At 63.2% G+C, this 55,345-nt stretch carries 54 protein-coding genes, 1 tRNA gene and 1 riboswitch (1 of these 56 cut by a window edge); of the genes, 34 read left to right on the plus strand and 21 right to left on the minus strand.

Annotated features, from left to right (window positions below; all coding sequences use genetic code 11):
- Positions 1-268: hypothetical protein (locus NMG46_RS13160; protein ID WP_254818085.1), on the plus strand; the 268-nt coding region annotated here is incomplete at its 5' end.
- A 247-nt stretch (positions 269-515) separates the two neighbouring features.
- On the opposite strand, the gene cobT is transcribed toward NMG46_RS13160, so the two are convergent.
- Genes cobT through cbiE form a run of 7 tightly spaced genes read right to left on the minus strand, consistent with a single transcriptional unit; the run spans position 516 to position 6,801 of the window.
- Positions 516-1,526: a nicotinate-nucleotide--dimethylbenzimidazole phosphoribosyltransferase gene (cobT, locus tag NMG46_RS13165; RefSeq protein ID WP_254818086.1), complete on the minus strand. Its 1,011-nt coding sequence runs from the start codon at positions 1,524-1,526 to the stop codon at positions 516-518.
- A 24-nt stretch (positions 1,527-1,550) separates the two neighbouring features.
- Entirely contained in the window at positions 1,551-2,312 is a 762-nt protein-coding gene (gene cobS / locus NMG46_RS13170; RefSeq protein WP_254818087.1) for an adenosylcobinamide-GDP ribazoletransferase, read from the minus strand.
- Positions 2,309-3,622, minus strand: a complete 1,314-nt coding sequence (locus tag NMG46_RS13175) for a cobyrinate a,c-diamide synthase (RefSeq protein ID WP_254818088.1) — start codon at positions 3,620-3,622, stop codon at positions 2,309-2,311. Before NMG46_RS13175 ends, cobS begins: the two co-directional genes overlap by 4 nt.
- On the minus strand, positions 3,619-4,425 hold the full coding sequence (cobA, locus tag NMG46_RS13180; RefSeq protein WP_254818089.1) for a uroporphyrinogen-III C-methyltransferase: 807 nt from the start codon (positions 4,423-4,425) through the stop codon (positions 3,619-3,621). The genes NMG46_RS13175 and cobA overlap by 4 nt, the downstream gene beginning before the upstream one ends.
- Positions 4,422-5,186, minus strand: coding sequence for a precorrin-4 C(11)-methyltransferase (gene cobM / locus NMG46_RS13185; protein WP_254818090.1), 765 nt, complete (start codon positions 5,184-5,186; stop codon positions 4,422-4,424). The genes cobA and cobM overlap by 4 nt, the downstream gene beginning before the upstream one ends.
- Positions 5,183-5,563, minus strand: coding sequence for a cobalamin biosynthesis protein (locus NMG46_RS13190; RefSeq protein ID WP_254818091.1), 381 nt, complete (start codon positions 5,561-5,563; stop codon positions 5,183-5,185). The genes cobM and NMG46_RS13190 overlap by 4 nt, the downstream gene beginning before the upstream one ends.
- The gene (gene cbiE, locus NMG46_RS13195) at positions 5,560-6,801 is read right to left on the minus strand and encodes a precorrin-6y C5,15-methyltransferase (decarboxylating) subunit CbiE (RefSeq protein ID WP_254818092.1); all 1,242 of its coding nucleotides are present in this window, start codon (positions 6,799-6,801) and stop codon (positions 5,560-5,562) included. The genes NMG46_RS13190 and cbiE overlap by 4 nt, the downstream gene beginning before the upstream one ends.
- A gap of 1 nt (position 6,802) precedes the next feature.
- Between cbiE and NMG46_RS13200 the strand changes: the two genes are divergently transcribed.
- Positions 6,803-7,585, plus strand: a complete 783-nt coding sequence (locus NMG46_RS13200; protein WP_254818385.1) for a cobalt-precorrin-6A reductase — start codon at positions 6,803-6,805, stop codon at positions 7,583-7,585.
- Here the strand turns inward: NMG46_RS13200 and NMG46_RS13205 are convergent.
- From NMG46_RS13205 to NMG46_RS13240, 8 genes are all read right to left on the minus strand, one after another.
- Positions 7,549-8,313 carry a precorrin-3B C(17)-methyltransferase gene (locus NMG46_RS13205; protein ID WP_254818093.1) on the minus strand — a complete coding sequence of 255 codons (765 nt, stop codon included), beginning with the start codon at positions 8,311-8,313 and terminating at the stop codon, positions 7,549-7,551. The genes NMG46_RS13200 and NMG46_RS13205 overlap by 37 nt on opposite strands.
- Positions 8,310-9,068: a precorrin-2 C(20)-methyltransferase gene (locus NMG46_RS13210; protein WP_254818094.1), complete on the minus strand. Its 759-nt coding sequence runs from the start codon at positions 9,066-9,068 to the stop codon at positions 8,310-8,312. Before NMG46_RS13210 ends, NMG46_RS13205 begins: the two co-directional genes overlap by 4 nt.
- Positions 9,065-9,697 carry a precorrin-8X methylmutase gene (locus NMG46_RS13215; protein ID WP_254818095.1) on the minus strand — a complete coding sequence of 211 codons (633 nt, stop codon included), beginning with the start codon at positions 9,695-9,697 and terminating at the stop codon, positions 9,065-9,067. The genes NMG46_RS13210 and NMG46_RS13215 overlap by 4 nt, the downstream gene beginning before the upstream one ends.
- Before the next feature lie 2 nt (positions 9,698-9,699).
- A complete protein-coding gene (gene cobG / locus NMG46_RS13220; protein ID WP_254818096.1) occupies positions 9,700-11,190 on the minus strand; it encodes a precorrin-3B synthase in 1,491 nt (496 codons plus the stop codon).
- Positions 11,187-14,843 (minus strand): cobaltochelatase subunit CobN, encoded by a 3,657-nt coding sequence (locus tag NMG46_RS13225; protein ID WP_254818097.1) that lies wholly within the window; start codon positions 14,841-14,843, stop codon positions 11,187-11,189. The genes cobG and NMG46_RS13225 overlap by 4 nt, the downstream gene beginning before the upstream one ends.
- Positions 14,844-14,861: 18 nt before the next feature.
- Positions 14,862-15,902 (minus strand): cobalamin biosynthesis protein CobW, encoded by a 1,041-nt coding sequence (gene cobW / locus NMG46_RS13230; RefSeq protein ID WP_254818098.1) that lies wholly within the window; start codon positions 15,900-15,902, stop codon positions 14,862-14,864.
- A complete protein-coding gene (locus NMG46_RS13235) occupies positions 15,899-16,333 on the minus strand; it encodes a DUF1636 family protein (RefSeq protein ID WP_254818099.1) in 435 nt (144 codons plus the stop codon). The genes cobW and NMG46_RS13235 overlap by 4 nt, the downstream gene beginning before the upstream one ends.
- Before the next feature lie 37 nt (positions 16,334-16,370).
- Positions 16,371-16,575: riboswitch (cobalamin riboswitch) on the minus strand.
- Between the two features lie 29 nt (positions 16,576-16,604).
- A complete protein-coding gene (locus NMG46_RS13240) occupies positions 16,605-17,804 on the minus strand; it encodes a winged helix-turn-helix domain-containing protein (RefSeq protein ID WP_254818100.1) in 1,200 nt (399 codons plus the stop codon).
- On the opposite strand from NMG46_RS13240, the gene NMG46_RS13245 reads away from it, so the two are divergent.
- From NMG46_RS13245 to NMG46_RS13360, 24 genes are all read left to right on the plus strand, one after another.
- Positions 17,779-17,994, plus strand: a complete 216-nt coding sequence (locus tag NMG46_RS13245) for a hypothetical protein (protein WP_254818399.1) — start codon at positions 17,779-17,781, stop codon at positions 17,992-17,994. The two genes, NMG46_RS13240 and NMG46_RS13245, sit on opposite strands and share 26 nt — an antisense overlap.
- Before the next feature lie 147 nt (positions 17,995-18,141).
- Positions 18,142-18,507 (plus strand): NADH-quinone oxidoreductase subunit A, encoded by a 366-nt coding sequence (locus tag NMG46_RS13250; RefSeq protein ID WP_023720750.1) that lies wholly within the window; start codon positions 18,142-18,144, stop codon positions 18,505-18,507.
- The gene (locus tag NMG46_RS13255) at positions 18,498-19,079 is read left to right on the plus strand and encodes an NADH-quinone oxidoreductase subunit B family protein (protein WP_023720749.1); all 582 of its coding nucleotides are present in this window, start codon (positions 18,498-18,500) and stop codon (positions 19,077-19,079) included. Before NMG46_RS13250 ends, NMG46_RS13255 begins: the two co-directional genes overlap by 10 nt.
- Positions 19,080-19,085: 6 nt before the next feature.
- Entirely contained in the window at positions 19,086-19,625 is a 540-nt protein-coding gene (locus NMG46_RS13260) for a hypothetical protein (RefSeq protein WP_254818101.1), read from the plus strand.
- Positions 19,622-20,224 carry an NADH-quinone oxidoreductase subunit C gene (locus NMG46_RS13265; protein ID WP_254818102.1) on the plus strand — a complete coding sequence of 201 codons (603 nt, stop codon included), beginning with the start codon at positions 19,622-19,624 and terminating at the stop codon, positions 20,222-20,224. The genes NMG46_RS13260 and NMG46_RS13265 overlap by 4 nt, the downstream gene beginning before the upstream one ends.
- Positions 20,225-21,415, plus strand: a complete 1,191-nt coding sequence (locus NMG46_RS13270) for an NADH-quinone oxidoreductase subunit D (RefSeq protein WP_254818103.1) — start codon at positions 20,225-20,227, stop codon at positions 21,413-21,415. It begins immediately after the preceding gene.
- Positions 21,416-22,477, plus strand: a complete 1,062-nt coding sequence (gene nuoE, locus NMG46_RS13275) for an NADH-quinone oxidoreductase subunit NuoE (protein WP_254818104.1) — start codon at positions 21,416-21,418, stop codon at positions 22,475-22,477.
- Between the two features lie 11 nt (positions 22,478-22,488).
- A complete protein-coding gene (gene nuoF, locus NMG46_RS13280) occupies positions 22,489-23,793 on the plus strand; it encodes an NADH-quinone oxidoreductase subunit NuoF (RefSeq protein WP_254818105.1) in 1,305 nt (434 codons plus the stop codon).
- A gap of 79 nt (positions 23,794-23,872) precedes the next feature.
- Positions 23,873-24,568: an NADH-ubiquinone dehydrogenase gene (locus NMG46_RS13285; protein ID WP_254818106.1), complete on the plus strand. Its 696-nt coding sequence runs from the start codon at positions 23,873-23,875 to the stop codon at positions 24,566-24,568.
- A 74-nt stretch (positions 24,569-24,642) separates the two neighbouring features.
- Positions 24,643-26,724 (plus strand): NADH-quinone oxidoreductase subunit NuoG, encoded by a 2,082-nt coding sequence (nuoG, locus tag NMG46_RS13290; protein WP_254818107.1) that lies wholly within the window; start codon positions 24,643-24,645, stop codon positions 26,722-26,724.
- A gap of 2 nt (positions 26,725-26,726) precedes the next feature.
- Positions 26,727-27,770, plus strand: a complete 1,044-nt coding sequence (nuoH, locus tag NMG46_RS13295) for an NADH-quinone oxidoreductase subunit NuoH (protein WP_254818108.1) — start codon at positions 26,727-26,729, stop codon at positions 27,768-27,770.
- On the plus strand, positions 27,770-28,261 hold the full coding sequence (gene nuoI / locus NMG46_RS13300; protein WP_254818109.1) for an NADH-quinone oxidoreductase subunit NuoI: 492 nt from the start codon (positions 27,770-27,772) through the stop codon (positions 28,259-28,261). The genes nuoH and nuoI overlap by 1 nt, the downstream gene beginning before the upstream one ends.
- A 230-nt stretch (positions 28,262-28,491) precedes the next feature.
- Positions 28,492-29,112 carry an NADH-quinone oxidoreductase subunit J gene (locus NMG46_RS13305; protein ID WP_254818110.1) on the plus strand — a complete coding sequence of 207 codons (621 nt, stop codon included), beginning with the start codon at positions 28,492-28,494 and terminating at the stop codon, positions 29,110-29,112.
- 1 nt (position 29,113) lies between these two features.
- Positions 29,114-29,422: an NADH-quinone oxidoreductase subunit NuoK gene (gene nuoK, locus NMG46_RS13310; protein ID WP_023676620.1), complete on the plus strand. Its 309-nt coding sequence runs from the start codon at positions 29,114-29,116 to the stop codon at positions 29,420-29,422.
- A gap of 10 nt (positions 29,423-29,432) precedes the next feature.
- On the plus strand, positions 29,433-31,406 hold the full coding sequence (nuoL, locus tag NMG46_RS13315) for an NADH-quinone oxidoreductase subunit L (RefSeq protein ID WP_254818111.1): 1,974 nt from the start codon (positions 29,433-29,435) through the stop codon (positions 31,404-31,406).
- Positions 31,406-32,911 (plus strand): NADH-quinone oxidoreductase subunit M, encoded by a 1,506-nt coding sequence (locus NMG46_RS13320; protein ID WP_254818112.1) that lies wholly within the window; start codon positions 31,406-31,408, stop codon positions 32,909-32,911. The genes nuoL and NMG46_RS13320 overlap by 1 nt, the downstream gene beginning before the upstream one ends.
- Positions 32,912-32,928: 17 nt before the next feature.
- Positions 32,929-34,365 (plus strand): NADH-quinone oxidoreductase subunit NuoN, encoded by a 1,437-nt coding sequence (gene nuoN, locus NMG46_RS13325; protein ID WP_254818113.1) that lies wholly within the window; start codon positions 32,929-32,931, stop codon positions 34,363-34,365.
- Positions 34,366-34,369: 4 nt separating this feature from the next.
- On the plus strand, positions 34,370-35,191 hold the full coding sequence (locus NMG46_RS13330; RefSeq protein WP_254818114.1) for a biotin--[acetyl-CoA-carboxylase] ligase: 822 nt from the start codon (positions 34,370-34,372) through the stop codon (positions 35,189-35,191).
- Positions 35,192-35,325: 134 nt separating this feature from the next.
- Entirely contained in the window at positions 35,326-36,996 is a 1,671-nt protein-coding gene (locus tag NMG46_RS13335) for a ribonuclease J (RefSeq protein ID WP_254818115.1), read from the plus strand.
- Positions 36,997-37,136: 140 nt separating this feature from the next.
- On the plus strand, positions 37,137-37,541 hold the full coding sequence (mce, locus tag NMG46_RS13340; RefSeq protein ID WP_254818116.1) for a methylmalonyl-CoA epimerase: 405 nt from the start codon (positions 37,137-37,139) through the stop codon (positions 37,539-37,541).
- Positions 37,538-37,822: a DUF1467 family protein gene (locus NMG46_RS13345; RefSeq protein ID WP_254818117.1), complete on the plus strand. Its 285-nt coding sequence runs from the start codon at positions 37,538-37,540 to the stop codon at positions 37,820-37,822. Before mce ends, NMG46_RS13345 begins: the two co-directional genes overlap by 4 nt.
- 560 nt (positions 37,823-38,382) lie before the next feature.
- On the plus strand, positions 38,383-39,711 hold the full coding sequence (proS, locus tag NMG46_RS13350; protein WP_254818118.1) for a proline--tRNA ligase: 1,329 nt from the start codon (positions 38,383-38,385) through the stop codon (positions 39,709-39,711).
- A complete protein-coding gene (locus NMG46_RS13355) occupies positions 39,708-40,994 on the plus strand; it encodes a lipoprotein-releasing ABC transporter permease subunit (protein WP_254818119.1) in 1,287 nt (428 codons plus the stop codon). Before proS ends, NMG46_RS13355 begins: the two co-directional genes overlap by 4 nt.
- Positions 40,991-41,674 carry an ABC transporter ATP-binding protein gene (locus NMG46_RS13360; RefSeq protein ID WP_254818120.1) on the plus strand — a complete coding sequence of 228 codons (684 nt, stop codon included), beginning with the start codon at positions 40,991-40,993 and terminating at the stop codon, positions 41,672-41,674. The genes NMG46_RS13355 and NMG46_RS13360 overlap by 4 nt, the downstream gene beginning before the upstream one ends.
- 386 nt (positions 41,675-42,060) lie before the next feature.
- On the opposite strand, the gene lipB is transcribed toward NMG46_RS13360, so the two are convergent.
- On the minus strand, positions 42,061-42,804 hold the full coding sequence (lipB, locus tag NMG46_RS13365; RefSeq protein WP_254818121.1) for a lipoyl(octanoyl) transferase LipB: 744 nt from the start codon (positions 42,802-42,804) through the stop codon (positions 42,061-42,063).
- Between the two features lie 175 nt (positions 42,805-42,979).
- Here lipB and NMG46_RS13370 point away from each other — a divergent pair.
- Both NMG46_RS13370 and NMG46_RS13375 read left to right on the plus strand, forming a co-directional pair.
- Positions 42,980-43,064: transfer RNA gene (locus tag NMG46_RS13370), tRNA-Leu, on the plus strand.
- A 141-nt stretch (positions 43,065-43,205) separates the two neighbouring features.
- A complete protein-coding gene (locus tag NMG46_RS13375) occupies positions 43,206-44,423 on the plus strand; it encodes a DUF6538 domain-containing protein (protein ID WP_368389297.1) in 1,218 nt (405 codons plus the stop codon).
- On the opposite strand, the gene NMG46_RS13380 is transcribed toward NMG46_RS13375, so the two are convergent.
- A complete protein-coding gene (locus NMG46_RS13380; protein WP_254818123.1) occupies positions 44,386-46,125 on the minus strand; it encodes an antitoxin Xre/MbcA/ParS toxin-binding domain-containing protein in 1,740 nt (579 codons plus the stop codon). The two genes, NMG46_RS13375 and NMG46_RS13380, sit on opposite strands and share 38 nt — an antisense overlap.
- Before the next feature lie 204 nt (positions 46,126-46,329).
- Entirely contained in the window at positions 46,330-47,112 is a 783-nt protein-coding gene (locus tag NMG46_RS13385; protein WP_254818124.1) for a hypothetical protein, read from the minus strand.
- A 510-nt stretch (positions 47,113-47,622) separates the two neighbouring features.
- On the opposite strand from NMG46_RS13385, the gene NMG46_RS13390 reads away from it, so the two are divergent.
- Positions 47,623-48,690, plus strand: a complete 1,068-nt coding sequence (locus NMG46_RS13390; protein WP_254818125.1) for a cyclic nucleotide-gated potassium channel — start codon at positions 47,623-47,625, stop codon at positions 48,688-48,690.
- Between the two features lie 242 nt (positions 48,691-48,932).
- On the opposite strand, the gene NMG46_RS13395 is transcribed toward NMG46_RS13390, so the two are convergent.
- Complete coding sequence (locus NMG46_RS13395; protein WP_254818386.1) at positions 48,933-49,844, minus strand: phosphatase PAP2 family protein; 912 nt, start codon at positions 49,842-49,844, stop codon at positions 48,933-48,935.
- 341 nt (positions 49,845-50,185) lie between these two features.
- On the opposite strand from NMG46_RS13395, the gene NMG46_RS13400 reads away from it, so the two are divergent.
- The 4 genes from NMG46_RS13400 (at position 50,186) to NMG46_RS13415 (ending at position 53,251) form a co-directional block, all read left to right on the plus strand.
- Entirely contained in the window at positions 50,186-50,497 is a 312-nt protein-coding gene (locus NMG46_RS13400; protein WP_254818126.1) for a helix-turn-helix transcriptional regulator, read from the plus strand.
- On the plus strand, positions 50,494-50,976 hold the full coding sequence (locus NMG46_RS13405) for an SRPBCC family protein (RefSeq protein WP_254818127.1): 483 nt from the start codon (positions 50,494-50,496) through the stop codon (positions 50,974-50,976). Before NMG46_RS13400 ends, NMG46_RS13405 begins: the two co-directional genes overlap by 4 nt.
- Positions 50,977-51,305: 329 nt before the next feature.
- Positions 51,306-52,724, plus strand: a complete 1,419-nt coding sequence (gene mgtE / locus NMG46_RS13410) for a magnesium transporter (protein WP_254818128.1) — start codon at positions 51,306-51,308, stop codon at positions 52,722-52,724.
- Between the two features lie 140 nt (positions 52,725-52,864).
- The gene (locus NMG46_RS13415; RefSeq protein ID WP_254818129.1) at positions 52,865-53,251 is read left to right on the plus strand and encodes a MerR family DNA-binding transcriptional regulator; all 387 of its coding nucleotides are present in this window, start codon (positions 52,865-52,867) and stop codon (positions 53,249-53,251) included.
- 19 nt (positions 53,252-53,270) lie between these two features.
- Here the strand turns inward: NMG46_RS13415 and NMG46_RS13420 are convergent, their stop codons facing one another.
- Both NMG46_RS13420 and NMG46_RS13425 read right to left on the minus strand, forming a co-directional pair.
- Positions 53,271-53,777, minus strand: a complete 507-nt coding sequence (locus NMG46_RS13420) for an isoprenylcysteine carboxylmethyltransferase family protein (protein WP_254818130.1) — start codon at positions 53,775-53,777, stop codon at positions 53,271-53,273.
- A 16-nt stretch (positions 53,778-53,793) separates the two neighbouring features.
- Positions 53,794-54,792, minus strand: coding sequence for a heparan-alpha-glucosaminide N-acetyltransferase (locus NMG46_RS13425; RefSeq protein WP_254818131.1), 999 nt, complete (start codon positions 54,790-54,792; stop codon positions 53,794-53,796).
- Positions 54,793-55,038: 246 nt separating this feature from the next.
- Between NMG46_RS13425 and NMG46_RS13430 the strand changes: the two genes are divergently transcribed.
- On the plus strand, positions 55,039-55,345 hold the 5' portion of the coding sequence (locus tag NMG46_RS13430) for an MFS transporter (protein ID WP_254818132.1). 893 nt of this gene lie beyond the right edge of the window; 307 of the gene's 1,200 nt are visible here — the first part of the coding sequence; its start codon is at positions 55,039-55,041; the stop codon falls past the right edge of the window.

Below are 55,345 nucleotides of genomic sequence, written 5' to 3' on the forward strand. Positions count from 1 at the left end.
TCGCGAAGATCATCCGAAAGCGGTCGCGTCATCCGATACTGGCCTCCACTCCAGCCAGCATCTTGAATCACAGAACCGACTGATCGGGAATCCCCTTCGATTCCGTCAAATCAGGAACCGCTCTAGCTCGCAGCGCTCGCAGCCGACTGGATCAAACGCTGCGATTGCCGCGCCCGAAAACGCGGCTCAGAAACTTGCCGAACCGAAAAGCGATGCCATTGTCAGCACTCTGACGTCTGTCAGCATCAACATCGGCTTTTCCCCCTGAAAAGTCGCTGATAAGCACCAGAAGAAGATCAAGAAAAGGACGAGAATCGCGGTGTCGATCGGACCGTAGCTGGAATATCTGCCGCGCGAAATCAGCGCACCGCTACCGACAATGAGAAACGCAGCAGAGTAGGCGGGGTGAAACTTTTTCATCCCACCAGATTATCTGAGAATCATCGCGAACGGAAGCTGCTGCCTTAGTGGATCGAGTTCATACTTAGTGGATCGAGTTCATAGGCCGTATCCGATTACTTCTCCGAAACACCAGCCTCCGCAAAACTTGCCATCCTGGCATGGCATTCGAGTGCCGAGCGGACGACGTTGACGGCGAGGCAGGCGCCGGAGCCTTCGCCGAGCCGCATGCCGAGGTCGAGCAAGGGCGGCAGGCCGAGCGCCTCCAACAGGCGACGGTGGCCGGATTCGGCCGAGACATGGGCTGCCAGCGTGTGGGCGAGGCCAGCAGGGTGCAGCGCTGCCAAAGGTGCCGCTGCGGCGGTGCAGACGAAGCCGTCGAGCAATACCGGCACGCCGAGATGACGCGCAGCCAGCGTTGCGCCCAAGATCGCCGCAAGCTCGCGGCCGCCGAGGGCCGCCGCTACCTTCAGCGGATCGGCCAGCGCCGGGGCGTGGCGCTTCAGGCCGGCCTCGATGGCGACGATCTTGCGCACGAGGCCGGCATCGTCGACGCCGGTGCCGCGCCCAGTCCATCGTTCGGCGCCGCCGCCGAACAGCGCGGTTGAGATGGCCGCCGCCGGCGTGGTGTTGCCGATGCCCATTTCGCCGAAGCAGACGAGGTCGAGGTCCTTGCTGACCGCGTCGTAGCCGGCCGAGACAGCGGCGAGGAAGGCCTCGTCGTCCATCGCCGGCTCTTGCGTGATATCGCCGGTCGGATGATCCAGATCAAGCGGGATGACGTCTAGCTCCGCGCCGGCGATGCGGGCAAGCTGGTTGATGGCGGCGCCGCCGCCGGCGAAATTCGCCACCATCTGCACGGTGACCTCCGACGGGAAGGCCGACACGCCTTGCGCGGTGACGCCGTGATTGCCGGCGAAGACGAAGACCTTGACACGGTCGAGCTTTGGCATGTCGCGGCCCTGCCAGCGCGCCAGCCAGGCGACTATTGTCTCCAGCCGGCCAAGGCTGCCTTGGGGCTTGGTCAGCGTGTCCTGGCGGCGGGCGACGGCATTGGCCGCGGCGTCGCTGCCAATGGGCAGGCCGAGGCAGGCGGCGCGCAGTTCATCGAGCGATTTGAAAGGCATGGGGGCAAAATCTCCGAAACAGAGTCAGGAAAGGGAAATGGAAGCGACGAGCAGGATTGCGATCTCGCCCAGCTGCTGAAGGGCGCCGACGGTGTCGCCGGTCTGGCCGCCGATCTGGTTGAGGCAAAGCGCGCGGAAGGCGGCGAATGACAGACCGAGCAGGATGATCGCGAAAACGGCAGCGCCGAACCCAAGCGTCAGCAGTGCGACCGCACCGAGTACGGCACCGATGCCAGCTGTTTTAGCCGAGACGGTCCCCGCTTCGGCCGAAAGGCCGTCGCTGCGGGCCGGCTGCAGCAGGTGCATGAAGGCGCCGAGCAGGCCGCGCGAGGCGGCATGCGCGGCAATGAGGGCCCAGAAGACATGAGCCGGGCCGGCGAGTTCTGAGAGCGCGCTCCAGCGGATCAACAGCGAGATGCCGAGCGCGCAGGCGCCGTAGGCACCGATGCGGCTGTCACGCATGATCTCCAGTTTCCTGTCGCGGGTCTTGCCGCCGCCAAAACCATCAGCAACATCCGACAGCGCGTCCTCATGCAGGCAGCCGGTGACAAGCAAGATCGCGGCAAGGGCGAACGCTGCAGCAGGACCTCCGGCTAGGCCCAGCGTCGTGCCGACGGCGCAGGCCAGCGCACCGGCCATAGCGACGGCGAGACCGGCGACCGGTGCAGCCCAGATCGCAGCGGCAAGGCTTCGGCCACGGAAGTCGGCTCGCGGCAGCGGCAGCCGGGTAAAGAAGACGAGGCAAAGCGCGATATCATCGAGAATTTGCTGTTGCGAGGCCTTCATCCGGCCCTCGCAATGGCATGGAAGAACGTGCCGCTGACATTGCCGCGCCGGTAGCCGGAGGCGCCGAGCGGGTTGCCTTGCCCGTCGGCGAGATCGGCCAGCGGCCCGTCATTGCCGGTCGCAACCATCTGCGCGTAGTGGAACTCATGGCCGCGGATCAGCGTGCCTTGGCTGCCGAGCGGACAGCCGGACCGCAGCCGCGCCTCGCGGTAGCCGAGATTCATCTTGCGCTTGGCGAAGCTGGTCGAATGGCCGAGCAGGCCAAGCATCCGATGCGTCTCGCCCGATGCGTCCTCGAGCGCTTCGCCCAGCACCATGAAGCCGCCGCACTCGCCATGCACCGGCCGCGTGGCGGCGAACCTCGCCATGCCCGCCCTGAAATTCGCAGCGGCGGCGAGGCGGCCGGCGTGGAGCTCGGGATAGCCGCCGGGCAGCCAGCAGACATCGCAATTGTCGCCGGGCGCTTCATCGGCGAGCGGCGAGAATGGGACGATCTCGGCGCCGGCCTTGCGCCAATGCGCGGCAACGTGCGGATAGAGGAAGGTAAAGGCGGCGTCCTCGGCGAGTGCAATGCGCTGGCCGGGGGGCGGCAGCGCGTCGCCGAAATTGCCAGGCGCGGGCGTGAATGGCGCCGCCAGAGCCATGATGGCGTCGAGGTCGAGCGAGCGCTCGACCATATCGGCCAGCCGGTCGAGATGCGCCATCAGATTCTCATATTCGCCGGCCTGGACGAGGCCGAGATGGCGCTCGGGCAGGTTGAGCGAGGGATCGCGCAGGATAGCGCCGACCACAGGCAAGCCGAGCGCTTCGATGGCATCGCCGCACAGTCGGCGGTGGCGTTCACTGCCCAATCGGTTGAGCACGGCACCGGCCATGCGCACATCCGGGTCATAAGTAGTAAAGCCCTTGGCAACGGCCGCCGCCGTGGTCGACTGGCCGGAAACGTCGAGCACCAGCAGCACCGGCAAGCCATAAAGTCGGGCAAGGTCGACGGCCGAGCCGGTGCGGCCCGGAGCAGCCGGAATCCCGTCGAACAGGCCCATGGCGCTTTCGAGGAAGATAAGATCGGCATCTTCGGTCGCTTCGCCGGCCAGTGCGTTAAGGAGGGCGGGCGGCATTGCCCAGCTGTCGAGGTTGATGCCGGATAAGCCTGTGGCGGCGGTGTGGAAGCCGGGGTCGATATAGTCCGGGCCGGACTTGGCGCCGCGCACCTTCAGGCCGCGCCGGGCGAGCGCGCGCAGAATGCCGATGGTGACGCTGGTCTTGCCCGAGCCCGAGCGCGGCGCGCCGATGATGATGGCGCGGGTCATGGCTCGCCCGCCAGTGCCGCACGCATAGCGACAATACCCCCGACGACGATCAGCGCCGGCGAGGTCAGACCGGCGGCCGCTGCCTCTTCCGCAATGGTGGCGAGCGTGGCGACGACGATCCGTTCCTGCGGTGTCGTCGCAGCGACAATCACCGCGGCGGGCGTCGAAGGCGCCAGCCCGCCCTCGAGCAGCGAGGCGGCGATCAGCGGCAGATTGGCCATGCCCATATAGATGACCACCGGCTGGCCGGTACGGGCGATGGCCGCCCAGTCGAGATCGTCATCGGTGCCGGCGGCGTGACCGGTCGCCAGGATCAGCGCCTTGTTGATGCCGCGCATGGTGCCGGGAATGCCGGTGGCGGCCAGCGCGCTGAGGCCGGACGTCAGGCCAGGCAGGATGCGGAACGGGATGGTTTTCCCGGCCAGCGCCAGCGCCTCTTCGCCGCCACGCCCGAAAATATAGGGGTCGCCCCCCTTCAGCCTGACGACGCGCCGGCCCGCGCGCGCCAGCCGAACCAGCAGAGCGGTAATGTCGTCCTGCTTCATCGATGGCTTGCCACCGCGCTTGCCGGCATAGAACAGTTCCGCGCCCTCGGCGACGGCGACTACCGCGGGCGAGACCAGCGCGTCATAAACCAGCGCATCGCACTGTCCGAGGGCGGCCAGCACTTCCAGCGTCAGGCAGCCGGGATCGCCAGGGCCGGCACCGGCCAACCAGACATGACCGGGCTCCAGCTGGCGCGGCTTGAAGTTCAGCCGGGTGAGCGCCTGCCCGACCGTAGTGTTTCTATTGCTGCCGCTCACAATCCGTCCCGTCCGCGAAAGCGCCGCTGGTAGTGCGCGTCATACAGTGAACTTTCGCCAAAGCCTTCCGCCGCCAGCGAGCGGCCGACGAAGATGATTGCCGTGCGCTCCATCGGATCGGCGGCCAATTGCGCCTCGATGGTGGCCAGCGTGGCGGTCAGCACGCGCTCGTCCGGCCAGGAGGCACGGAAGACGACCGCGACCGGGCAGTCGGCGCCGTAATGCGGCGTCAGCTCGGCGACGACGCGGTCGATGGCGTGGATGGCAAGGTGGATGGCCAGCGTGGCGCCGGTGCGGCCGAAGCCGGCCAGCGTTTCGCCGGGCGGCATTTTCGAGGCGCGGCCGGAGATGCGGGTCAGCACCAGGCTTTGCGCGACTTCTGGAATGGTCAGCTCGCGGCGCAGCGCTGCCGCCGCAGCGGCGAAGGACGGCACGCCCGGCGTCAGCGTATAAGGGATACCATGCTTCTCCAGCCGGCGGATCTGCTCGGCAACTGCGCTCCAGACCGACAAATCACCGGAATGCAGGCGGGCGACATCATGGCCGGCCGCGTGGGCGGCCACATATTCGGCCTCGATCTCGTCGAGTGACATCGGCGCGGTGTCGATCAACCTCGTTCCGGGCGCGCAGTGCTGCAACAGCTCCGGCGCCACGATCGATCCGGCATAGAGGCAGACGGGACAACTGCCGAGCAGGCGGCTGCCGCGCAAGGTGATGAGATCGGCAGCACCCGGGCCGGCACCGATGAAGTGAACGGTCATGCCGCATCTCCGCTGATGGCGATGGCGCAGGTGACAGCACCGAGCACCGTGCGCGGTCCGAGCAGCTTTGCGCCTTTGCCGGCGGCGGCAAGCGCCGAGGCTTCGGAAACAGACGGCGTGCCGGCATGCTCCTGTGATAGGTCGGAGTGGCTGGTCGTAGATGCAGCTTTGAGTTCGTCCTGCTCGACAACGATCACCGGGAGGCGGAGTTCACGTCCGGCGGCGAAGATTGCCGCTTCATCCTGCTTGAGAGACGCGGTCGCGAGGGCTGAAAGCGCGGGCAGGGCAAGCCCGTGCGCCTCCAGCGCGGTTTCTACCGCAGCAAGCACGTCGCGTGCGCTGACACCTTTGCGGCTGCCGATGCCCGCGACCATCATGGCTTGGCCCAACTCCATTGCGTGACCGGCATAGCCGGCCGCCAGGCCTGCATCGAACCAACCGGCGAAGCACGGGATATAGCGATCCGGGTAAGCTCGCCTCCGAGCGCAGCGTGACGGGAAAGCAGCAGTACCTCCATCTCCAGGGTCACTGCGTTGGCGACTAGGCGGCCGCCGGCAGGTAAGGCATCGATGGCTGTTTCCAGCACGCCGGCATCGCTGCCGCCGCCGCCGATGAAGATCGCTGCCGGCGTTTCCAGCCCGGCAAGAGCTTGCGGTGCCGAACCTTCAACGACGGCGAGACCGGGAACGCCGCAGGCCGCGGCGTTGCGTCGGATGCGGGCGGCGCGGGCCGGATCGGCCTCAACGGCGATGGCACGCATGGAAGGATGGGCCAGCATCCATTCGATGCTGATGGAGCCCGATCCGGCGCCGATGTCCCACAGCAGTTCGCCGCGCCTTGGCGCGAGAGCGGACAGGGTGACGGCGCGCACTTCGCGCTTGGTGATCTGGCCGTCATGCTCGAACAAACGATCGGCAAGTCCCGCTGTCAGCGGCAGGATGGGTGCTTGCGGAGTCGATTCAACTTCGATCGCGAGCACGTTGAGCGGATTGATCTTTGCGAGGTCGAAGGTGCCGGCGCTCGCCGAGCGCAGCCTTTCCTTCGGCCCGCCCAGTGCCTCCAACACCGTCAGCCGCGACGCGCCGAAGCCGAGCTCGGTCAGGAGACGGGCAATCGCTTCCGGTGCATCGCCGTCCGAAGTCAGCGCGAGAATGCGGGTGCAAGGATGCAGCAACGGCCGGATCAGGTCGAGCGAGCGGCCATGCAGCGAGACGGTCTCGGCGTCCTGCAGCGCCCAGCCCAGGCGTGAGGCGGCCAGCGAGAAACCCGAGGGCGCGGGGATCACCCGCATATCCTCTGCCGCGACCTTGCGGGCGAGGGTGACGCCGACACCGTGGTAGAAGGGATCGCCGGAGGCCAGCACGCAGACGCGTCTGCCGGAGAGCGCCAGCACGTCGCGCATCTCGGCATCGAAAGGCGTCGGCCAGGCGCGCGCTTCACCTTTGACCAGTGATGCGACAAGGGCCAGGTGGCGCTTGCCGCCGAAGACGAACTCGGCCTCAGCGATCAACCGCTTGGCCTCGTCGCCGAGACCCGCTACACCGTCCTCGCCGATGCCGACGATCGTGAGCCACTTTGAGGTGAGCTTGGCGCCGCGCGGAGCTTCAGCAGGCATGATGACCCACCGCATTCTGATCCTCGGCGGAACCACCGAAGCACGGCAACTGGCCGGCAAGCTTGCCGCGCGCGCGGATATTTCGGTGATGCTGTCGCTGGCCGGTCGCACCGAAAACCCGGCCGCGCAGGGGGTGCCGGTGCGGGTCGGCGGCTTCGGCGGTGCCGGCGGGCTGGCGGCGTATCTCCGCCAGAACAAGATCGACCTGCTGATTGACGCCACGCATCCCTATGCGGCGCAAATCTCCGCCAATGCGGCGGACGCTGCGCATGAGGCTGGCGTGCCGATCATGGCGTTCAGGCGCCCAGGCTGGCAGAGGGTCGAAGGCGATCGCTGGATACTGGTCGACACCGTTGCCGGTGCGGTCAAGGCGCTGGGATCGGTGCCGCGCCGTGTGTTCCTGGCGCTCGGGCGGCAGGAGGTCGCTGCCTTCGAGGCAGCTCCCCGGCATCATTATCTCATTCGCAGTGTCGACCCGGTCGAGCCCAGGCTCGCTGTGCCCGACGCGGCCTATCTCTTGGCGCGCGGGCCGTTTCATGAGGTCGATGAGCGCGCGCTGCTCGAAAGCCGTGGCATCGAAGTCGTTGTTTCCAAAAACAGCGGCGGCGAGGCGACCTACGGCAAGATCGCCGCGGCGCGGGCGCTCGGTGTCGAGGTGGTCATGATCCGCAGGCCGGCGTTGCCGGACGTTACGTCGGCGGGAACCATCGAATCGCTTGCCGCTATGGTCGATCATTTTCTGGTCGGTCATGTTCTTGGGCCCGCTGCCGAACGCGGTGTGTAGACCAGCGCGGCCTTGTCACGCCGCTTGATGATCCTGGTTTCCGGCGAGCCGATGATGATGCAAGTCGCCATGTCAGCCTTCGCGGCATCGGCGTCGGCCAGCAGAAAAACCTCGATGCGCTCGTCGGGGCGGCCGGCGGCACGGCCGAAGATCACCGGCGTGGTGCCGGGCAGGATCGCCGTCAGGCACTCGAAGGCGCGGCCAAGCTGCCAGGGGCGTGCCTTGCTGATCGGATTGTAGAGCGCGATCACGAAGCCGGCGCCCGCCGCGGCAAGCAGGCGCAGCTCGATCAAATCCCACGGCTTCAGATTGTCGGACAACGAGATGGCGCAGAAATCATGGCCGAGCGGCGCGCCGATGCGGGCGGCGACAGCGAGCATGGCGGTGATGCCGGGCACGATAGCGATGTCGACCGTGCGCCATTCGGGTGGGCCCGCCTCGATCGCCTCGCAGACGGCCGCCGCCATGGCGAAGACGCCGGGATCGCCGCCCGACACGACGGCGACATCGTGGCCTTCCGCAGCCTTCAGCAGCGCGTCCCTGGCGCGTGCGAGTTCCTCGCGATTATCGGAAGCGACGCGGGTCTGGTCGGGACGCAGATCGAGCCGGTCGAGATAAGGCTTGTAACCATAGAAGAATTTTGCCTCGGCAACGGCGCGGCTTGCCTCCGGCGTCACCTGGTCGGCGTTGCCGGGCCCGAGGCCGATGACGGTGAGGCGGCCGCTCATGCTTCGGCTCTCAATGCGCTAGGCCGGCCCGACCAGCCGGCCACCAGCACGATGGCGAAATAGGGCGCCTGGTCGTCCTTTTTGTCGGCCAGCCGCATCGAGACGCCGCCCGGCATGGTGCCGCGCTCGACATAGATGGCCCGCGCCAGCTTGTCGGTTGCCTCCAGCGCGCGCCTGATCTTGGGCAGGTTGCGGCCGACCTTCATGATCACCGCGGCGTCGGTGTCGGCGAGGCGACGCGTCAGCTCGAATTCGCTCATCGTGCCCGGCAGCACCGTCAGCACGTCGTCGCCCTGGACGATCGGCAGGCCGGTCGCCGACCAGCAGCCGGACATGGCCGTGACGCCCGGGATGACTTCGGTCGGAAAACGGTGCGCCAGCCGGACATGAAGATGCATGTAGGAGCCGTAGAAAAGCGGATCGCCTTCCGAAAGAACCGCGACCATCCTGCCGGCGCTTAGGTGCGCGGCGACCTTTTCGGCCGATTGCTCATAGAAATCGGTGATCTGCGAGCGGTAGTCGCTGTGATCCTTGTCGATCTCGGTCGTCACCGGATAGAGCAGCGGCAGTTCAATCAAATCGGGGCGAAAATGCGCGCCGACGATGGCCCGGGCGTTGCTGTTGTTGCCGCGCTTGGCGAAATGCGCGACGACTTCAGCCTCGGCCAACACGCGCACTGCCTTCAGCGTCAAGAGTTCCGGGTCGCCGGGTCCGGTGCCGACGCCGACAAGCCTGCCTTTTGCAATCGCATTCATAGGCCCGGCCTCGCCAATGCATTGAGGGCGGCGGCGGTCATGGCGCTGCCGCCCAGCCGGCCGCGCACGACGGCGTAAGGCACGCCATAGGAATTTTCGGCCAGCGCATCCTTCGATTCGGCGGCACCGACAAACCCGACTGGCATGCCGATAATCGCCGCCGGCTTCGGCGCGCCGTCGCGCAGCTTTTCCAGCAGATAAAACAGGGCGGTCGGCGCATTGCCGATGGCGACGACCGAACCGGCCATGCGCTCGCCCCACAGGTCGATCGCCGCGGCCGAGCGGGTGTTGCCGATCTTTTTCGCGATGTCGGCGGTCCGCGGATCGCGCAGCGTGCAGATTACCTCGTTGCCGGCAGGCAGCCGGGCGCGCGTGACGCCGTGCGAGACCATCTGCGCGTCGCAGAAGATTGGCGCGCCGGCGTCCAATGCTGTGCGCGCGGCGGCGACGAAATCGGTCGAGAAAACGAAGTGCCGCGCGGCCTCGACCTGGCCGCATGCATGGATCATGCGGATAGCGACGTCGGTCTCGGCTTCGGAAAAGCGCGACAGGTCGGCCTCGGCGCGGATGATGGCGAAGGAGCGCTCATAGATCGCCGTGCCATCATGGATGTAGTCGTAGGCGGTCATGTTCATTCCTGTCGGTAAGCTTTGACGACGCCCGCCGTGCCGAGCCTCGCCAGGCAGGCGGCAGCGGTTTCGCCGGGATGTCGTGCGCTGCGGATCGCCGCTGCAACGCGGCCGATGCCGTGCGCGGCGTCGTAGCCCGGCCTGTATCCGGCGGGCATTGCCTTTGCCGTCCCGTCCACGACAAGTCCGGCTCCGTTTTCGCCACCGACCAGGGTCAGCGCCGCCGGACCGGGATGGGCGCAGCCCTTGGCGCAGCCGGAGATGTGCAGCGTCAGCGAGGAATCGAGGATGTCGCGGTTTTCTGTAGCGATGATCTCGGCGATGTCGCGGGTGGAGATGCGGCCGGAGGCACAGGCGGGTGCGCCGGGGCAGGCGGCGATTTTCGTGCGCGGATCGGCTGCGTCGGTGACAAAGCCGAGGGTGGCGGCTGACTGCTGAAGCGAGTGGTAGGCGGTTGGCCAAAGGCCGATGAAAAGCAGCGCGCGGCTTGGAGCGAGGCGGATTTCGGTGACGCCCAGGGCGATGGCTTCTTGCGTGAGGCCGATGAGTTTTTGCGCGGGCATGCTGCCGAAGGGCAGGCCGATGCCGAGGGCACGGCCGTTGCTCAGGTTGAAGATACCAATGGGCGGGCGAAAGCGCTCGACGGCGCGCCCCTCTGTCCTGCCGGACATCTCCCTCTCTAGGGGGGAGATTGCGCCTTGGTCTCCGCCTTCCCTAATCGCCGAAGTCGCGCCAAATACCAAGGCAGCAGAAGGACGGCCGTCGGCGGAGCTGCCGATCTCCCCCCTAGAGAGGGAGATGTCCGGCAGGACAGAGGGGGGCGCGAAGGAATGCCAGCTTGCGAGAGATCTGCGCTGCCGTTCCGTCAAATCCCTTGCGTGAGCGTCGCGGCCTTTTTCGGCGACCATCCTTAGAATCGCGACGGCGATATCACGGGCTGCTTCCTCCTCGGCCATGGCGAGAGGCTTGGCATTCTGCCCGTCGCCAGCAACGGCTATCAGCCAGCGGACGCCCGCGTCGGTTCTGATCGCAGCCAGTTGTATGTCGGCCGTCACCGCATCCATCGTCAGTTGCCCGCCGCCGTCGATGACGACTGAAACCTTCGGACCGAGCCTTGTCGTCAGACCAGCCGCTTCAATCGCCACCCGAATCCGCTCCGCCATCGGGCGCGGGTCGGCTATCTCCTCCGGGTCGAGCCCGGCCAGCGGGCCGGTCTCGACCGGCACGCCGGTGCGCACCGCGATGCCGAGCGCATCGACCTCCATCGCCAGCAGCCGCGCGCTTGCCGGCGTCAGGCCGCGTATCTGCAGACCGCCGCGGGCGGTCACTTCCATGATGCCGTTGCCATGGCGCAAGGCGGATTCGCAGAGTCCGATCAACGACTTCGGCAACAGTCCTCCAGCGACCGGATTGAGCCGCACCAGCAGCCCGTCGCCGGTTTGCATCGGCGCGGACAAGGCAGGGCAGGCGCCACGGCGCGAGAAAGCGTTCATGCCGCCACTCCCAGAGCTTGCGCTTTGGCAATCAGTGCGGCGAGATCGTCATCGATCGAGTTGCGCAGCGGATGCCAGAGCCCGCGCCGCCGTGCCGACAGCAAACGCTCGGCAATCACCTTCGCCGCCGCCGGGTTCTCGCGCAGGATGAAGGCGCGCACCACGGGGTCGCCGAGATAGGCGTCGTGCACGGCCTCGATCAGCGTGCCTGATATGGCATGGGTAGTCTCCGCAAAGCCGACCAGCCGGTCGACCGTCTCGGCGAATTCCGAGGCGCCGCGCGGCCCGTGCCGCATCTGGCCGGCGATGAAGCGCGGGTTCACCGCGCGGGCGCGAACTACCCGGGATACGGCCTCACCAACCGAGCGCGGCTTGGGCTTTTGCGGGTCCGTGGTGTCGAGCACGATCACGTCGGCGTTCTTGCCGAGCGCGGCAAGCGCTGCCGAAAAGCCGCCGATAAAGGCGACGTCGGCCGAGCCTTCGAGGATGTCGCGGCCGGGGTCGTCGCCGGTATGAACCAGAAGGTCGGCCTCAGCGATGCGACCCTCAAAAGCGCCGGGCGCCGAAATGCCTTCGCCCTCGGCGCCGCCATAGGCATGCGAAGTGGCGTCGAGATAGGCGCGGCCGATCTCTTCGCGCGCCGACCAGTCGCCGCTCGACAACAAGTCCTCGACGCCGGCGCCGTAAGTGCCCGGCGAGGTGCCGAAAATGCGCGGGCTGATCTTTCCATCCGCGCGGGTGCTGGCCGCCAGCGGGTTTTCCGAATCGTCCTCGTCGCGGGCGGCGACGGCGTTGGCGGCGGCATCGATCAGCGCGATCTGGGTCGGGAACATGTCGCGGAACAGGCCCGATATGCGCCAGGTGACATCGACGCGCGGGCGGCCGAGCGTTGCCGGCGGCAGCACCTCGATGCCGGTGATGCGGCCGGTGGCTGAATCCCATTGCGGCCGGCAGCCCATCAGCGCCAGGCCTTGCGCGATCTCCTCGCCGCCGGTGCGCAGCGAGGCCGACCCCCAGAGGTCGATGACCAGCGAGCGCGGCCAGTCGCCATGCGATTGCATGTAGTTGCGCAAGACCTCGTCGGCGGCCGCCCTGCCGAGATCGAACGATGTCGGCGTCGGCATGGTGCGTGGGTCGGCGGTGAACAAATTGCGGCCGGTCGGCAGCACATCGCGCCGGCCACGCGCCGGTGCACCGGCCGGACCGGCAGCGACATGGCGGCCGTCGAGCGCGGCAAGCAGTGCGGTTTTTTCAGCTGCCGCACTTTGCCGCCGTAGCGGATCAGCCTCGCCCTCAGGCGAGCGGCCATAAATATGCAGGCCATCCTTGATGGCGAAATCCTTGAGATCGCAGAGCCAGGCGTCGATGCGGCGCAAAGCCTCGTCGGCTGCGTCGGTCCTGGCGACACCAGCCTCTGAGGCGAGGCCGGTCTTTTCCGCCGTTTCGACTATCAGCTTCGCCAGGCGGTCGCGGCGGCGGCGGTCGAGCCCGTCGGCCTGGGCATATTCGTCGACCAGTCGTTCGAGCCTGTGCTGGTTTTCGTCCAGCCCGGCGCCGGTCAGCGGCGGCGGCAGATGGCCAAGCGTGACGGCGGCAACGCGCCGCTTGGCCTGCGCTGCCTCGCCGGGGTTGGAGACGATGAACGGATAAATGACGGGCAGGGCGCCGGTGACGATTTCGGGAAAGCAGTTTTCGCTGAGCGCAACGGTCTTGCCGGGCAGCCATTCCAGCGTGCCGTGGGCGCCGACATGGACAATTGCATGGATGCCGAGCGACTGGCGCAGCCAGAGGCCAAAGGCGACCAGCGCATGGCGCGGCGGCAATGTCGGGTCGTGATAGTCGGCGCGGCGGTCGACCGAGCGCCCGCGATCGGGGGCGAGCGCCACGGTGATGTTGCCGAACGTGGCCGTGCGGAAGCGGAATTTGGCGACAGCAGGCGCTTGAACACCCCCCTCTGTCCTGCCGGACATCTCCCCCGCAAGGGAGGAGATTGCTCCGTGACTTCTGCTTTCGCCAACTACCGACCGTATTAAGGTAGAACCGTCGGCGAAACGGCCAATCTCCCCACTTGAGGGGGAGATGTCCGGTAGGACAGAGGGGGGCGCCTCGCGCGAACCTGTCTCATCTTCCGCCTTACCCCATGCCGCCTCCACGGCAGCGAGTGCCGCAGTCGGTAACTCTGCAGAAAGAGCGAGATAATCGTCCAGTCTCAGCCCACCATTGCCCCGTTCCAGCAAATCCAACAACTCCCTTGGCGTTTGCGGAATCCTTTCAACGGCGTAGCCCTGTTCGCTCAGGTCGTGCAGCATTGCCAGCACGCTGGACGGCACGTCGAGGCCGACGGCGTAGCCGGTGCGACCGGGGGCGCTCGGATAGTCGGGGATCAGGATGGCGAGCTTGCGTTCCGCGCGCGGCGTCCGCCGCAGGCGCACGAATGCCTCGATACGGTTCGCCACTTGCGCGACGCGGTCGGGCTCTGGCCGGTTGGCGAAGGCGCGGAAGGCCAATGCGGGATCGGTTTCGCTTTCGCCCTTGAAGGAAATGGCGCCGGCCAGGATGCGGCCGTCGAGCTCGGGCAGGACGACATGCATGGCAAGGTCGGCGGGCGCCAGGCCGCGCTGATTGGTTTGCCAGATGTCGCGGCGGGTGGTTGCGACGATGACCTGGAACACCGGCACGCCGGCGCGGTCGAACAGGGTTTCAACGCCCGGCTCGGCCCCGGAGGCGAAAGCTGTGGCGGTGATGATGGCGGCAGGCTTCAGCGTTGCAAGCGCGGTTTCAACAAAGGCGAGTGAGGCCGGGTCCTTGAGGCTGGAGACGAAGATAGGCACGGGAGCCATGCCGCGCGCGCTCAGCGCTTCGAAAAGCGCGTCGATGGGCGCGACGTCGGCGGCGAGCAGCATCGAGCGGTAGAAGAGGATCGGCACGACTTCTCCCTCCCCCTCGAGGGGAGGGTGGCCCGAAGGGCCGGGTGGGGTCGTTGCGGCAGTGCTCGACATTTTTTTCTGTCGGCGCGCTTCAAAGTGTTGGCGCGCTTCGGAGAGGACCCCACCGCCGGCCTTCGGCCGGACCCTCCCCTCGAGGGGGAGGGGGACGACCCCCAGCCCCGGCTCGTAAAATCCCGCCTTTGGCACGCTAACAGGTTCGGCTATCGCCGCACCCGATCCAGCGAGACTTGCCAGCCTCTGCACCAGCGCCGTCATATTTGCCGGCCCGCCCTCGCGGAAATAGCCCAGCAGGGCGTCCAACTCCTCGCGCGGCAGCGTCGAGCCTTCGATCAGTCGCAAATCCTCGTCGTGGCTCTCGCCCGGTAGGAGCGCCAGCTTGATACCGCGATTTCGCGCGATAACGGCGAGCTGGTCGCAGCCATAGCGCCACCACTCGTAGCCGCCGAGAATGCGGACCAGAATGACCTTGGCATGGCGGGCGACGCTCTCGGTCCAGAGGTCGACGGACATCGGATGGCGCAGGTCGCGCAAGGCGGCGAGCCGCATCGAGGGCAGGCGGTCCGCATCCGCCTTCCACGCCGCCGCCAGCCCGGCCAGGTCGCTGTCGGTGAAGGACAGGGCCACGACATCCGCAGGCGTTTGCCTGAGATCGACAGGCTCGGCGAGATCGTCGAGCGAGGCGGATGTGGTGGTGAGGATGTGCATCGCGGCTCGTACCTGGGGTCAGCCGGCGAGGATACGCTCTATCGCCGGGCGGTTCAGCCCTTTCAGACCGATGACGACGAGGCGCGAGCGGCGGTCGTCGTCAGCCGTCCAGGTGCGGTCGTAATAATGGTTGACGCGCGGACCGACAGCCTGCAGCAGGAGCCGCATCGGCTTGCCGCCAACCTCGACGAAGCCCTTGACGCGCAACACGTTTTCTTCCTCCGCCGCCGTGGCGACGCGTTGTGCGAGCTCGTCCGGGTTGGACACGGACGCGATGTCGATGACGAACGAGTCAAAATCGTCATGTTCGTGGTCGAGCTCGTCGTCGTGATGGGTCTTGCGGTTCTCGATGTCGTCCTCGACGGCGAGGCCGAGGCCGAGCAGCACCGACGGATCGACCTTGCCTTGCGAAGTCGGCACGATCTTCACCGCCCGCGCAACATGCTTGCCGATGACGGCATTGGCACGGGCCGAGCCGGCTGCGTCCATCAGGTCGCTCTTCGACAGGATGATCAGGTCGGCGCAAGCGAGCTGGTCCTCGAATACTTCCTCGACCGGATCGTCGTGTTCGAGCGTCTCGTCCTGCGCGCGCTGCGCCTGCAGGGCGTCCATGTCGTTGGCGACGCGGCCATCCGCCAGCGCCGGTCCGTCGACGACGGCGATGACGCCATCGACGGTCACCCGGCTCTTGACCGACGGCCACTGGAAGGCCTGGACCAGCGGCTTGGGCAGGGCCAGCCCGGACGTCTCGATCAGGATATGGTCGACCCTCGGCATCAGCGACAGGATCTGGTCGAGCGCCGGGACGAAATCGTCGGCGACGGTGCAGCAGATGCAGCCATTGGCCAGCTCGACGATGTTTTCCTCGGGGCAGGTATCGATGCCGCAGCCCTTCAGGATCTCGCCGTCGATGCCGATGTCGCCGAACTCGTTGACGATGATGGCCAGCCGCTTGCCTTTGGCGTTCTCGAGCAAATGGCGGATCAATGTCGTCTTGCCGGCGCCGAGAAATCCGGTAACGACGGTGCAGGGGACGCGCGAAAGGGAGGCAGCGGTCATATCAAGTCCTTCAAAAGGTCGATGGGAGGGATGCGGGCAACCAGACCGCGCTTCAGGCAATCGGGACGGCCGCGCCACGGAATGAGCCCATCCGTCGAGGTGGCGAACAGCTTTGCGCCGGTCACGAGATCGGCGCCGCTGGTCGCGGTCAGGTCGCCGAAGACGTAACTCCAGCAGCCGTCGCGCAGCATGGCGGCGCTGAGCCGGCGCTTGCAATTGCCGAGGCATTCGACGGTGCGGATTTTGATGTTTTCGCCGGAAGCGGCGCGGCGCGTGTCCTCGGCGAGCAGTTCGCCGGCGCGGGGATGAGCGTCCGAACCGGTCTCGTCACGGCAGGAAGAGCAGACGATGACGGTAACGCCGGCCAGGGAATCGTCAGGGCCGGACAATAAATCCGCTGTCTCAGCCGAAAAACTGCTGTCGCGTTCCAAATCAGGCTCCTTGCCCGGAAAACCCGCCAGGCGATCGGATTCTTATGTCCTAGACGGCAGGTCTCCTGGCTCGCGGGTCATCGCCTTGGTGCCGCCTTCCCGGGAATATCCCAGTGGTTTTCGGCCTTGGCTCGTCGCTTACAGTTGCGGGGACAGCCGCGGATTTGAAATCGAGATTTCGCACCGCATTCCCTCTTGGCCCTTGCCGTTGCGGGCAGGGGACCGTCTGAAACGGATTTAGGCTTGTGGAGGCAGTCGTGTCAACGTACGTCTATGACGCGGCGATATCTGCGAGCGGCCGGCCAAGGTCGCCGGCAGCCGTCACCTCGATGCGCTCAAGCCCGAGCCAGCCCTGCATCTGCTTCAATTCCTCGAAGAGTTCGGCAGCGGTTTGTGGCGGGGCGCCGGGCTCCGCATAGGCGGCATGGACGCGCAATACGCCGGCCGGACGGTCGGCCCTGAGGTCGACGCGCCCGACGATGCTGTCGCCGAGCAGGAACGGCAGCACATAATAGCCATACCGGCGCTTTTCGGCCGGCGTGTAGATCTCGATGCGGTAGTGGAAGTCGAACAATCGCTCGGTGCGCGACCGCTCGAAGACCACGGGATCGAACGGCGCAAGCAAGGCGCGCGCCTCGATCCGGCGCGGCAAACGGGCGTTCTTGTGGAGATAGGCTGTTTTGCTCCAGCCGTCGACGCTCACCGGCAGCAGCTCGCCAGCCTCGACCAGCTCCTCGATGCGGCCCTTGATATCGGCGGGCGAGAGGCGGAAATAGTCGCGCAGGTCGCTTGCCGTGGCGATGCCATGGGCGCGGGCGGAGATGCGCAGCAATTCGCGGTGAGCGTCCTCGGGAGCGGGCGTTGGCAGACTTAGTATCGTTGGCGGCAGCACGCGCTCCGGCAGATCGTAGAACCGCTCGAAGCCGCGGCGATGGGCGGTGGTGATGCGGCCGGCCCAGAACAGCCATTCGAAGGCGTGCTTGGCATGGCTCCAGCCCCACCAGCCGCCCGAACCCTTCTGGCCTTCGAAAGCCGACGCCGCGATCGGGCCTCGTTCGGTGACCTCGCGATAGATTTCTTCGATATACGCGGCGTGCTCGCGGCCCCATTTGGCCAGTCCGCTGTACATTTCCTCGCCGCGCTCGGCCCGCTGCATGCGCCAGCGCATCAGCGGATAGGTCTCGACCGGCAGGAAGGAGGCTTCGTGCGCCCAATATTCAAAGACCATGCGCTTGCGCGTTATGGCGGCGTCGTCGAGCAGCGCCAGCTTGTAGGGGCCAAGCCGCGAATAGAGCGGCATGTAGTGGGCGCGCACCACGGCGCTGACGGAATCGATCTGCAGCAGGCCGGTACGGGCAAGCACGCGGGCCAGATGTCGGCGGTCGGGTGTACCGGCGGGTCGGGGGTCATTGAATCCCTGTGCCGCCAGCGCGATGCGGCGGGCCATGCGAAGTGAGATTTTTTCCTTCATCAATGCGGGTATCCTGATGATGCCGGACAGAGCAGAGAATCTGCGATTCCGCGCCCATGCTAGCAGGGTTTTGGCGGTATCCATGTCAGGAGAGAAAAGTGGAGTGAAAAGTGAAAGAAATCAAACAGGAGCGGATCTGACCAGTTTTCCCGGATATGCCGCCCAGCACCGCGATTTGAACAAGGTTTGACTTGCTTCGCCGAAAGCGCTGCGCTAACCCTCGCCGCGTTGCAGCATAGAGCCCCCTTAAAACGGTTCAGTGGTTAAACTGTCACGCTTCCGCAAGTGGGTCCGGTGCTGTAATCAGAGTGGATTGGCCGCCAACGGAAACTGCAGCATGAACGCACTTTTAGGTTCGTACCTGCCCATCGTCCTGTTCATCGGCGTGGCGCTGGTGGTCGGGCTGGCGCTGCTTGCCGCACCCTTCCTGGTGGCCTACCGCAACCCCGATCCGGAAAAGCTTTCGGCCTATGAATGCGGCTTCAACTCGTTCGACGATGCGCGCATGAAGTTCGACATCCGCTTCTACCTGGTGTCGATCCTGTTCATCATCTTCGATCTGGAGGTAGCCTTCCTGTTTCCTTGGGCGGTGTCGTTCAGCCAGATCGGCATGCTCGGTTTTTGGTCGATGATGGTGTTTTTGGCGGTGCTGACCATCGGCTTTGCCTATGAATGGAAAAAAGGAGCGCTGGAATGGGATTGAACGACAGTTCCGGCACGCTCGTCGCGCCGAAGCCCAAGGGCCTCATCGACCCCAACACCGGCAGGCCGGTGGGGGAGGATGATCCGTTCTTCCTGGAGATCAACAACGAGCTCGCCGACAAGGGCTTTCTCGTCACCTCGACCGAGGCGCTGATCACCTGGGCGCGCAGCGGCTCGCTGATGTTCATGACCTTCGGTCTCGCCTGCTGCGCGGTCGAGATGATCCATACCTCGATGCCGCGCTATGACTCCGAGAGGTTCGGTGTCGCGCCGCGCGCGTCTCCGCGTCAGTCCGACATCATGATCGTTGCCGGCACGCTGACCAACAAGATGGCGCCGGCGCTGCGCAAGGTCTACGATCAGATGCCGGAGCCGCGCTATGTCATCTCGATGGGCTCCTGCGCCAATGGCGGCGGCTATTATCATTATTCCTATTCGGTGGTGCGTGGCTGCGACCGCATCGTGCCGGTCGACATCTACGTGCCCGGCTGCCCGCCGAGCGCCGAAGCGCTGCTCTACGGCATCCTTCTGCTGCAGAAGAAGATCCGCCGCACCGGCACGATCGAACGGTAAATCGCCATGGATGAAGATCGGATCATTTATGGCAACCCTGAGCCTTGGCTGGATTTGATGTTCAAAACGTCCGAGCAGCGATTTGTAAAGACGGACTCCGGTTCGACGTTTTATTCGTCGGCGCTTTCAACAGACACGAAATTTGGTGCTGCTGGTGTCGGTGTCGACATCCGATTGAATGACTGGGAAGCTGAGCCGACAAGCGACCCACGAATAGTCTTTTACCACGGCGACGTGAGACTGCGATCGCTTGGGGATCGAACCAAGAATCTGATTGCTGAAATGTCGGCTAAGTTTCCCTCCGCAGCGTCTGGCCAGGGAGCGCCTGCCGAAAAGCTGTTTGTGGAATGCGTTGCTCTAAATGGCGACCCCGCCAATCTGGAAACCCGGCAGTTTGTTGGAAAGCTGTCTTTTGGCGAGCCGGGTGACAACAATGAATGTCAGGTTTTTTTGACCATTGATGCCGCCAGGGAGAGCGGTTGGTTTGGCGAGAAAGATCCGGATGACTCGCACAAGGTTCTAGGCTGGTTGGCGAGGCTGTCATGACCCAGGCGTTGAATGACCTCTCTACCTATCTCGGCGAGAAGCTGACCGGCCGGATCGGCGAGGTGGTGTTTGCCTATGGCGAACTCACCATCTCGGTCGAACCGCGCGACCTGATCGAGGTAGTGACCTTCCTGCGCGACGACCCGAAATGCCAGTTCATCTCGATCATCGATGTCTGCGGCGCCGATTATCCGTCGCGGGCAAAGCGCTTCGACGTCGTCTATCATTTGCTGTCGCCGAGGCAGAATATCCGCATCCGCATCAAGGTCCAGGCCGACGAAGAGACGCTGGTGCCGTCAATCACCGGCATATATCCCGGCGCCGACTGGTTCGAACGCGAAACCTACGATCTCTATGGCGTGCTGTTTTCGGGCCATCCCGATCTGCGGCGGATTCTGACCGACTACGGCTTCGAAGGCCATCCGCTGCGCAAGGACTTTCCGCTGACCGGCTTCGTCGAGGTGCGCTACGACGACGAAGCCAAGCGCGTCATCTACGAGCCGGTGGAGCTCAAGCAGGAATTCCGCAATTTCGATTTTCTGTCCCCATGGGAAGGCACGGATTATGTTCTGCCGGGGGACGAGAAGGCAAAACAGTGAATGGCTGAAACCTCCGTCCGCAACTTCAACATCAATTTCGGCCCGCAGCATCCGGCTGCGCACGGCGTTTTGCGCCTCGTGCTGGAGCTCGACGGCGAGGTCGTCGACCGGGTCGATCCGCATATCGGACTGTTGCATCGCGGCACGGAAAAGCTGATCGAGCACAAGACTTATCTGCAGGCGGTGCCTTATCTCGACCGGCTCGACTATTGCGCGCCGATGAACCAGGAGCATGCCTTTGCGCTCGCAGCCGAGCGGCTGCTCGGCATCGAGGTGCCGAAGCGCGGGCAGCTTATTCGAGTTCTCTACTCTGAGATCGGCCGCATCATGTCGCACATCCTCAATGTGACGACGCAGGCGATGGATGTCGGCGCGCTGACGCCGCCGCTGTGGGGCTTCGTCGAGCGCGAAAAGCTGATGGTGTTCTATGAGCGTGCCAGCGGCTCGCGCATGCATGCGGCCTATTTCCGGCCGGGCGGCGTGCATCAGGACCTGCCGCAGAAGCTGATCGAGGACATCGGCAAGTGGATCGACCCGTTCCTGAAGTCGATCGACGACCTCGACGCACTCTTGACCGGCAACCGTATCTTCAAGCAGCGAAATGTCGACATTGCCACCGTCTCCCTGGCGGACGCCTGGGCCTGGGGGTTTTCCGGCGTCATGGTGCGCGGCTCGGGTGCGCCGTGGGACCTACGCAAATCGCAACCCTACGAATGCTATGCCGAGCTGGATTTCGACATTCCGGTCGGCAAGAACGGCGACTGTTTCGACCGTTATCTTGTACGCATGGAAGAGATGCGGCAGTCGGCGAAAATCATGCGCCAGTGCGTCGACCTGTTGCTCGGCAAGGAGGGCGGCGGGCCGGTGTCGAACCTCGACGGCAAGGTGGTGCCGCCGAAGCGCGCGGCGATGAAGCGCTCGATGGAAGCGCTGATCCATCACTTCAAGCTCTACACCGAAGGCTACCGCGTTCCGGCCGGCGAGGTCTATGCCGCGGTCGAGGCTCCGAAGGGCGAGTTCGGCGTCTATCTCGTCTCCGACGGCACCAACAAGCCCTACCGCTGCAAGCTGCGCGCGCCGGGCTTTGCGCATCTGCAAGCCATGGACTTTTTGTGCCGCGGCCACATGCTGGCCGACGTCACCGCCGTTCTCGGCTCCCTCGACATCGTGTTTGGTGAGGTCGATCGCTAAATGTCAGTCCGCCGTCTCGCAGAAGCCAGCCTCCAGCCAGCCTCCTTCGCCTTCAGCCGGGCGAATGCGGCAGCGGCGAAGCAGTGGATCAAGAAATATCCGAAGGGGCGCGAGCAATCCGCGATCATTCCCTTGCTCATGCTGGCGCAGGAGCAGGAAGGCTGGGTGACCAAGGCGGCGATCGAGGCAATCTCCGACATGCTCGGCATGCCCTATATCAGAGGGCTGGAAGTCGCCACCTTCTATACGCAATACCAGCTCAATCCGGTCGGCAGCCGCGCCCATATCCAGGTCTGCGGCACCACGCCCTGCATGCTGCGCGGCTCGGAAGCGCTGATGGACGTGTGCCGCTCGAAGATCCATCACGACCAGTTCCACACCAACGACAAAGGCACGCTATCGTGGGAGGAGGTCGAGTGCCTCGGCGCTTGCGTCAACGCGCCGATGGTGATGATATTCAAGGACACCTATGAGGATTTGACGCCGGAGCGGCTTGCCGAGATCATCGACCTTTATGACGCCGGCAAGGGCGCCACCGTGAAACCGGGACCGCAAAACGGCCGCATCACCTCTGAGCCGGCCAGTGGCCTGACGACCCTTAAGAGTGAAAAGGCGATCCTCAAGGCGACCCGCGACCGGGAAACCAGGGCCGCGACCAAGGCCGCCAAGGAAGCAGCGCCGGCGGCTAACGCCGCAGCGCCGGTTCCGCCTGCTGCCGCGCCTGCACCGGCGCCAGTTGCGCCCTCGAATGCCAGCAAGCCGAAGACCGATGCGGTCGAGACCAGCCCGGCGCTGAAATCGCCGTCGGTGACAAAAGTCGCGCCCGCGGCGGAGAAGGCGGCGAGCGTTGCTGCGCCTCTGCATTCGGCCGCCAATGCCAACAAGGCCGAGCCGCAGGTCGAGGACGTCTCGAAACAGCGCAAAGGCTCCAAGAACAAGGCCGAGCCGGCGTCTGCTTTCAAAGCGCCGGAGGCCAAGGTTAAACCGGCGAAGGCTGCCGCCGAAGCGGCCAAGCCGTCGCCCGGAAACGGGAGCCGGCCGACCGGCAAGAAGCCGGTCTGAAGGAACGAGCAATGCTTCAGGACAGAGACCGCATCTTCAACAACATCTACGGCCGCTTCGACAAGTCGCTGGCCGGCGCCATGGCGCGCGGCGCCTGGGACAACACGCCCGGCATCATCGCCAAGGGGCGCGAGTGGATCGTCAACGAGATGAAGGCATCGGGCCTGCGCGGCCGCGGCGGCGCCGGCTTCCCGACCGGGCTGAAATGGTCGTTCATGCCCAAGCAAAGCGACGGTCGGCCGAGCTATCTCGTCGTCAATGCCGACGAGTCCGAACCCGGCACCTGCAAGGACCGCGATATATTGCGCCACGATCCGCATACGCTGGTCGAGGGCTGCCTGATCGCCGGCTTCGCCATGGGCGCGGTCGCCGCCTACATCTATGTGCGCGGCGAGTTCATCCGCGAGCGCGAGGCGCTGCAACGCGCCATCGACGAGGCCTATGCGGCCAAGCTGATCGGCAAGAACAATACCTCCGGCTACGATTTCGACATTTACATGCACCATGGCGCCGGCGCCTATATCTGTGGCGAGGAAACGGCGCTGCTCGAAAGCCTCGAAGGCAAGAAAGGCCAGCCGCGGCTGAAGCCGCCGTTTCCGGCCAATGTCGGCCTCTATGGCTGCCCGACGACGGTCAACAATGTCGAGTCCATCGCCGTGGCGCCAACCATCCTGCGCCGCGGTGCGGCCTGGTTCTCGTCCTTCGGCCGGCCCAACAATGCCGGCACCAAGCTGTTCTGCATCTCCGGCCACGTCAACAATCCGTGCACCGTCGAAGAGGCGATGTCGATCCCGTTCCGCGAACTGATCGAGACGCATTGCGGCGGTATCCGCGGCGGCTGGGACAATCTGCTGGCGGTCATTCCGGGCGGCGCCTCGGTGCCGTTGGTGCCGGCCGAGCAGATCATCGACGCGCCGATGGATTTCGATGCGCTGCGCGACCTGAAATCGGGCCTAGGCACCGCGGCTGTCATCGTCATGGACAAATCGACCGATGTCGTGAAGGCGATCGCGCGGCTGTCCTATTTCTACAAGCACGAGAGCTGCGGCCAGTGCACGCCCTGCCGTGAGGGCACGGGCTGGATGTGGCGGGTGATGGAACGGCTGGTGCGCGGCGAGGCGCAGAAGCGCGAGATCGACATGCTGCTCGACGTGACCAAGCAGGTCGAGGGCCACACGATCTGCGCTCTGGGCGATGCGGCGGCATGGCCGATCCAGGGCCTGATGCGGCATTTCCGCGGCGAGGTGGAGCGGCGCATCGACGAGTTTTCGCGCAACGCACACCGCGCCGAACCGGTGCTGGCGGCGGCGGAATAGAAGAAGTCAAAAAATACGGGCGAATGCCCGAAACGAGGAAACGAGCGCGGGGCAGACGGAAACGACCAGGAGACCACCTATGTCGCTGTTTTCGATACCCGACGATTTGACGCCCGATGGGGACCCGTTCTTGCAGATGAACCAGGACCTGACCAGGACAATGCCGAAGGAGATGGCCAGCGCCGTCAATCTCCTGGCGCATCCTGTCGCCGGCGCGGCGGCGATGACGGCACTCGGCATCGGGCTTGCCAACCACGCCTTCGGCGTCTGGATGGGCGTGCTTTCAGGCGTGGCCGAGACCTCGCAGCGGCTTTGGCAGCCGGTCACCGAGGATTTCGAGGCCCGGACCGAACGCGTTTCCGCGCCCGGCAAAAGCTCCTCGACCAAGGCGCGCGCAGCCACCAAAACCCTGATTGCCGAGGCGCAGTCCTTCGCCAATGACGTGACCGACATTGCGACAAGCACTGCGGCGCGGAGCGTGGCGAATGCGAGCGCCGTTGCAGCGGACGCATCGGCCGGGCTCATGCCGGAGGATTTCAAGCAGCCCAAGCCGATGGACCGGCCAGCCGTGCCCGCCGACCTCAAGGCAATATCGGGTATCGGGCCGAAACTGGAAAAGGTGCTGAACGGCCTTGGCATCTGGACATACGCCCAGATTGCCGCGTGGACGCCGCAAGAGATCGCCTGGGTCGAAGATTACCTGTCGTTGAAGGGCCGTATCGGCCGTGACGGCTGGATCGGTCAGGCGGCCGCATTGGCCGGGGCCAAAAATTGAATTCAATACCGTGCGCGGTGTCGGCTGCGCCCGGAAGGAAAGATTGCGGAACGTCCGCAGAGGTTTGAGGCGAAATGGCAAAGCTCAAGGTCGACGGGAAAGAGATCACTGTACCCGACCACTACACGTTGCTGCAGGCGGCCGAGGACGCAGGTGCTGAAGTGCCGCGCTTCTGCTTCCATGAGCGGCTGTCGATCGCCGGCAATTGCCGCATGTGCCTGATCGAGGTGAAGGGCGGCCCGCCCAAGCCGCAGGCGTCCTGCGCCATGGGCGTGCGCGACCTGCGCCCCGGTCCAAATGGCGAGCCGCCGGAAATCTTCACCAACACGCCGATGGTCAAGAAGGCCCGCGAAGGCGTGATGGAATTCCTGCTGATCAACCATCCGCTGGATTGCCCGATCTGCGATCAGGGCGGCGAGTGCGACCTGCAGGACCAGGCGATGGCGTTCGGCGTCGATTCCTCGCGCTACCATGAGAACAAGCGGGCGGTCGAAGACAAGTATATCGGGCCGCTGGTCAAGACGATCATGAACCGCTGCATCCATTGCACGCGCTGCGTCCGCTTTACCACCGAGATTGCGGGCATATCCGAGCTCGGCCTGATCGGCCGCGGCGAGGATGCCGAGATCACCACCTATCTCGAAAGCGCGATGACGTCGGAACTGCAGGGCAATGTCATCGACCTTTGCCCGGTCGGTGCGCTGACCTCCAAACCCTACGCCTTCCAGGCACGGCCGTGGGAACTGACCAAGACAGAATCCATCGACGTGATGGACGCCGTCGGCTCCGCGATCCGCGTCGATAGCCGGGGCCGCGAAGTGATGCGCATCCTGCCGCGTACCAACGAGGCGGTGAACGAGGAATGGATTTCCGACAAGACCCGCTTCATCTGGGACGGCTTGCGCACGCAGCGCCTCGACCGCCCCTATGTGCGCAAGGACGGCAGACTGGCACCGGCAAGCTGGGCCGAGGCTTTTTCCGCGATCAAGGAAGCGGTGTCGAATGCCGCACCCGAAAAGATCGGTGCCATTGCCGGCGATCTTGCCGCCGTCGAGGAGATCTACGCGCTTAAGCTTCTGATGGCTTCGCTCGGCTCGAAGAACACCGACTGCCGCCAGGACGGTGCCGCACTCGATCCGTCGCTCGGCCGGGCGAGCTATGTCTTCAACCCGACCATCGAAGGCATCGAACAGGCCGATGCGGTGCTGATCATCGGCGCCAATCCGCGCTTCGAGGCATCCTTGCTCAACGCCCGCATCCGCAAGCGCTGGCGGGCCGGCAATCTGCCGGTCGGCGTCATCGGCGATGTCGGCGATACGCGCTATGATTACGAGCAGCTCGGCGCTGGACCGGAATCGCTGAAGGATCTGGCCGACGGCAACGGCAAGTTCTTCCAACTGCTGAAGAAGGCGACGCATCCGCTGATCATCGTCGGACAGGGTGCGCTGGCGCGTCCGGACGGCGCGGCCGTGCTTGGCCAGGCGGCGAAGCTCGCCGTCGCAGTCAACGCCGCTAGGGCCGACTGGAACGGCTTTGCCGTGCTGCACACCGCCGCGGCGCGTGTCGGCGGCCTCGATGTCGGCTTCGTACCGGGCGAGGGCGGCAGGAATGTCGCCGGCATGCTGGGCGAGACCGACGTGCTGTTCCTGCTCGGCGCCGACGAGATCGACATGGCCAAGACCGGCGGCGCTTTCGTCGTCTATATCGGCACGCATGGCGACAAGGGCGCGCATCGCGCTAACGTCATCCTGCCGGGTGCCGCCTATACCGAGAAGTCGGGCACCTTCGTCAACACCGAGGGCCGCGTGCAGCAGACCAACCGGGCCGGCTTTGCGCCCGGCGAAGCGCGCGAGGACTGGGCGATTCTCAGGGCTCTGTCGGATGTGCTCGGCAAGAAGCTGCCGTTCGATTCGCTGCCGCAGCTACGCGCAAAGCTCTATGCGCAATACCCGCATCTTGCCCGCATCGACCATGTCGCGGCCGGCGACCCGGCCGACATCGCCAGGGTGGCCAAGCTCGGCGGGCGGCTGAACAAGGGCACCTTCACCTCACCGGTCAAGGATTTCTACCTGACCAATCCGATCGCGCGGGCTTCCGCGGTGATGGCCGAATGCTCGGCTTTGGCGAAAAACGGCTTCAGGCAGGCGGCGGAGTAGATATGGACACCTTCTTCTCCTTTTATGTGCTGCCGGCGCTGCTGATCCTTTTGAAGTCGGTCGTGCTGATCGTCGTTCTGTTGATCTTCGTCGCCTATGTGCTTTACGCAGACCGCAAGATCTGGGCGGCGGTGCAATTGCGCCGCGGACCGAACGTCGTCGGCCCGTGGGGCACGCTGCAGGCCTTCGCCGATCTGCTGAAATTCGTCTTCAAGGAACCGGTGATCCCGTCCGGCGCCAATAAGGGCGTTTTCCTGCTGGCGCCCTTGGTGTCGGCGGTGCTGGCGATCTCTGCATGGGCGGTCATACCGGTCAATGAAGGCTGGGCGATCGCCAACGTCAATGTCGGCATCCTCTATGTCTTCGCCATCTCCTCGCTCGAGGTCTATGGCGTGATCATGGGCGGCTGGGCGTCCAATTCGAAATACCCGTTCCTTGGCGCGCTGCGCTCGGCGGCGCAGATGGTGTCCTACGAAGTCTCGATCGGCTTTGTCATCGTCACCGTGCTGCTTTGCGTCGGCTCGCTCAACCTGTCCGACATCGTCCTGTCGCAGCAGGACGGGCTGGGCACGCGGCTCGGCCTGCCCAACACCTTCCTCGACTGGCATTGGCTGTCGCTGTTCCCGATGTTCATCGTCTTCTTCATCTCGGCGCTGGCCGAAACCAACCGTCCGCCCTTCGATCTTGTGGAAGCCGAATCGGAACTCGTCGCCGGCCATATGGTCGAATATTCGTCGACGCCGTTCCTGCTGTTCTTCCTCGGCGAATATGTCGCCGTCGTCCTGATGTGCGCTCTGGCCACCATCCTATTCCTTGGCGGCTGGCTGCCGCCCTTCAACTTCGCGCCGTTCACCTGGGTGCCGTGGCTGATCTGGTTCGTGCTCAAGGTCTGCCTGGTGTTCTTCATGTTCTCGATGGTGAAGGCGTTCGTGCCGCGCTATCGCTACGACCAACTGATGCGGCTCGGCTGGAAGGTGTTCCTGCCGATCTCGCTATTCATGGTGGTCGCCACCGCCGCTTTCCTAAAGATCACGGGGTTTGCCTGATGTCTGCATTATCCCAGGCCGCCAAGTCACTGCTTTTGCAGGATTTCGTCGGCGCTTTCTTCCTGTCGATGCGCCAGTTCTTCGCGCCGAAGGAGACGATCAACTATCCGCATGAGAAGGGACCGGTCAGCCCGCGCTTCCGCGGCGAGCATGCGCTGCGCCGCTACCCGAACGGCGAGGAACGCTGCATCGCCTGCAAATTGTGCGAGGCGATCTGCCCGGCACAGGCCATCACCATCGAAGCCGGCCCGCGCCGCAACGACGGCACGCGGCGCACCGTGCGCTACGACATCGATATGGTGAAATGCATCTATTGCGGCTTCTGTCAGGAAGCCTGCCCGGTCGACGCCATCGTCGAGGGACCGAATTTCGAATTCGCGACGGAGACGCGCGAGGAACTTTATTACGACAAGGACAGGCTCCTGGCCAATGGCGACCGCTGGGAGCGTGAACTGGCGCGCAACATCTCGCTGGATGCGCCTTACCGCTGATATTTGATGCATGAACGGGGCGAGGGTCTCGTTCAGAGGATGATCCCGAAAAGTTGCATACTTTTCGGACAAGATCATCCTCCGGAATGAAAGAGTGTCGCATGTTTTCTTTTCGATCGGGTCTTTCAACCCGATCGGAACATGCGATAGGAACACGCAACTTGCCGACCGGAGGCGGTGGCAAAAAACAGGACGAACGTCCTGTTCTGACAGGAAACCCGGGGGAACCCATGCTGAGTGGACTAGAGGCGGCCTTTTTCTACCTCTTCGCCTTTGTCGCGGTGGCATCGGCGTTCATGGTCATTTCGGCGCGCAATCCCGTGCATTCTGTGCTGTTCCTGATCCTGACCTTCTTCAACGCCGCCGGCCTGTTCATGCTGACCGGCGCCGAGTTCCTGGCGATGATCCTGCTCGTCGTCTATGTCGGCGCGGTGCTGGTGCTGTTCCTGTTCGTGGTCATGATGCTCGACGTCGACTTCGCCGAAATGAAGGAAGGCGCCCTGCAATATGCACCGATCGGCGCGCTGGTCGGGCTGATCCTGGCGGCGGAGCTGATCGTGGTGCTCGGCGGCTATACATTCGCGCCGAAACTGGCGGCGACGGTCGCCAAGCCCATTCCGGACCTGGCCGCGCGCTCCAATACGGCAGCGCTCGGCGACATCCTTTATACGGATTATCTCTATTACTTCCAGATCGCCGGGCTGGTGCTGCTGGTCGCCATGATCGGCGCCATCGTGCTGACGCTGCGCCACAAGCCGGGCGTCAAGCGGCAGTCGATCGCCGCCCAGGTCGGCCGCACGGCGGCAACCGGAGTGGAAATCCGCAAGGTCAAGACGGGCGAAGGAGTCTGAGATGGTCGTCGGCATCGCGCACTACCTGACCGTATCGGCGATCCTGTTCACGCTCGGCGTGTTCGGCATCTTCCTGAACCGCAGGAACGTCATCGTCATCCTGATGTCGATCGAGCTGATCCTGCTTGCGGTCAACATCAATTTCGTCGCCTTTTCGGCGGCGCTCGGCGATTTGGTCGGCCAGGTGTTCGCACTGTTCGTGCTGACGGTCGCGGCGGCCGAAGCGGCGATCGGCCTTGCCATTCTCGTCGTCTTCTTCCGCAACCGCGGCTCGATCGCGGTCGAAGACGTGAACATGATGAAGGGTTGACGGAACCACCATGTATCAGGCCATCGTCTTCCTTCCGCTGCTCGGCTTCCTGATCGTCGGCCTGTTCGGCACTTCGCTCGGGGCCAAGGCTTCTGAATACATCACCTCCGGCTTCCTGGTGATCGCGGCTGTGCTGTCGTGGGTTGCCTTCTTCTCGGTCGGCTTCGGCGGCGGCGAGGTGTTCACCGTGCCGGTGCTGCGCTGGATCCAGTCAGGCGGCCTCGAAGCGTCGTGGGCGCTGCGGATCGATACGCTGACCGTAGTGATGCTGGTCGTCGTCAATACGGTGTCGGCGCTGGTCCATGTTTACTCGATCGGCTACATGCATCACGACCCGGACCGGCCGCGCTTCTTCGCCTATCTGTCGCTGTTCACCTTCGCCATGCTGATGCTGGTGACGGCCGACAACCTCGTGCAGATGTTCTTCGGCTGGGAAGGCGTCGGCCTTGCCTCCTATCTGCTGATCGGCTTCTGGTACAAGAAGCCGTCGGCCAATGCGGCCGCGATCAAGGCCTTCGTCGTCAACCGCGTCGGCGATTTCGGCTTTGCGCTCGGCATATTCGGCGTGTTCGTGCTGTTCGGCTCGGTCAATCTCGGCACCATCTTCGCCAATGCGGCGACGTTCATTCCGGCGGAAGGCGCGCCACAAGGCGCGGCCGTACTGACCTTCCTCGGCTATGCGCTTGATAAGCAGGCCGCGATGACGGTCGTCTGCCTGCTCCTGTTCATGGGCGCCATGGGCAAGTCGGCGCAGGTGCCGCTGCACACCTGGCTCCCGGATGCCATGGAGGGCCCGACGCCGGTCTCGGCATTGATCCATGCCGCCACCATGGTGACGGCAGGCGTGTTCATGCTGGCGCGGCTGTCGCCGCTGTTCGAGCTGTCGCATTCGGCACTGACGGTGGTCACCTTCATCGGCGCCTTCACCGCCTTCTTCGCGGCGACAGTCGGTCTTGTCCAGAACGACATCAAGCGCGTCATCGCCTATTCGACCTGTTCGCAGCTCGGCTACATGTTCGTGGCGTTGGGCGTCGGCGCCTATGGCGCGGCGATTTTCCATCTGTTCACCCATGCCTTCTTCAAGGCGCTACTGTTCCTCGGCTCGGGCTCGGTCATCCACGCCGTCTCCGACGAGCAGGACATGCGCAAAATGGGTGGCCTAAGGACGCTGATCCCGACGACTTACTGGATGATGGTGATCGGCACGCTGGCGCTGACCGGTGTCGGCATTCCGGTAACGATCATCGGCACGGCCGGCTTCTTTTCCAAGGACGCCATCATCGAAGCGGCCTTCGCCGGCCACAATGCGGTCGCCGCGTTTGCCTTCATATTGCTGGTCATTGCTGCCTGCTTCACCTCCTTCTACTCCTGGCGGCTGATCTTCATGACCTTCCACGGCGAGCCGCGGGCCAGCCACGAGGTCATGCACCATGTCCATGAATCACCGCCGGTCATGCTGGTGCCGCTGTTCATCCTGGCCGCGGGCGCGCTGTTCGCGGGGGTGATCTTCCACGGCGCCTTCATCGGCGAGGGCTATGCCGAATTCTGGAAGGCGTCGCTGTTCACGCTCCCGGACAACCATATCCTGCACGAAATCCACGAAGTGCCATTATGGGTCGAGCTGTCGCCGTTCATCGCCATGCTGATCGGCTTTGCGATAGCCTGGCAGTTCTATATTCGCGCGCCGGAAATGCCTCGGAGCGTCGCCGCTAACCATCGCCTGCTCTACGCCTTCCTGCTCAACAAATGGTATTTCGACGAGCTCTACGACTTCCTGTTCGTGCGGCCGGCAAAGCGCCTCGGCAGCTTCCTGTGGAAGACCGGCGACGGCACCGTCATCGACGGGCTCGGGCCGGACGGCATTTCGGCGCGCGTCGTCGACGTCACCAACCGGGTCGTCAAGCTGCAGACCGGCTATCTCTACCACTATGCCTTCGCCATGCTGATCGGCGTTGCCGCACTCGTCACCTGGATGATGCTCTGATGACCGCCTGGCCGATCCTATCGCTGGTCACCTTCCTGCCGCTGGTTGGTGTGCTGCTCATCCTCTTCGTACGTGATGACAGCGAGAACGCGCGCCGCAACATCCGCGCCATCGCGCTGTTCACGACTGCGTTCACGTTTGTGATTTCGCTGTTTATCTGGACCGGCTTCGATAATTCGCAACCCGGCTTCCAGTTTGTCGAGAAGTTTGCCTGGCTGGATTCCGGCATCTCCTACCATATGGGCGTAGACGGCATCTCCATGCTGTTCGTCATCCTGACCACCTTCCTAATGCCGCTCTGCATTCTCGCCTCGTGGGAATCGATCGAGAAGCGCGTCAAAGCCTATATGATCGCCTTCCTGCTGCTCGAGACGCTGATGATCGGCGTGTTCTGTGCGCTCGACATCGTCTTGTTCTACGTCTTCTTCGAAGCCGGCCTTATCCCGATGTTCATCATCATCGGCGTGTGGGGCGGCAAGCGGCGCGTCTATGCCTCGTTCAAGTTCTTCCTCTACACCCTGGCCGGCTCGGTGCTGATGCTGCTCGCCGTCATGGCGATGTTCTTCCAGTCCGGCACCACCGATATCCCGACGCTTCTGACGCATAATTTCCCGGCCAATATGCAGACCTGGCTATGGCTTGCCTTCTTCGCGTCCTTTGCGGTGAAGATGCCGATGTGGCCGGTGCATACCTGGCTGCCGGACGCCCATGTCGAAGCGCCGACGGCCGGCTCGGTGATCCTGGCCGCCATCCTGCTCAAGATGGGCGGGTATGGCTTCCTGCGTTTTTCGCTGCCGATGTTTCCGATCGCATCCGAAATGTTCGCGCCGCTGATCTTCACGCTTTCCGTTGTCGCCATCATCTACACCTCGCTGGTGGCGCTGATGCAGGAGGACATGAAGAAGCTGATCGCCTATTCGTCGGTCGCTCACATGGGCTTCGTTACCATGGGCATCTTCGCGATGAACCAGGAAGGCGTCCAGGGCTCGATCTTCCAGATGCTGTCGCACGGCCTGGTCTCCGGCGCGCTGTTCCTCTGCGTCGGCGTCGTTTACGACCGCATGCACACGCGCGACATCGACGCCTATGGCGGGTTGGTCAACAACATGCCGAAATATGCAACCGTGTTCATGATCTTCACCATGGCCAATGTCGGCCTGCCCGGCACCAGCGGCTTCGTCGGCGAGTTCCTGACCATGCTCGGCGTGTTCCGGGTCAACACCTGGGTGGCGTTCTTCGCCGCCACCGGCGTCATACTGTCGGCGGCCTATGCGCTCTGGCTCTACCGCAAGGTGATCTTCGGCGCACTGACCAAGGAAAGCCTGAAAGGTTTGCTCGACCTGTCGACGCGCGAAAAGGTGATCATCTATCCGCTGGTCGCGCTGGTCATCTTCTTCGGCGTCTATCCGGCGCCGATCTTCGACGCGACGGCCGAATCGGTCAAGGCGCTCGTTACCAATGTCACCGCATCCATCGGCGCCGCGCAGACCGCGGCGGCGAACTGACTGGGGGTTTGCGAACCATGACGCCGGACCTTCTCTCCAGCCTGTCGCTCTCGACGCCAGAGCTGATCCTCGCCATCGGCGCCTTGGCGCTGTTGATGCTCGGCGCCTATTCTCGCGCCAACACCGCCGTCACGGTGAGCGGCCTTGCTGTTGCCGTGCTGGTGATCGCCGGCGCCTGGCTGATCTTTTCCCCGGAGCAGGGCAACGCTTACGGCGAAGCCTTCATCCAGGACCCATTCGCCCGCTTCATGAAGATGTTGGCGCTGGTCGGCTCGGCGGTGACGCTGGTCATGTCGGTTCGCTTTGCCCAGGCGGAGCGTTTCGACAAATTCGAATATCCGGTGCTGATCCTGCTCTGCACGCTCGGCATGATGCTGATGATCTCGGCCAACGGCATGATCGGGCTCTATCTCGGCCTCGAGCTGCAGTCGCTGGCGATCTACGTGCTGGCGGCGATCAACCGCGATAATCTGCGCTCGACCGAGGCCGGGCTGAAGTACTTCGTCCTTGGCGCGCTGTCTTCGGGCATGCTGCTTTACGGCATCTCGCTGGTCTACGGCTACACGGGCAACACCGGCTTCCAGGAGATCGCCGCGGCGCTGAGCGGCGGCGAGCGCCAGCTCGGCCTCGTCTTTGGCCTGGTCTTTGTGCTGGCCGGCCTTGCCTTCAAGATCTCGGCGGTGCCGTTCCATATGTGGACGCCCGACGTCTATGAGGGCGCGCCGACGCCGGTGACGGCCTTTCTGGCGGCGGCACCGAAGATGGCGGCGATGGCGCTGATGGTGCGCGTCACCATGGGCGCCTTCAAGCCGATCGCCGCCGACTGGCAGCAGATCATCGTCTTCATCTCGATCGCCTCGATGGCGCTCGGCGCATTCGCGGCCATCGGCCAGACCAACATCAAGCGGCTGATGGCCTATTCGTCCATCGGCCATATGGGTTATGCTCTGGTCGGCCTTGCCGCCAACAGCCAGGACGGCGTGCGCGGCGTCGCCATCTACATGCTGATCTATCTGGTGATGACGCTCGGCACCTTCGCCTTCATCCTCGCCATGCGGCGCAAGGAGGGCAATGTCGAGCAGATCAGCGATCTCGCCGGCCTGTCGGCGACCAACCCGATCATGGCGACGATCCTCACCATCATGATGTTCTCGCTGGCCGGTATCCCGCCGCTCGCCGGCTTCTGGGGGAAATGGTACGTGTTCCTCGCCGCCATCAATGCCAACCTCTATGCGCTGGCGATCATCGGCGTGCTGGCCTCTGTGGTGGGCGCCTATTATTATCTGCGCATCATCAAGATCATGTGGTTCGACGAACCGGTCGGCGGCTTCGTGCCGATGGCGACCGAACTGCGCGTCGTGCTCGGCGCCTGCGGCGCTTTCGTGCTGTTCTACGTGCTGATCGGCGGCCCGATCGGAACCTACGCAGCCGCCGCGGCCAAGACCTTCTTCTAACGGAATGACGTTCAGGCTGGCTCCAACCGCGGCTTCGGAAGGGTTCCGGCTCGAGGCGCACGATACGGTCGGCTCCACCAATGCGTTGGCGCTGGAGCACGCGCGGGCCGGCGATCCGGGCAAACTCTGGGTCGTCTCAAAAAAGCAAGAAGCGGGACGTGGCCGCCGCGGCCGCGCCTGGGCGACGCCCGAAGGCAACCTGGCGGCGACGCTGCTGGTGATCACCAACACCGAGCTTCGACTTGCCGCGACGCTCGGCTTCGTTGCCGGACTGGCGCTGGCCGACGCGCTCGACGCCGTCGTGCCGAAAGGCAGGATTGCGATCGGCCTCGATGGTGCGAGCCAGGGCAAGAACCGCTTCGAGTTGAAATGGCCGAACGACGTGCTTGCCTCGGGCGCCAAGCTCGCCGGCATCCTGCTGGAATCGGCGATGCTGGATGGCGACCGTTCGGCGGTGGCTGTCGGCATCGGCGTCAATGTGGTGGCTTATCCCAATGATTTGCCCTATCCAGCGACGTCGCTCAACGCGCTGGGGTCTGCTTGCGATGCCGAAACGCTGTTTCTGGCGCTGTCGGATGCATGGAGCGAGAATGCCCGGCTGTGGAACGAAGGGCGTGGGCTTGCCGCCGTCAGGCGGCGCTGGCTGGCGCGTGCGGCGGGGCTTGGCGGGCAGGTTGCTGTCAGAATTGACGGTAATGTGGTGCGCGGCACCTTCGAGACCATTGACGAAGACTGCCGTTTCGTGATCCGCGACGATGAAGGCTCGGTTCTGACGATCGCCGCCGGGGACGTGCATTTCGGCGCGGTCGCATCGGCCGCCGGTTGACTGGCCAATAGGTTTGACTGGCCAGGTATTTGACCAGCTTGAATTTGACCGGCCGACAATTTTGATTGGCCGACAATTTTGACCGGCCCACAATTTGACCGGCCCACAATTTGACCGGCAAGGAAGGAAAGACCATGGCGACAGCGGAAAATGCCGAACTTGTCTTCGTGCCGCTCGGCGGTGTCGGCGAGATCGGCATGAACTTCGCGCTCTACGGCTATGGGCCGCCCAATGCGCGCGAATGGATCGTCGTCGACGTCGGCGTTACTTTTCCCGATGCAACCCTGCCCGGCGTCGACCTGGTACTGCCCGACACCCGCTTCATCGAGGAGAATGTCGCCAATCTGCGCGGCATCGTCATTACCCATGCACATGAGGACCACTACGGCGCGCTGCACGACATCTGGCCGAAGCTCAAGGCGCCGGTCTGGATGACGCCGTTCGGCGCCGGCCTGCTGGAAGCCAAGCGGCAGGGCGAGCAAGGGGCGCCGAAGATCCCGGTGACGATCTACCGGGCTGGCGAGAAATTCACCGTCGGTCCGTTCGAGATCGAGGCCATCCCCGTCGCGCACTCCATTCCCGAACCGATGTCGCTGGCGATCACCACGCCGGCCGGCGTCGTCATCCATACCGGCGACTGGAAGATCGATCCGGCGCCGACGGTGGGGCCGATGACCGACGAGGCACGCTTCCGCGCCTATGGCGACAAGGGCGTGCTGGCGTTGATCTGCGATTCCACCAACGCGCTGCGGGAAGGGGAATCACCGTCGGAAGTGGCGGTGGGCGAGGGCCTCAAGGGTGTCATCCAGAATGCCAAGGGCCGTGTCGCCGTCAGCAGCTTCTCCTCCAATGTCGGCCGCATCGTCTCGATCGCCAAGGCAGCGCGGGATGCCGGCCGCCAATGCCTGGTGCTTGGCCGCTCGATGAAGCGCGTCATCGATGTGGCTGATGAACTCGGTTATATGGACGGGTTGCCGGAATTCATCGCCGAGGAGGATTACGGCTTCATCCCGCGCGAAAACCTCGTCATCATCTGCACCGGAAGCCAGGGCGAGCCGCTTGCCGCACTTGCCAAGCTGTCGCGCGACGAGATGAAGTCGGTGGCGCTGACGGCCGGCGACACGGTGGTGTTTTCCTCGCGCACCATTCCCGGCAACGAGAAGGCGATCCTCGAAATCAAGAACCGCCTTATCGATCTCGGCATCAAGATCATTGAGGACGGCGATGCGCTGGTGCATGTCTCCGGTCATCCACGCCGCAGCGAATTGCGCAAGATGTATGAATGGGTGCGGCCGCAGATCGGCGTTCCCGTTCATGGCGAGGCGGCGCATCTGGTGGCGCAGGGCTCGCTGATGTCGACGTCCGGCATCGGCCAGGTGGCGCAGGTGCGCGACGGCGACATGCTCAGGCTGTATCCGGGTGCCGCCGCCATCATCGACCAGGTTCCGTTCGGCCGCATCTACAAGGACGGAAGGCTGATCGGCAGCGATCAGGCGATGGGCATTCGCGACCGCCGCAAGCTGTCCTTTGCCGGCCATGTCGCCGTCAACGTCGTGCTCGACGACAAATACGAGCTTGCCGGCGATCCCGATCTCGTCGCCATTGGCGTCGCCGAGGCCGACGGCAGCGGCGAGAGCCTGGAAGACCTGATGATCGATGCGGCAATCGGCGCCGTGGACTCCATCCCCCGCCAGCGCCGAAAAGACCTCGACCTGGTCCAGGAGGCGGTGCGGCGCGCGGTGCGCGGCGCGGCCAACGAAGCCTGGGGCAAGAAGCCGCTGGTGACAGTGTTCGTCACGCGGTGACGAACAAGGGAGTAGGGGAGTAGGGCAGTAAGGAAGTAGGGACGTAGGAAGTAGGAGCGCAAACAGTCTGCACTTCTAGATCCTTTTTTCCCTACTCCCTACTGCCTTACTCCCCTACTCCCTTAACCCGGGAGTACCCTATGCTCGGACGCCTCAACCATGTCGCGCTTGCGGTGCCGGATCTGGCCGCGGCTGCGGCGGTCTATCGTGATACGCTTGGCGCGCACGTAACCGCGCCGCAGGCGCTGCCGGAGCACGGCGTTACGGTGGTGTTCGTCGACGTCGGCAACACCAGGATCGAGTTGCTCGAGCCGCTCGGCGAAGCCTCGCCGATCGCCGCATTCCTCGAGAAGAATCCGTCCGGCGGCATGCACCATCTCTGCTACGAGGTGGACGACATTGTTGCGGCACGCGACCGTCTCAAGGCCAGCGGCGCGCGCGTGCTGGGCGACGGCAAGCCGAAGACCGGCGCGCATGGCAAACCGGTATTGTTTCTGCACCCCAAAGATTTCTTCGGCACGCTGGTCGAACTGGAGCAAGCATGAGTTGGGTTTCGTTTGTCGCCCTGTTCTTCGCCACATGGTGGGTGGTGTTGTTCGCCGTGCTGCCGTTCAGCATGCGAACACAGGACGAGGACCGGGACGTGACGCTTGGCACGGTTCCGAGCGCACCGCGCGGACCGCATATGCTGCGCGCGGCGCTGCGCACGACAATCGCCACGCTGGTCCTCATGGGTATCTTCTACGGCATCACGAGAGGGCTTGGCCTCGGCATCGATGACATCCCGCACATCGTGCCGGATTTCAACCAGAGCCCAGCGCATTAGCCGGCTACCTACCGTGTCCGGCTATCCCAGCCTAGCCGACGCCCTGAAATCAAGCTGAGCCAGCAAGGTCAACCCAAGTAAAGCCCCGGGGCGGGCCTGGGCTGACGCAACGTCATGTAGTTTGGTAATCTGTCGTGCTAACCAAATGATTGCACAAAAAAAATGCAAGGCGCGAGGCCTTGCAATTTAAACGCGTCCGATCTGTTTCCGGTGTCCGGCGGCAGCGAGTTACCGCGCCTAGATCGCATCCTCCCAAGACTTTGACCGCGTAGGAGGGCAGATTTTTCTCTACCCTCTCGGTTATGTGGGCACACTAGCCTAAGGCGGGTGAAAATGTCACGAAGAATTTTGCCCGGAAACAGGCAATCTCGTGCTGCAGTGCACAATAGTACGGCAGGCGTTGCTTGCGAAACGGCCAGCAAGCCGTGTGCGGCAATTGCGGCGCCTGTGCAGCGCCTGGGCCGGGTTTCCATTCCGCCATGAAATGGCTATGAAGCCGGGGCAAGCAAGCCTGTGCCGCGCCGATTCCGGCGCCGCCATCCTCTCTCACGGACCAGTTCATGCGTTTGTCGCGCTATTTCCTGCCCATCCTCAAAGAAAACCCGCGCGAGGCCGAGATCGTCTCGCATCGGCTGATGCTGCGTGCCGGCATGATCCGCCAGCAGGGGCAGGGCAGCTTTTCCTGGCTGCCGCTCGGCAAGCGGGTGCTGGACAAGGTCTGCCGGATTATCCGCGAGGAGCAGAATCGCGCCGGCGCGCTCGAAATCCTGATGCCGACCATCCAATCGGCCGAGCTGTGGCGCGAAAGTGGCCGCTATGAAGATTACGGCAAGGAGATGCTGCGCATCAAGGACCGGCAAGACCGCGATATGCTCTACGGGCCGACCAACGAGGAGATGGTCACCGAGATCTTCCGCTCCTACGTCAAGTCCTACAAGGATCTGCCGCTCAATCTCTATCACATCCAATGGAAGTTTCGCGACGAGGTGCGCCCGCGCTTCGGTGTCATGCGTTCGCGCGAGTTCCTGATGAAGGACGCCTATTCCTTCGACCTCGATTATGAAGGCGCCAAGGCCGCCTATAACCGCATGTTCGTGTCCTATCTCAGGACGTTTACGCGCATGGGGCTTCAGGCTATCCCGATGCGCGCCGACACCGGGCCGATCGGCGGCGACCTCAGCCATGAGTTCATCATCCTGGCCGACACCGGCGAGAGCCAGGTGTTTTGCCACCGCGATTATCTTTCGCTGGCAGTGCCCGGCGCAGACACGGATTTTTCGAACGACGCCGAGATCGGCGCCATCGTCAAGAGATGGACGACGCCCTATGCCGCCACCGACGAGATGCATGACGAGGCGGCATGGGAGAAGGTGCCCGCGAGCGACCGGGTCTCGGCGCGCGGCATCGAGGTTGGGCATATCTTCCATTTCGGCGACAAATATTCCAAGCCGATGGGCGCCAAGGTGACCGGCCCGGACGGCAAGGATCATTTCGTTTCTGGCGGTTCCTACGGCATCGGCCCGTCCAGGCTGGTCGCGGCGATCATCGAAGCCAGCCATGACGATAACGGCATCATCTGGCCGGAGGCGGTGGCGCCGTTCGATGTCGGCTTGATCAACATGAAGGCCGGCGATGCCGAATGCGACCGCGTCTGCGGCGAGCTGCACGCCGCCTTTGCCGCCGCGGGCAAGGAGGTGCTCTACGACGACACCGACCAGCGGCCGGGCGGCAAGTTCGCCACCGCCGACCTGATCGGGCTTCCGTGGCAGGTGATCGTCGGACCGCGTGGTGTCGCCGCTGGCGAGGTCGAAATCAAGAACCGCAGGACCGGCGAGCGCGAGACGCTGCCGATCGCGGACGTGAAGCAGCGCTTCGGTGCCGCCGCATGAACGAGGCGGCGGCAGCAAGACCATCGGGCGCCGGACCCTTTTCCGGCTTCGAGCGCATGGTGGCGTGGCGCTATCTGCGCTCTCGTCGCAAGGAGACGGTGATTTCGGTCATCGCCTCGATCTCCTTCCTCGGCATCATGCTGGGGGTCGCCACGCTGATCGTCGTCATGGCGGTGATGAACGGCTTTCGCGCCGAACTGCTGACGCGCATCCTAGGCGTCAACGGGCACCTGATCGTGCAGCCGCTCGACATGCCGCTGGAGGACTATGCCCAGGTCGCCGGCCGCATCAACGGCGTGCCCGGCGTTAAATACGCCATCCCGCTGATCGACGGGCAGGTGCTGGCGCAAGGCAATGTCGGCGGCGGCACCGGCGCGCTGGTGCGCGGCATACGCGGCGAGGATCTCGGCAAGATCACCATCGTCGCCAACAATATCAAGGAGGGCTCGATCGTCGGCTTCGGCACCGGCGAAGGCGTCGCCATCGGCAGCCGCATGGCCGAGAATCTCGGCCTAGTGCTTGGCGATACGATCACGCTGATTTCGCCCGAGGGCGACATCACGCCGCTTGGCACGACGCCGCGCATGAAAGGCTATCCGGTCACCGCGATCTTCGAGGTCGGCATGTCGGAATATGACAGCTCGATCGTCTACATGCCGTTCTCGGAAGCGCAGCTTTATTTCAACATGGACGGCCGGGCGCAGACGATCGAGATCTATGCCGACAATCCCGACAATATCGACGCGCTGAAGCCGAAGGTCGAAGGGGCGGCGCAGCGGCCGATCAGCCTTGTCGATTGGCGGCAACGCAACAAGACGTTCTTCGACGCGCTGCAGGTCGAACGCAACGTCATGTTCATGATCCTGACCCTGATCGTGCTGGTGGCGGCGCTCAACATCATTTCGGGCCTGATCATGCTGGTGAAGGACAAGGGCCACGACATCGCCATCCTGCGCACCATGGGCGCGACGCGCAGCGCGATCCTGCGCATCTTCCTGATGACCGGGGCTGCGATCGGCGTTGTCGGCACCATCGCCGGCGTGCTGCTCGGCATCGTGATCTGCCTCAACGTCGAGCGCATCCGCCAGTTCTTCTCCTGGCTGGCCAACGAGCGGCTGTTCAATCCCGAGCTTTATTTCCTGAGCCAATTGCCGGCCCGCATGGATGCCGGCGAGACGATCTCCGTCGTTCTCATGGCGCTGGCGCTGTCGTTCCTGGCCACGCTGTTTCCGGCGTGGCGCGCGGCCAGGCTCGATCCGGTCGAAGCGCTGAGGTACGAGTGATGGCCGAGGCCATTATCGAGCTGAAGAGCGTCGAACGGCACTATGTGCAGGGACCGCGCAAGCTGACCATCCTGAACGGCGCCGATTTTTCGCTGAAGCGTGGCGAGATGGTGGCGCTTGTGGCGCCGTCGGGCACCGGCAAGTCGACGCTGCTACACACCGCCGGGCTGCTGGAGCGGCCAGACGCCGGCGACGTGATCCTGGCGGGGCGCGCCTGCGGCCGGCTTTCCGACGACGAGCGCACGGCGATCCGCCGCAACGACGTCGGCTTCGTCTATCAGTTCCATCATCTGCTGCCTGAATTCTCGGCGCTGGAAAACATCATGATGCCGCAGCTGATAAAAGGGCTGCCGCGCAAGGAGGCGGCCGAGCGGGCGGCGCAATTGCTCGACTATATGCAGATCGGCAAGCGGGCACAGCATCGCCCCTCCGAGCTCTCCGGCGGTGAGCAGCAGCGGGTCGCCATTGCGCGTGCCGTCGCCAATGCGCCGCTGGTGCTTTTGGCCGACGAGCCGACCGGCAATCTCGACCCGGTGACCGCTTCCTATGTGTTCGAGGCGCTGGCAGCACTGGTCCGGCAATCGGGCCTGGCGGCGCTCATCGCCACTCATAATCATGAGCTCGCTTCGCGCATGGACCGCCGCGTGACTCTGGCCGACGGCAAGGTTGTGCCGCTTTAGGGTGCGCTGCAATTGAGGCGATGACGGCCTGCGAGCTGCCGTGCGCCGTCCCGCCGCTTTCGCGCGCCTGTTGGCCCGAAACGCTTGGCATCTCCCTCTCAACCCTTTCTTAACCCTGTCGAAATGACCGAGCGCGATTCCGGTGACGCCGGGACTGCGATCGTTGACATTCGAACAAAATTAGAACAAAATACGAACATACTAACAACAGGAGAGAGTTATGACCGATCTTGTTCAGGATGTCGTTTCGCTGGTGTGCATGAGCACGTTCCTCATTTCCATGGCAATCTGGATCGGCGCGATGTGAGGCTTGAGCTCAAGGGCGGGCTCGATGCTGATGAGCGAGGGCCGCCTTCGCATATTGGCGCAGGCATTGGGCGAGTGTTTCAGCCGGCCTTGCGGGACACTTCGACAGGCGATACCGCGGCGGGCCCGAACACGTCCTCGAAAGCGGATTTCAGCGCCAGGTCGAGGTCGGCCATGGTCACGGGAAGGCCGAGGTCGACAAGGCTGGTGACGCCGTGATCCTGGACGCCGCACGGCACGATGCCGCTGAAATGGCTAAGGTCCGGCTCGACATTGATGGCGATGCCGTGAAAGCTCACCCAGCGCCTCAGCCTTATGCCGATGGCGGCGATCTTGTCCTCGGCCGCCGAGCCGTCGGGCAAAGCGGGGCGGTCCGGCCGCACCACCCAGACGCCGACGCGGTCCTCGCGGCGTTCGCCGCGTACGTTGAAGGCGGCCAGCGAGCCGATGATCCATTGTTCGAGTGCGGAGACGAAGGCGCGGACATCCTCGCGCCGCCGCTTCAGGTCGAGCATGACGTAGGCGACCCGCTGGCCCGGCCCATGATAGGTGTATTCGCCGCCACGCCCGGCGGCAAAGACCGGGAAGCGGTCCGGCTCGATCAGGTCCTCGACGCGGGCGCTGGTGCCGGCGGTGTAGAGCGGCGGGTGCTCGACCAGCCAGACCATCTCGCCGGCGGCGCCGCTGCGGATTGCCTCGGCGCGCGCCTCCATCAGGGCGAGCGCATCGGGATAGGCGGTGAGCCCAGGCTCGATCCGCCATTCGACCGGCGCCGAGCCGGGCAAGGGCAGGAACGACGTGGCGATCTGGCTGCGTTCTGTCATGATATCTCGTCTCGCCACTCATATGGCGGCAATCGGTACAAACGTCCAGTTCCGGCACGTTCGGCCCTTGAAGAGTTATGCCGATGTCCGGCCGATTATTGCTGGCCGCGCACTTGTTTCACCGGAAACGATTTGCTACACGCCGCGGGCCGGTTGGTTCCGGCTCCTACCACGTGCGGTCGTGGCGGAATTGGTAGACGCGCAGCGTTGAGGTCGCTGTGGGGCAACCCGTGGAAGTTCGAGTCTTCTCGACCGCACCAATGGCTACCTTAGGCAAAGCCTTAAATCCCATGAATTTGCGGGGTTTCTTCCACCGGCTGACCTAGGAAGTGCCCTAAAACGTTTCTAAGTCCCTTGTTGACTCGCCATCGAATCCGGTCAAATTGCCCGGCCATGGCTAAATATCTCAAGAAACGTGGCACTCGTGGCACTGGTATTTCCAGCGGGCCATCCCTCCCGAACTCAAAGGCAAGGTCGATTCATCGCTCTTCCGCGATAAGTCGATGGATACGACGGACGAGACCATCGCCGCCAAGGCGGCACGAAAGTACATCGTTGCCACAGACGATGCGATCGACCGCGCTAGAGCATTGGCGAAGGCTCCCGACTACGTTCGGGATCTAACCCCGGCCGAACGCTACGAGATTGAGGGAGCCGGAGGCGTCGAATTCCTCCGCGACGAGGAGGCGTCCAACGCTATGGATTTCAACCTCCTCCATCCTGTGCTGGCGCTCTCCTCAATTGTCCCGGAGGACATGCTTGTCGATCGGATAAGCGCTCACCTCCAGTCGCTTGAACCTCAAACGCGACTCGACTGGTATCACGCGGGAGCGATTCCCGATGAACAAGCTGAGTCAGCAGCGGCTGAAGAGTACACCCCAGCACAGACCGAATATCTCGAAAATCTGGGCAATTATTCGATCGCCGACCTGACCGCAGAGCGACGCGATATGCTTGATTTCTTCGGCCGCTTGCGCAGACCTGCGAACGCGGAAGAAGCTTCGGCCGAAGCCGCCAAGCCGTTGCCAGGGGCATCGGTGATCATTGGCCCCCATTCAAATTTCGACCTCGAAAGATCGCTCAACTGCTTCCGGATCGGAGGTCAGAGCTTGCCGATTACATTGCACTCATACGGCGTGGTTCGAAGGACAATGCATCGCTGTCCGACCAGTGGTCGCTTGAACAGGCTCGGCAGCATGTCGCGCCATACGTCATCAAGTAGAGCGATGTGTGTCCGCATTCCCGTGCCTCGCAACCCTCGGGCGGCACCGGCACAAAAGCCACAGCCATCGCGACCACGCTCAAGCATCCGGCCTGCGATGCCGCCGAAGGTAACGAACTGCTCCGACTGTGAAACAAGGGTCCAGCCGGCGCACAAGCGAGGCTTGCGACCCTTCTGCGCAAGCCTCGCTGACCTACCCCAAGCCGCTTGCGGCGCGGATAGCTCAGCATCGGTCGAAGTCCCACGCCGGGCGATGCTGAGCGAACGAACCGAGGTCTCTATCGGGCGGCCTCGCACTTGGCCGGCTTTGCGTGTCCCATCGCGAGGCCGGCCTTTTTCATCCAAGGCGCCGCAGAATTCTAGAATGGAACATGCCGCTTCGAGCCGAAGGCATTGATCCAAACGTCCAGCTTTTGGAGTACGATACGATAGGTCCGCTCGTCTCGGCAGAAGACCAAGGCTGTCGCGCGACTGTAATCGTCGTCTCTGTCGTTTAGGAACGCTTTGGCCTCGTCTTCTCTCAACCGTAGTGCAACCGTCTTTCGCAATTTCTCCCGCCAGAACGTCGCTTCGACTGAGCGATCGTGCTCAGCCTGTTTCCGGCGCTCAATCGCAGACAGGATTTCCCGTGCCTTCCCCGCGCTGTGATAGCCATGGTAAGCGGCCTCCAGAGGCGTGCGACCGTCAAGATTGGGATGCGGAGTATTCAGCCACGCGTCGAGTTCGGAGCCGCCTAGTACCGTCGCGGCGTTGCCGGCGAGTTCCTTTTGCCGATCGATCTTGATCTTCTCAGCCTGCCCCGCAGCTTCGGCCTTGCGCTGTAGCTCCTTAGCGGCAATCGCAGCTAGACGGCGCTCGCATTCCTTTGCAATCGGGAGACCGAGGAGGTCAAGCACGTCGGTGCGCGTGCCATTGAACAGACCGACGATGGCCCGCAATTCCGCTTCAATAGGCTGCATCGTTTGCGTGTGTTCTAGCAGGCTGGCGTAGGTATCGACGTTCTCCGGATTGATCGAGTCCATCCAATCGTCAACGGTCATGCCTTTGCGTTCGTCGTCCGGTAGCTGGTCAAGAATCCGTTCGATTGTTTCTAATATGTGCTCGCGGGCGGCAACCCTGCCGATTTCTTCGTCGACCCAATTGAACCACTGTGAAGCCACCCGTTGCGCAATTGCAAAACCACGCGCCGTCTCGACGACGACGCCAACTCGGGCCAGGTATTTGAGGTAAGACTCCACCGCCCTCCAAGGAGCCGCGAAGCGATTGTCCAGCGCTATGGAAGCTGTTTCAAGCTCGTTGCTGATCCATTTAAACTCAGGACGTATAAGGCCTTTACCTCCAAGGTGTTTTGATACGGCCACGGCGTTCGCCAGCTTATTACGAAATTCTTGGCCATAGAGAACGTCTGAGAGAATGACTGACTGCCAATATGCCGGCCCCGTTGTAAAGCAGGCGAATCCGGCGACCGGGATGCCAATGTGCTTGTCTAGGCCAATGCCGCGAAGAACATCTATTGCCGGCATCGGCGGGGATTTCGGTGCTGAGTCCAGAGCCGTGGCGTAGGCGCGGGCCTTCTGTTTGGCATCGGTGGTCAGTTTGCTCTCGGCCGCGACACGGGCGGCGGTAGCCGCCTTCTGCAACTCGACAACAGCGTCGTCGATGGCCTTGTTGAACAACCATTTCCGGGGAGCCGAGCGGATCACGGCGTTCGCGACTACCTCCGGAGTGGCATCCCTCGGCAGGCGGGAGAGGTCAATTTCGATCGCCGGTATCCCATGCTCGCGGATGCGCCGAATCTTCTCGTCGTCGCAGGGATGCGTCACAGCGATCTCAACGAAGAGCTTCCGGCCTTGGATAGTGACATAGAGGTCAGGGACTATCTGTTGCGGGTCACGGAATTCGAGGCTTGCCGACCCCAGCGCTATTTCTTCGCGACCCGGGAGGACCCGTTCAACATCCCCGTGAGTGGCAATCCGCTTTGGCACGAACAAGGTGAGACGTTCCTTGACGATCTGCTTGGCGAGTTTATGTAGGGCGGTTTCCGGCCCTCCGCCGCACGCGTCCCGATGATGATGTGCGAAGTGAGGGGTCTTTGCCATGGTCCTAGCGACCAAGCGGCTCCCGCACATGCCAGGACAGACGCAAGCGCATTTGAGTCCGCGTTCGGCCGTCGAGATATGGACTAAGCTGCCATCGGCCTTCTGCCCATAGACAAGCTCGGCACGATCAGTGCCGAACTCAGAGCGTACCTCGGCATGGTCTTGACGATTTCCCATCTGGCAAATTCATTGACTCGAATCGGGTCAATCATCGTGGGAGCGCAACAACTGGTCGTCAATTTGACGGATGCGCTTCCGAATGGAGTCGATTTCCGATGCGGCGATGCCTGCAAAGGCCTTGCGCGTTTCGTCAACAGCATTTGCAATCTTCTCAAACTCGATCCGCGCGGCTTTCTCTTCAACCTCCAACTGCCTTTCTTGTTCGTTGGATATCCCAGGCTCACCCGCCAGTCGCGCGGGAGCGCTTAGGGAATTTAGGCAAGAAGACAGTTCACCCAACGTCTTGATGACCTCACCACGGGCGGCCTCAATCTTGACCGTATCGCCCTTTGAAAGCTGGTGTCTTCCGAGTTCGGTCAAAATCTCATATGCCCCATGCTCCATGTTGTGCGCCCATTCAGGTTTGACGGACTGAGGATCGTATTCTGCTTCGTCATCGAAATGGTCGTAAATAGTCCTCCAAACGTCCTGCAAATAAGCGCTTAGCTTCGTGTCGAGATAGCGGCCGTTGGCTTCGATGGATTTCATTCGACGCTCGATTATCTCGCGCGCCATGATGTCCTGCTGGACATTCATCTTCTGAATCTGACGCCAGACAGGTTGAGCGGCATACCACGCGGCGAAGATCGCGAGGCCAGCGCCAAAGAGCGTCTGAAACTCACTGAATACCCGATACGTCCTACAAAGATTGTTGACGCAGGCAGAGTTGGGGTCGGCAGGGACAAACATACCATTCAAGGTAAATAACAGGACTGCAACGAACAAAAATGCGGCGACGAAGACAACGATCGTGGAATTGTCTCGCATTTGCCCCGTCCATTTTGGAACCTATCCCCGCGCAACAATAGACGCATATAGGGCGTCAGGACAGGCCAAGGGGACGGTCAAGCCGTTAGTATTCGGGACTTAAGGGATCGGCAGGGAGAATTGCCCTAAAATGTGCCCTAAATGATGCCCTAAACCGGGCCGAAAGTGCCCTAAATCGTTTGGTTAAGAGTTCAGAAAATCACTAAAAATCAATTGCTTGGTTGGCATTTTTCTGGCGACGCCCTGAAAATCGAGTCTTCTCGACCGCACCAATCAGTCTTTTGGCTGTGGAAGTTATTGCGATTTTTCAGGCTTGTCGCACAGCCGTGCAAATACGGCAAAAAGCGCACTGTCACCGTAATTTGTTAATTCGCGTTCTATGCCGTCTGTTCACTTTCCCGGACATCTGAGTTCACGGTTGGTGATGGGCATCGCAGCGAAAGCAAGCACCTTTGCGCTTGCCTTGAAGGCATCCTATTCTGGAGGGTAGCATCTGCTCGTGGGCATAGAATGTCGGTACTGCCTGTCTTAAGAATTTACGCGCCGCTCAACGCGGTGCTGGCTGCGACTGGGCTTGTGGCGGTGGCTGCGCTCACGACACCGGACATGTCCGGGCGAAGCAGACTGGCTTTGGCTGCCGTGCTCGCGGTCATTTGGGGCGTCTATCTCCTGGAATTGGCCGAGAAACTGCTCAGGCGCCGGGCGGGAGACGTTCGGGACAGGACGCCGGCAATCGCCATTGATGTGGTCGCGGTTTTGGTTCCACTCGCCGCATTTCTGCTCGTCGGCACGCCCGATCGGAGCCTCTACTGCGCTGTCTGGCTGCTGAAACCGCTGCGCGATTCAACTTTCTTCCCGCTGCTGGGCAGAATCCTGACCAACGAAGCGCGCAACCTGATCGGCGTCGCCACGGTCTTCGGCATCGTTCTGTTCGGTGTTGCGCTCGCAGCCTATATGATCGAGCGCGACGTCCAACCGCAAAAGTTCGGCAGCATCCCCCAGGCAATGTGGTGGGCGGTGGTCACGCTGTCCACCACCGGCTATGGCGACGCTATTCCGGAAAGCTTCGCCGGCCGCGTCCTTGCCGGGGCGGTCATGATGAGTGGCATCGGCATCTTCGCGCTCTGGGCTGGCATTCTTGCCACCGGCTTTTATCAAGAAGTCCGTCGCGAGGATTTCGTCCGCAATTGGCAATTGGTCGCCGCCGTGCCGTTGTTTCAGAAGCTCGGCCCGGCCACACTGGTCGAGATCGTGCGCGCATTACGACCTCGCATAGTGCCGGCAGGTGCTGTGATCTGCCGCAAGGGCGAGACCGGTGATCAGATGTTCTTCGTCGTGGAGGGGCGCGTCAGCGTCGCGACGCCGAACCCGGTGGAGCTAGGCCCTGGCGCCTTCTTCGGCGAGATGGCGCTGATCACCGGCGAACCGCGCTCGGCGACCGTCAGCGCCACAACGGTGGTCTCACTCCTGTCGCTACACTCGGCGGATTTCCAGATGCTGTGCAGCAGCAGCCCGGAGATCGCAGAAATCATTCGCAAAACCGCGCTCGAGCGGCGCGGCGCGGCGCCTAAGGGTTGACCGCACTAGGTGTTTGTCAGGAGGAGGATGCGCTGCCAGGGCGGCCAATTGCCCGCCGACAGTGGCTGGCTGGAACTACATGCTCAGTAAATTCGAAAGCGGAATCTCTTCCTCGTTGAATTCTCGCACGGCGGGGAGCGTCCTTGTCGGGGCACGTGCTTTGTGCCTGATTGCGGTCGCGAGTTTGGCTTATGCGAACTGGCCATCGGCGGGCATGGCCATCCATCGACAAGCGCACATAACTATTCGCGCACCAGGCGTCCGGTCGCCCACCAGATCACCGATACAACAACGATCGATGCGTAGCCGTCCACGGCATAGTGCCAGCCAGTGAACACCGATCCGTACAGGATCAGGGCTGCAAAGGTCCAACCCAGAACGCCAAGCCAGCGATTGATCGATGACAGCAAATAGGCGTTCAATACGGCAAAGGCGACATGCATGCTTGGCATGGCCGAGATGCCGCCGCCAAGACTTGGCCGGCCGCTCTGGTAAGCCTTCAGGAGATATGCCGCGGGTTCCCTCACCATGTAACTATGGTCCAGCCTGTCCAGGGCCGCATTCAATCCGTGGAAGCGATCCACGCCGACGAAGTGGTGGTAGTAAACCGGTCCGACCGATGCCAGCGCCAGGGCCAAGACCGTTCCGAGGACGGACAACGTCAGCGCTGCTGCGCAGAGATAGCGGATGCGGGCAATCTCGTCCGACCAGAGCGACACGAAAAGGATGGTGCCGAACCACTGGTAAAACCAAATGACTTCATAGCTGTTGAAGACGACGGACGACCAATTGTTGCTGTCGAGCTTATGGACGATCTCCCATGGCGGCATCCCGTGCAGCCATTCATCAGCGTCGGCCAACCAGTTGTCGGCATAGTATGGGACGACGGACGGGATGGCGATCTTGTAGGTAGAGAACGCGGTCAAGCTGGCAAAGAAGAACAGCAGCACCAGCAGACAACCACGCCAGCGCCCTTGAGCCAAATCCAGCGCGTAGCGAACCGGTTGCCGCCGGCCATGGATTAGCGCGGCACAGCAGACGCCACCGATAAACAATACCGGGATGCCAACAAGAAACTTGTGAGAATAGATTAAGGCCGACGTATAGAATACTTCTGGGTATAGTGCGGATGCGCCTAAAACATATGTCGCCATGAACAAGGAGAGGCGCAATTGCCATATGGCGGAGGGCCGGTAGCGAGAGGCTTCCGTGGTTAGGGCCAAACCAATTTACTCGTTCTTAACGTTTCGCCGGAGAGACACATATACCGATAAGGTAAAAACCTTGCCGCCAGGTTTACTTTTCCCCGGTGGTCGACATTTGCCGCCGGCTCGCATGCGACGGATTGTTTCCCTGTAATCTTGCATCCGCATTTGCTGTCCAAGCCCCTGCGTGAAGGGATTGCCCGGGGGCTGGAAACCGAACTGGCTGGTCGGTGCTTAACGCGCCTGCCGCCTCCCGTTGACGTATCATAAGTTTTAGCTTATCATAAGTCATGGTTTATGATTATGCAGGCATGATGGCCTTGGCCGATCCGACACGCCGCAAGGTGTTCGAGCTCATCGCCGATCGGCCACGCTCGGTCATCGATCTGACGCGAGTGCTTCCGGTCTCGCAGCCGGCGGTATCGCAGCACCTCAAGGTTTTGAAGGAAGCCCGGCTGGTCCGCGCAGAGCCGAAAGGTGCCAGCAACATCTATCATCTCGACCCGCATGGACTTGGCGAGATGCGCGCCTGGCTCGACCGCATGTGGGGCGATGCGCTCGACGCCTTCAAACGGGAAGTCGACAACAGCAAGGAGAAATGACGACCATGATCAAGCCCGCGCCGGTCAGGAAGTCGGTGACCGTGGAGGTGCCGCTCGACAAGGCATTCGATGTGTTCACCACAGGATTCGGGCGCTGGTGGCCGGCTTCGCACTCGATCGGCAAATCCGCCCTGACGACCGCGGTGATCGAACCGAAAGCCGGCGGCCGCTGGTACGAGATTGGCGAGGATGGGTCACAATGCGATTGGGGCGAGGTTCTCGCCTGGGATCCGCCGTCAAGGCTGACACTCGCCTGGCGCATTGGAGCCGGCTGGCGCTACGATCCGGCACTGCTGACCGAAGTCGAGATCCGCTTTGTCGCGCTCGGCGAGAACGCGACGCGTGTGGAACTCGAGCACAGGCTTCTGGAGAACATGGGCGAAACCGCAGAGGCGATGCGCGAGGCCTTCGAATCCGAGGGTGGCTGGAGCGGTCTCCTCGACCGCTATGCGGCCGAGGCCAAGCGCCACGCCGCCTGATCGGGAAGTCTTCCAGTCCAATACCAGCGAGGCCCTCGCACTGTCGGCCTCGCCGTTTTGAATCAGTGTCGATCTCCCCATCTGGTTGACCGGGGCGGGGAGATACGCTGCCCTTTACCTGGCGCCGCGAAGGTTTTGCAGCGCCGCAGGTTTGTAGAACGTCCTCTCCTCCTACCATCCGGTATGCGTTGCGTCGTTTGGACGCGCGAACGGCGCTGTAGCAATTTGCCGTTGCGCATGGTCCTTTCGCAAAATCGATTCCGATTGTCAGGGTCATGCGTTAGACCTGACAGGCACCTTATCCGGAAATCCAATGGCGGGAGGCGCTGGTGGAAGGCCAGGACGAACAGATGACCGGCGCCAGGGCCGTCGAGGAGCGCCGCGCCGACATCTATGACGAGGACGGCGTCATCCTGTCGTCGTTTCTCGCCCAGATCGGTGCCGCGATCGCCGATCGCGATACGCTGACGCTGAAGCGTGAAGTCGACGATCTGCACCAGTCGGAACTCGGTCATCTGCTCGAGGCCCTGCACCCGGAACAGCGACGCGCGCTGGTCGAATTGCTGGGCAAGGATTTCGATTTTTCCGCGCTGACCGAGGTCGACGAGGCGATCCGCCGCGACATCGTCGACAGTCTGCCCAATGCGCAGATCGCCCAGGCGGTGCAGGATCTCGATTCCGACGATGCCGTCTACATTCTCGAAGACCTCGACCAGGAGGACCAGGACGAGATCCTGTCGCAACTGCCGTTCACCGAGCGGATCAGGCTGCGGCGCTCGCTCGATTATCCCGAAGAGACCGCCGGCCGCCGCATGCAGACGGAGTTCGTCGCGGTGCCGCCCTTCTGGACGATCGGCCAGACCATCGACTACATGCGCGAGGACAACAACCTTCCAGACCGTTTCAGCCAGATCTTCGTCATCGATCCGAGCTTCAAGCTGCTCGGGGCCATCGACCTCGACCAGATCCTGCGTACCAAGCGCTCGGTCAAGGTCGAAGAGGTCATGCATGAGACCAGGCATGCCATCCCGGCCACCATGGACCAGGAGGAGGCGGCGCGCGAATTCGAACAATACGATCTTCTGTCCGCTGCTGTCGTCGACGAGAACGAGCGGTTGGTCGGCGTGCTGACCATCGACGACGTCGTCGACGTCATCCAGCAGGAGGCCGAGGAAGATCTGCTGCGCATGGGCGGCGTCGGTGACGAAGAACTCTCGGACAGCATCTTTTCGACCTCGCGCTCGCGCGTGCCCTGGCTGCTGGTCAATCTTTTGACGGCTTTCCTGGCGGCTTCGGTGATCGGCCTGTTCGACCGCACCATCGAGCATATCGTGGCGCTGGCGGTGCTGATGCCGATCGTCGCCGGCATGGGCGGCAATGCCGGCTCGCAGACCATGACCGTCACGGTGCGGGCGCTGGCGACCAGGGACCTCGACATCTACAATGCCGGCCGCATCATCCGCCGCGAAATCGGGGTGGGCTTCATCAACGGCATCATCTTCGCCATACTGATCGGCCTGGTGGCTGCTGCCTGGTTCCACGATCGCAATCTCGGCGGCATCATCGCGGCTGCGATGATCATCAACATGTTCGTGGCGGCTCTGGCGGGCATCCTTATCCCGCTGCTGCTCGACCGCTTCAAGATCGACCCGGCTGTGGCTTCGGCGGTTTTCGTCACCACGGTCACCGATGTCGTCGGTTTCTTTGCCTTTCTCGGGCTCGCCACATGGTGGTTCGGCGTGCGCTGAACGGCACCTCAATTGACTTTTACGTAAATGCCGTGCGAGGCTTTGGAAGGTGCCTTGTCCGCCGATTCTGGTTACGCGCCTGGGCGCCGGCTGCGCCGGCCAGTTGGAACTCGCGGCGTGGCCGGGGCATTGGAGTGAAGATGCGGGAATATTATTCGATCACGGAACTGACCCGCGAATTCGACGTGTCGACGCGGACGTTGCGCTTCTACGAGGACGAAGGGCTGGTGCAGCCGGTACGGCGCGGCCGCACCCGGCTGTTCCGCCCGTCGGACCGGCATCTGATCCGCCAGATCATGCGGGGAAAGAGGCTCGGCTTCTCGATCAACGAGATCCGCGAAATCATCCAGATGTACAGGGAGCCGCCCGGCGAGGTCGGCCAACTCAAATTGATGATCAAGCGAATCGAGGAAAAGCGCGAGCATTTGCGCCAGAAACGCCGCGACCTCGAAGAGACCCTGGCCGAACTCGACCAGGCCGAGGAATCCTGCGTCGAGCGGCTGGTGGAACTCGGCGTCACCACATAGGCGCAGTGTCAGCCTCGGCTCAAATCCAGCGCCGCACCCTTTTGGCGTAGTCCCGGTACTTTTTGCCGAATTTGGCCGTCAGCACCTTCTCCTCGCTCTCGATCGTCAGCTTCTGCGTCAGGAACGCCGCGATGACCGCCAGCGGCAGGAACCAGGCGATCCCCGTGACAAAGGCGAGGCTGACCAGCAGCAATGTGTTGGCGAGGTAGATCGGGTTGCGGCTGACGGCGAAGGGTCCGGTGGTCACCAGATGGTCAGGCACGCCGTTCGGGTTGAGCGTCGTCCTGGCGCGGATCATGGTGCGAATTGCCGTGAACCAGAGCGCCGCAACCGCCACCAACCCCACAAGGCCGGCGGCGAACAGGATGTCGCCGAGAAGATCGCCGATCCACGGCAGCGGATAGAACAGCCCTAGCGCGACGCTGACGATGATGGCGGCGATATAGATCAGCGGCGGCCATGGGATGTGCCCCAGCTTCGGCTGCCCAGGATTTTGCTGCACGGGTTTCGGGTGACTGTCGCTCATTATTGTCCTCCCTCGATTAGCGCGTTCCCGGTTCCCCCGCCTCGGTTTGGGCGGTGCAGGTGCCGGCGAGCTCGCCAATATGCGCCTTCCACTCCAGGGACTGGTCGTTGCTGTAGAGCCGGTCAAGCGAGGCTTCGCCCTGGAGAGTGTCCAGCATGCAGGCACAATAGCTGGAGCAGAACTCGGTGTCGCGTGCCTGCTGGCAGGATATCTGGCAGGATTTCAGAAAACTCACCTCCCTGGTTTCGGCCTGCGCCGGCATGAATTGCGAAAACAGCCAGACCGAGCCGATCAGCACCGGCTGATGGATCAAATAGAAGGCAAGGCTGTGCCGGCCGATGAAGACCAGCGGGTTTGCCCAGCGGCCAGGCGCCAAGGCCGACAGCCGCGTCAGTGCGCCGGAGGTGGCGGCGAGCTTGGTAACCGCGATGCCGGCAAGTACGGCGCCGAACCAGGGCAGCAGCGGAACGTAGTCATTGGAGCGTGGGTTGGTCGCCGACAGGCCGACCCACCACAAAGCCGGAGGATCGAAAAGCTCGGATCGCAAGTAGAAAGGCGCGGCGATAACGAGGGCCGCCACGGCAAGCGTCAGCAGCGCCGGCAGCCGCAGGAACGCCAGGCCGAGCAAGCTGGCGAGCGCGATCTCGTGCAATATGCCGAAGAAGATGAAGCCGTCGGGCGTGGCGATGCGGGTGACCAGCGATATTGCGAGCGCTGCCCCGGCAACCATGGCGAAGCGCTTCCAGAAGCCGGTCCAGCGGATTTTTTTGCCATGGGCGAGATAGAGGCTGATGCCGACCAGGAACAGGAAGCTCGAGGCGATGCAGCGCGCGTAGATTTTCCACCAGCCGAAGGCGGTGAGGCCGGGATCGGTGTAGCCGAAGAATTCGAGGTCCCAGGTGAAATGATAGCTCGCCATGGCAAGCAATGCGATGCCGCGTGCAATGTCGATAGCGGCGATGCGCTTCGACTTCGGTTGATCCTGAACGGCTGCGCTCGGCGTGTCGATGCTCATTGGTCTCGCTGTCTTGGTTCAGCCCCGGCAAGACGACTATCACGGTTGCCACCGTCAAAAGAAGCAGGGCCTTGCGTCGCGTTGGTGACGGTCGGCATCAGGGCTGCTTTAGGCCAGAGCCGGAAAGCCTTTGGCCGGCTTCGCTTTTTGCCGTGAAGGCGTCGGTTTCCTGTTACCCGGCCAGGAATCGCCGCGGCAGATTTGTGCTCCAACCCTGCTTCGGGCGATTCGGCTTCGGGGAACACAATGGCTACCCATGTGCGCCATCCGATCTGGCTTGCGGCCTTGCGGCCGGCGGATGCCCGCACCTTCGCCTCGCTCTATGCGGTCGAATCCTTCGCGCGCGCCACCGTGTCCAGCGTCATCCCGATCCAGGCCTATGAGATACTGCACAACGAGCAGATCGTTTCGATCCTCTACACGATCGTGGCGATGCTCGGCCTGTCGGCGACGCTGTTCATGCCGATGCTGATCGCCCGCTTTGCCCGGCGCTGGGTCTATACCGCCGGCGCCTGCCTGCTGGCCGCCGGCTCGCTGTTCTTCATCACCCATA

The organism is Mesorhizobium sp. LMG 17147 (genome assembly GCF_024297145.1).
Classification (GTDB): domain Bacteria; phylum Pseudomonadota; class Alphaproteobacteria; order Rhizobiales; family Rhizobiaceae; genus Mesorhizobium.

What these genes read in the sequence shown, in the direction of transcription:
- NMG46_RS13250 (WP_023720750.1), top strand. Translation starts at nt 18,142, where the DNA reads ATGAACGCACTTTTAGGTTCGTACCTGCCCATCGTCCTGTTCATCGGC.
- NMG46_RS13215 (WP_254818095.1), bottom strand. Translation starts at nt 9,697, where the DNA reads ATGACCGCCTACGACTACATCCATGATGGCACGGCGATCTATGAGCGC.
- cobM (WP_254818090.1), bottom strand. Translation starts at nt 5,186, where the DNA reads ATGACCGTTCACTTCATCGGTGCCGGCCCGGGTGCTGCCGATCTCATC.
- nuoL (WP_254818111.1), top strand. Translation starts at nt 29,433, where the DNA reads ATGTATCAGGCCATCGTCTTCCTTCCGCTGCTCGGCTTCCTGATCGTC.
- NMG46_RS13415 (WP_254818129.1), top strand. Translation starts at nt 52,865, where the DNA reads ATGCGGGAATATTATTCGATCACGGAACTGACCCGCGAATTCGACGTG.
- NMG46_RS13420 (WP_254818130.1), bottom strand. Translation starts at nt 53,777, where the DNA reads ATGAGCGACAGTCACCCGAAACCCGTGCAGCAAAATCCTGGGCAGCCG.
- NMG46_RS13270 (WP_254818103.1), top strand. Translation starts at nt 20,225, where the DNA reads ATGGCTGAAACCTCCGTCCGCAACTTCAACATCAATTTCGGCCCGCAG.
- NMG46_RS13355 (WP_254818119.1), top strand. Translation starts at nt 39,708, where the DNA reads ATGAACGAGGCGGCGGCAGCAAGACCATCGGGCGCCGGACCCTTTTCC.
- NMG46_RS13210 (WP_254818094.1), bottom strand. Translation starts at nt 9,068, where the DNA reads ATGAATGCGATTGCAAAAGGCAGGCTTGTCGGCGTCGGCACCGGACCC.
- NMG46_RS13225 (WP_254818097.1), bottom strand. Translation starts at nt 14,843, where the DNA reads ATGCACATCCTCACCACCACATCCGCCTCGCTCGACGATCTCGCCGAG.
- NMG46_RS13380 (WP_254818123.1), bottom strand. Translation starts at nt 46,125, where the DNA reads ATGGCAAAGACCCCTCACTTCGCACATCATCATCGGGACGCGTGCGGC.
- NMG46_RS13345 (WP_254818117.1), top strand. Translation starts at nt 37,538, where the DNA reads ATGAGTTGGGTTTCGTTTGTCGCCCTGTTCTTCGCCACATGGTGGGTG.
- NMG46_RS13255 (WP_023720749.1), top strand. Translation starts at nt 18,498, where the DNA reads ATGGGATTGAACGACAGTTCCGGCACGCTCGTCGCGCCGAAGCCCAAG.
- nuoI (WP_254818109.1), top strand. Translation starts at nt 27,770, where the DNA reads ATGTCTGCATTATCCCAGGCCGCCAAGTCACTGCTTTTGCAGGATTTC.
- NMG46_RS13330 (WP_254818114.1), top strand. Translation starts at nt 34,370, where the DNA reads ATGACGTTCAGGCTGGCTCCAACCGCGGCTTCGGAAGGGTTCCGGCTC.
- NMG46_RS13320 (WP_254818112.1), top strand. Translation starts at nt 31,406, where the DNA reads ATGACCGCCTGGCCGATCCTATCGCTGGTCACCTTCCTGCCGCTGGTT.
- NMG46_RS13400 (WP_254818126.1), top strand. Translation starts at nt 50,186, where the DNA reads ATGGTTTATGATTATGCAGGCATGATGGCCTTGGCCGATCCGACACGC.
- nuoN (WP_254818113.1), top strand. Translation starts at nt 32,929, where the DNA reads ATGACGCCGGACCTTCTCTCCAGCCTGTCGCTCTCGACGCCAGAGCTG.
- NMG46_RS13335 (WP_254818115.1), top strand. Translation starts at nt 35,326, where the DNA reads ATGGCGACAGCGGAAAATGCCGAACTTGTCTTCGTGCCGCTCGGCGGT.
- NMG46_RS13285 (WP_254818106.1), top strand. Translation starts at nt 23,873, where the DNA reads ATGTCGCTGTTTTCGATACCCGACGATTTGACGCCCGATGGGGACCCG.
- NMG46_RS13245 (WP_254818399.1), top strand. Translation starts at nt 17,779, where the DNA reads ATGCGAAGTGAGATTTTTTCCTTCATCAATGCGGGTATCCTGATGATG.
- NMG46_RS13385 (WP_254818124.1), bottom strand. Translation starts at nt 47,112, where the DNA reads ATGCGAGACAATTCCACGATCGTTGTCTTCGTCGCCGCATTTTTGTTC.
- NMG46_RS13425 (WP_254818131.1), bottom strand. Translation starts at nt 54,792, where the DNA reads ATGAGCATCGACACGCCGAGCGCAGCCGTTCAGGATCAACCGAAGTCG.
- NMG46_RS13190 (WP_254818091.1), bottom strand. Translation starts at nt 5,563, where the DNA reads ATGATGGTCGCGGGCATCGGCAGCCGCAAAGGTGTCAGCGCACGCGAC.
- cobT (WP_254818086.1), bottom strand. Translation starts at nt 1,526, where the DNA reads ATGCCTTTCAAATCGCTCGATGAACTGCGCGCCGCCTGCCTCGGCCTG.
- cbiE (WP_254818092.1), bottom strand. Translation starts at nt 6,801, where the DNA reads ATGCCTGCTGAAGCTCCGCGCGGCGCCAAGCTCACCTCAAAGTGGCTC.
- cobS (WP_254818087.1), bottom strand. Translation starts at nt 2,312, where the DNA reads ATGAAGGCCTCGCAACAGCAAATTCTCGATGATATCGCGCTTTGCCTC.
- nuoG (WP_254818107.1), top strand. Translation starts at nt 24,643, where the DNA reads ATGGCAAAGCTCAAGGTCGACGGGAAAGAGATCACTGTACCCGACCAC.
- mce (WP_254818116.1), top strand. Translation starts at nt 37,137, where the DNA reads ATGCTCGGACGCCTCAACCATGTCGCGCTTGCGGTGCCGGATCTGGCC.
- cobG (WP_254818096.1), bottom strand. Translation starts at nt 11,190, where the DNA reads ATGAACGCTTTCTCGCGCCGTGGCGCCTGCCCTGCCTTGTCCGCGCCG.
- cobW (WP_254818098.1), bottom strand. Translation starts at nt 15,902, where the DNA reads ATGACCGCTGCCTCCCTTTCGCGCGTCCCCTGCACCGTCGTTACCGGA.
- nuoE (WP_254818104.1), top strand. Translation starts at nt 21,416, where the DNA reads ATGTCAGTCCGCCGTCTCGCAGAAGCCAGCCTCCAGCCAGCCTCCTTC.
- NMG46_RS13200 (WP_254818385.1), top strand. Translation starts at nt 6,803, where the DNA reads ATGACCCACCGCATTCTGATCCTCGGCGGAACCACCGAAGCACGGCAA.
- nuoF (WP_254818105.1), top strand. Translation starts at nt 22,489, where the DNA reads ATGCTTCAGGACAGAGACCGCATCTTCAACAACATCTACGGCCGCTTC.
- NMG46_RS13265 (WP_254818102.1), top strand. Translation starts at nt 19,622, where the DNA reads ATGACCCAGGCGTTGAATGACCTCTCTACCTATCTCGGCGAGAAGCTG.
- nuoK (WP_023676620.1), top strand. Translation starts at nt 29,114, where the DNA reads ATGGTCGTCGGCATCGCGCACTACCTGACCGTATCGGCGATCCTGTTC.
- NMG46_RS13175 (WP_254818088.1), bottom strand. Translation starts at nt 3,622, where the DNA reads ATGACCCGCGCCATCATCATCGGCGCGCCGCGCTCGGGCTCGGGCAAG.
- NMG46_RS13405 (WP_254818127.1), top strand. Translation starts at nt 50,494, where the DNA reads ATGACGACCATGATCAAGCCCGCGCCGGTCAGGAAGTCGGTGACCGTG.
- lipB (WP_254818121.1), bottom strand. Translation starts at nt 42,804, where the DNA reads ATGACAGAACGCAGCCAGATCGCCACGTCGTTCCTGCCCTTGCCCGGC.
- NMG46_RS13205 (WP_254818093.1), bottom strand. Translation starts at nt 8,313, where the DNA reads ATGAGCGGCCGCCTCACCGTCATCGGCCTCGGGCCCGGCAACGCCGAC.
- proS (WP_254818118.1), top strand. Translation starts at nt 38,383, where the DNA reads ATGCGTTTGTCGCGCTATTTCCTGCCCATCCTCAAAGAAAACCCGCGC.
- nuoH (WP_254818108.1), top strand. Translation starts at nt 26,727, where the DNA reads ATGGACACCTTCTTCTCCTTTTATGTGCTGCCGGCGCTGCTGATCCTT.
- NMG46_RS13390 (WP_254818125.1), top strand. Translation starts at nt 47,623, where the DNA reads ATGTCGGTACTGCCTGTCTTAAGAATTTACGCGCCGCTCAACGCGGTG.
- NMG46_RS13305 (WP_254818110.1), top strand. Translation starts at nt 28,492, where the DNA reads ATGCTGAGTGGACTAGAGGCGGCCTTTTTCTACCTCTTCGCCTTTGTC.
- NMG46_RS13240 (WP_254818100.1), bottom strand. Translation starts at nt 17,804, where the DNA reads ATGAAGGAAAAAATCTCACTTCGCATGGCCCGCCGCATCGCGCTGGCG.
- NMG46_RS13260 (WP_254818101.1), top strand. Translation starts at nt 19,086, where the DNA reads ATGGATGAAGATCGGATCATTTATGGCAACCCTGAGCCTTGGCTGGAT.
- NMG46_RS13395 (WP_254818386.1), bottom strand. Translation starts at nt 49,844, where the DNA reads ATGGCGACATATGTTTTAGGCGCATCCGCACTATACCCAGAAGTATTC.